Origin of the sequence: uncultured Eudoraea sp. (assembly GCF_947260015.1) — a bacterium.
In the GTDB taxonomy this organism is placed as follows: Bacteria; Bacteroidota; Bacteroidia; order Flavobacteriales; family Flavobacteriaceae; genus Eudoraea.
In genome coordinates, this window is record NZ_CAMYOM010000025.1 from 1 (window position 1) to 50,007 (window position 50,007).

The following is a 50,007-nucleotide window of genomic DNA, read 5'->3' on the forward strand; positions in this document are numbered from 1 at the left end:
ATTTTTGCAGGAATACCTCCTACAACAACATTGTCGGGTACGTCTTTAGAAACGACCGAACCTGCGGCAACTACCGAGTTTTCGCCTATCGTTACGCCATGCAAAATGGTAGCATTGGCACCGATCCATGCATTCCTTTTAATGTGGATGGGCTTCGGAACCAACGAATGTCTTTTATCGGGGGAAAGAGGGTGTCCTTCGGACAGCAAGCTGACCTTGGGCGCTATCAGTACCCCATCTTCAATGGTTATTCCACCCAAATCCAAAAAAGTACAATCGAAGTTGATGAATACGTTTTTGCCGATTTTTGTATGCTTGCCGTAATTGATATACAAAGGCGTAAAAACAGCAACGCTTTCGTCAATTTCACTCCCTGTAATTTGGCTAAGCAAATCCCTGATTTCTTTTGGATCTGCAGCGTTGTTCATCTGCACCAGTAATTTTTTTGTGCTGTACGAGGCCTCACGCATTCTATAGGCTTGAGAGTCGTTGGGCGGAATGGTCTCCCCTTTCTTTAACCGCTCAAAAATATCTTTATGAGCTAGAGGCGAACCTGTTTTTTTATTTTGGTGTTCTGATTTACGCATTTTTACAAATTATGGTATTTACAATTACCGTCATATTTTTCGGTTCGACATACGCCTGTTGGCCCCACCAAAGCTATACACCAGGGAAATATTCCATGTAAAATCATCTTCTGGTAGTATCTCTGTATCAATAGCCTTATTGAGGATAGCCGAAACAGAAATTGGGAAATCTTTTTTTATCAAGGAAACAAAGCCCACAATATAAATACCTTTTAAATCATCCGAAAGCAAATAATAGGCTTGGGGGGATATATTAAAATACAACTTTTCTGAAATATACAGGTTGTTGAAGTATGAATTCAATACCATAAAGTGGGTATTTTTTACCCCTTCATCAAATCCACGGCCATAAAGATAGTAAACCCCAAGACCCACTTTATCCGATATCTTATAGGTTGGTGCCACCTCGGCGGCAAGGTACCGCCGTGACTCCAAAAGCTCCTCGGGCTGACCGTCTCTAAAAACATTGACCGTTCTAAAGGTCAGGGCAGGGTGCGCCCCAAGACGCAACGAAAACCGTTTATTTTCTATTGCCTTATACCGTAACCAGAAAATAAAAGACCAAGGCTTGCCTTCCAACGCAAAGCGCATATCGGGTTCAAAACTTAATTTTCTCTTGGTAAATTTTAAGTCAAATAAAAGGGCCGGATCTCCTAAAGAAAAAGAGGGCACTAACGAAAATCCGTTGTTGGTAACGCTAGCTGTTCCTCTAAAATCATCTAGGAACGATTCAGTTTCTTCTTGCGCCCTTGCGTTAAAAATATATAGAGAAATAAGTAGAAGTACCATCAGATTTTTCATAGTACCAGAATTGATTTTGATTAATAGTTCAGTTTTTTACAACACAAAACTATATAACACCTTAGTCATATTTGTTACACCAATTACGCACATAATGTCATATATTACTTATTTTAGTAGAAACAATAGTTGAATTGAAGGATCCAGGTCAGAATAAACCGCGCATTGTGCTTTTGGAATTATCGAAGGAAACAGGATTTCCAATAGATTTCAATACAAATTACCATACACATTTGTTCTGCCATCAAGGAACCATTTCTTTTTTGTTCAACAGCGTAAAGATGAAATGCAAAGGCAATGAATTTTTGTTTTGGTTTGCCGAAAGTCAATTGAAAGATTTGATATTCTCCAGGGCCTTTAAGGCAACGGTTTTGCTGGTGGAGAAGCATTTTTTATACGATAATATCCCTGATCAAAGCTGGAGTATAGATGCCATTTTACATTCCCGTCAATATCCTATCAAACAGTTGAATGAAAAGAATGACAGGCAAAGGGTATTATCAAATTTTCGAATGTTGCACGATAAATTCCAAGATAGGGAACATCGTTTTTATGAAGAGGTATTGAAACTTCAAATGCGGCTGTTCATTCTTGAGATGTGGCACACATTTGCGAACGAATACGAGCGCAGAAAACGCACCTTGCAAAGTGGGTCATTGTACGAGCGCTTCGTTCATTTGGTACAAGAGCATTGTATGGCCGAAAGGGAAGTTCGGTACTATGCCAATGCACTTAGTGTGACCCCTAAATATTTAAATTTTGTTTGCAAGCAGAACTCAGGTGTTTCCGCATCTGAATGGATCCAACGATACACAAAGGAGCGTATCATACTTTTTTTGCAGAACAAAAATCTGAACATTGCAGAAATTGCCGATAAAATGATGTTTTCAAGTCGGTCGTTTTTCACGCGGTATGTGAAAAAGGTTTTGGGTACTACGCCAACCGAGTACAGAAATCGATTAGAGTGAAATTATCATAGATTGCTTCGAAAATTACCTTCAAGGTTCGAATCCGGGTTCCTCGACGAACCTCTATGCTAAAATTCTTTGTTTACTGGAACTACCTGAGTATACCATAAAAACAGGACACCTATTAGGACACCTTCGTTATCAAATTTGTACCGATTTGGCTCGTTTTGGCAGTGTTTTTAAAAACATAAAACCCTGATAATCAATTGATTATCAGGGTTTAAAAATATTCAGTCGGGGTGGCAGGATTCGAACCTGCGACCTCCTGCTCCCAAAGCAGGCGCGATAACCGGGCTACGCTACACCCCGATGGTCATCTATAAATCGTTTTTCACTAAAGAGAATATACAAACATAATTTTCTCTAGTTGGGGTGGTCACGCCTTGGCGTGACGACCTCCTGCTCCCAGCAGGACTTTATAACCGGGTGAGACCTGCCACGCTTTAGCGTGGTAGACCCCGATGGTCATCTATAAATCGTTTTGCTCCGCGTTTTTTAATACGCTTTTCCAGTTGAATAGCCTCTGATCTGTTGGCTACTGGTATTTGCAAAACTAACTTCCAGGGGATACCTCCCTTGGTTGAAGGTACAAGTCCTTCATTGTGTCTTTTCAATCTTTTATTGATATCTGCAGTCTGACCTACGTAATATCTTGAACGTTTCTCGCTATATAAAATATAAACGAACATCTAAACTCTTTTTGGGTGGTCACGCCTTGGCGTGACGACCTTCCCGCTGCCAGCGGGACGCGATATTAACGCCTTGCGTTACAAGCCGGGCTAGACCTGCCACGCTCTAGCGTGGTACACCCTGCGTGGTGTAATTCTCAAACTTTCAATTTCAAAATTGCAACTGTCGTACCATTGTGAACCTATAGCGGACTAGTCCGCTGCAGCCTGCCGGTTCCGCCCATCGCGGAAAAAGGCTGGCAAAAGCGGAGAGACTGGGACTCGAACCCAGGCGACACTTGCGCGTCGACAGATTAGCAATCTGCTCCGTTACCACTCCGGCACCCACTCCGGCACCTCTCCTGTATTTTTTAAATGAACATGCATTGTAAAATGCGGATGCAAATGTAATTCTTCATATCCTGGAACGCAACTTTTTTATTGAATTTTTAAACGATTAAATACACATTTCAAACTTTCTTAATTTATTATAAATTCAAAAAGATGAACACCTGGTTTTGAATCCGCTTCAGAACAAATAAATTTAACTAAATTCAGGAATTCATATAATTTCAATTGACCATTTATTAGTTTAGCTATTTTTTGAAATGAAACCTTGAATTGAATAACAATACTTAAAATGGAAAGAATCTATTCTTTTATCAAACAAGCAACAATTATTGTATATCTGCTTTCTATACAGTCCTGTTCTGCGCAATCCCAATTGATTGCAGATGAAACGGAAACCGTTTCAGTTGAAAAAATGAAATACTACTTATATTATCCACAGGATTATGAGGTAGAAAAGGACAAACAATTCCCACTGCTTTTATTTTTACATGGGGGAGGAGAATCTGGAGGGGATTTGGAAGAACTTAAAACAAATGGCCCGCCTAAATTATTATCCGAAGGGAAAGAATTTCCTTTTTTAGTACTGGCTCCTCAAAACCGACATAAACGCAAATGGTGGAATACGAGGGCGGTGATGCAATTATTGGATACCATAATAGAGACAAATAGGGTAGATATAGACAGAATTTATCTAACTGGTTTGAGTAGGGGCGGAGCTGCAGCATGGGAACTCGCCGTACAATATCCAAATAAGTTTGCCGCCCTCGCCGTGGTATGCGGAATGACCCCGGTACCTTATGCATCCTGGATTGATAAAGAAATGCCCATATGGGTTTTTCATGGAACTGAGGATAAATCCATACCAATTTCCGAATCACAGAATATGGTAAACAAGTTAGAGGAAATGGGCTATGATGTGACATTCACTAAATATGATGGAGTAGGGCATGATGCATGGGTGAAGGCGTACAATACCGAAGAATTGTATGAATGGTTTATTAGGCAAAAACGGACAATAGATTAGTTCTTCTATTAATGCTAATCATGTTCGGAATGGGGACGGCGATGAGCCTTCAGGAATTCAAAGGAGTTGTAAAAATTACCAAAGGTGTTTTAGTGGGTATTCTGTGTCAGTTTACGATTAAGCACTTTGTAGGTTATGCATTGGCTATAAGAGACCAAAGGAAAGTAAAGCATCCATTTGGGGAAAATAAAAATCCCAGTGAGTATTAATAATAAAAGGTGTTTCCAGCTCCTTTTCCTGTTACCTATTAGTTAAGTTTATGTGGTAGGATTTATGCTGTTTTGGGCTCGAATCTATTATTTTATTAACATCTAAATGTTTTAAATTATAGTACTTTAGCCCTCTATTTTAGTTTATATGGCTATGTTAACCGATCGTCTAATTAGATATATTTTCCTTTCCTGTTTATTGGTATCCTTTTTAGTAATGTTTTCCTGTAAGCAGGAGCAGAAGGAACTAACAGGATATAAATACACTAATGCCCTGATAAATGAAACAAGTCCTTATTTATTGCAGCATGCTCATAATCCGGTAGATTGGAGACCCTGGAGCCAGGAAGCTCTTGAGGAGGCCAGGGAGAGCAATAAACTTGTTTTGGTTAGTATCGGATATTCTTCCTGTCACTGGTGCCATGTGATGGAAGAAGAGACTTTCGAGGACGAGGCTATTGCAAAAATGATGAACGAAAACTTTGTCAATATTAAGGTTGATCGAGAAGAACGACCAGATGTGGATCATATATATATGACAGCCTTACAGTTGTTAAAAGGAAGCGGTGGATGGCCACTGAATGTTATTATCCTGCCTAATGGAAAACCTATTTATGGAGGAACTTACCACACTAAGGAGCAATGGTACCAGGTATTAACGGAGGTAAGTAATAAATATAAAGAAGATCCTGAAAAGGCAAACGAATATGCCGATATGGTTGCCAATGGGATTGCTGAAGTTAATATTATTAAACCCAATGATGATTTCGAAAACCTGAATTCCGGGGTTATTGGTGAAAGTGTAGAAAACTGGAGGCCCTATTGGGATTTGGAATGGGGAGGAAATCTGGGCACTCAAAAATTTATGTTGCCTGCAAACCTTAGCTTTCAACTAGATTACGCCCTCCTGACTGCAAATGATTCTGTCTTGGCCCACGTGAAAAATACCATTGACAAAATGGCTCTGGGAGGCATCTATGATCATATTGGAGGAGGCTTTTTCAGGTATAGTACAGACAGTCGGTGGAAAGTACCACATTTTGAAAAAATGTTATATGATAATGCCCAATTAATCAGTTTGTATTCCAAGGCCTATAAGGTATTCAGAGAACCCATCTACAAAGATATTGTAATGGGTACCATTGCTTTTTTGGAACGTGAAATGAAAAATCCGGAAGGTGGATATTATGCTGCTCTGGACGCTGATAGTGAAGGTGAAGAAGGTAAATATTACGTGTGGAACCAAGAGGAACTCAAATCGGCACTCAAGGGGGAATACGAGCTGTTTTCGTCTTATTTTCAGCTGAATCCTTCTGATGTATGGGAAAATGGTAACTACGTGCTTTTCAAATCTATGGATGACCAGGATTTTAAGGAAAAAAACAAAGTTTCTATACCAGATCTTGAACAAAAGAAAACCGATTGGAACAGGGTTCTACTTAAAACCAGGCAAAAAAGGATACGTCCCAATACAGACGATAAGATTATAACATCCTGGAATGCCTTATTAATTTCAGGTTTTGTTGATGCTTACACTTCTTTTGGAAATAAGGAATTTCTAAATAGGGCTGAAGGAATTTATGAATTTATATCGGAGAATAGCTACAATAAAAATCAACTCGTCCATTCCTATAAAAAAGGGGGCAAAGCAATGGAGGGTTTTCTTGAGGACTATGCCTTTCTAACAAGTGCCACACTAAAACTTTATGGTATAACCATGAAATCAAAGTATTTAAGATTTGCGCAGGTACTGAATCAAAAGGTTGAAACCGAATTTAATGACCCTTCTTCCGGAATGTTCCTCTATAATAAAGGCGATGAGCTTATTACCAAAATCATAAAAACCGATGATGGTGTATTACCTTCACCAAATGCAATAATGGCTGATAATCTATTTACGCTGGGTCATATTAGTTATGACGTTAAAGCCATAAACAGGGCTAAAACCATGCTATCTTCAATGGTTCCATTGTTGAGGGACAATGCTGATAGCTATTCTGTGTGGAATAGTTTGTTTTTAAAGGTTGCCTATTCCTATTTTGAGATTGCCATAGTAGGTGAAAATGCAAGCAGCCTTATCCAGGAATTAAATGGGATGTACATTCCTAATCTTCTGATAGTAGGTAGTGCATCTGAAAGCAATTTACCTTTGTTTAAAAACAGGTATGTTGAAGGTGAAACCTTTGTTTATGTTTGCCAGGATAGTGCCTGTAAGTTTCCGGTTACCACTATAAAGGATGCCTTAGCGCAATTGCAGAATTTTTAGCCTCTTTATTGTTTAGTTCAATGAACTGCAAATAGTCGGAGTTTTTGCCTACAAGAATATATTCCTTTCCGTCAATGATAATGGGAACCATATCCTTGACGTCCCCGGTAGCAAAAAAACCGCTATCAGAGGAGCCTAGTGCCTCAAAGTTACCTTTACCGTCCCCTTTTAGGAAAAGTCCGGTACCTGCATCATTTCTGGGAGTTTCAACTTCGGACCTGAATAAGTTGCCGGCAATGATAGCATCGAGATTGGAATCCCCATCAAAATCCTGAACAATGATTTGGTTTATGCTCGAAATCTGTGCAATATTGGGTAGTTGATGGAGTATAAAGGCGCCGTCTCTATTTTCAATATAAACACTCGCAAAGGATTTGATTTCATAATGCAGGGATTTTTCCAGATATTCATCCGTATAAACATCTTCCAAAGTGGCAGTAGAAAATGAGTTATAGTCCTTAAATTTTTTCTTTATTCCTGGCATCTGTTGCGAGGAACACTCCCTTCCTCTAAGAGGATATTTCTTACCACCATTAAAATAGCTGAGAACAATATCATTTTTATTGTTATTATCAAAATCATTAAAATATATGTCGAAGGTTTCTTCATTACTGGCTTTATACTTATAATTAAGGCCCAGGTTCCCAACTAGCAGATCCATATCGCCGTCCTTGTCAAAATCGCCTTGTTTAATGCTGAACCACCATCCGTTAGTATCATCCAAATCCAATTGTTCAGTAATGTTTTTAAATTGACCTCCTATATTCTTGAAAACGGTAATTGGCATCCATTCACCCACCACTATTAAATCTGTCCATCCATCATTGTCATAATCTGTCCAGCTGGCATCGGTTACCATACCCAATTTTTCCAATGAGGGGGCAACTTTATGAGTTGCATCTGCAAACTTCGGAATTCCTTTGGTACTTATGTTTTCCAACAAGTAGCTCTTAGCAGGTAATGGATAATTCCCCGGGACCAGGCGGCCTCCTACAAACAAATCCAGATCCCCGTCTTTGTCATAGTCAAAACTATGAACGCGCGAACCACTTGTAATCATTGGCGGTAATGCAGTAGTCGATTTTGTAAATTTCCCATGTCCGTTATTTACGTAAAAACGATCCTGTAAGTTTATGGAATTATAATCAAACTCATTACCACCACTTACCATATAGATATCGTTGTCTCCGTCACTATCCGCATCAAAAATAAGGACGCCCATATCTTCTAATTCCTTATCCCTCGCAATAGGATCTATATTCTGCTTTGTGAATCCATTTTTAGTTTGAAGATAGATTCCTGCCTCAGACTGGGAGGCGCCTCCTATAATAAAATCCTCCATCTGATCCCCATTTAAATCTCCAACCGCCAGGCTCGGGCCAAAGGTGGATGTTTGATGGGGCAACAGAATTTCCTTGGCAAAATCATTATAGTAATTTTCAATATGTTTGTGTTGCACTATTATCGTGGAGTCTTTTTCGGTCATAAAAAGTTTTTCCGGAGGATCTTTTGGCAACTGCTCACTATCCACAGCATCTTTATAATTTAAGGTAAGAAATTGGTTTGCAGTAATATCATTTAGCAATTGTGTTTTTCCATCGGGCCATTCTATAAAGACCGTTTTAACGGTATTCACCTTACCTAATCCAAAATGCATTTGCGGGGCAACGGAGGATTGGAATCCCCGGGTGAGTGTCATTTCACCATACTGTTTATTTTCACCGGAATTGATTGTAGCCTTCACCCCTATACCAAATGGGTTTTTATCCGTTCCTTGAAATTTAAGGGTGAGATGGTTGTTTTGGGTTGAACTGGTATTCTCAAATACAGCGGCTTCATCATCTATATTATTGGTAACAATTTCCAAATCCCCATCATTATCCAAATCCACGTAGAGGCCGCCATTAGAGAATCCCTTATAACTGATGCCCCAGGCCTTATTCATTTCAGTAAAGGTGAGATCTCCGTTGTTTTTAAAGGCAAAATTATCTATTTTTTCAGATGGTATGGCCAGGCTTCTTTCAAGCGTACTTCCTTGAGGGCCTTTAGTGTTTTTCAATGCCAAAAAATAATCTCTATTGTTAATTTCCCTTCGGGTGCCGTTGGAGATATAAATATCCTTCCAACCATCATTATCCAAATCCACAATAAGTGGCCCCCAGCTCCAATCTGTTGAGGATATTCCGGCTAGTCTGGACACATTGCTGAAATCGGGAAGTGAATCGTGCAACATTCCATTGTTCATCTGCAAGCTGTTCTGCATGTATTGATAGTGAAAACCAGAATTTACCGTGCTCCAAAATAAATCTGGATTCATACTTGCCATATTGGCTTTAGCCCTGCGGTTATCTTTAGGAGTCATATCCACCTGCATTATATCCAATAATTGATCATTGTTAAAATCGGCAATATCAACACCCATTCCGTAAAAAGAGGTGTTTTTAGTCAGATTTTTAAGTTGATCACTAAAAGTTCCGTTTTTATTATTGATAAATAAATAATCCGGCGTACTGAAGTCGTTAGAAACATAAATATCTGGCCAGCCGTCACTATTTAAATCACCTACGGTTGCACTTAAGGTAAGGCCAAAACTTGCCAAACCGGCCTCTTTAGATACGTCTGTAAATGCTTTGCCGTCGTTTCTATATAGTTTATCAGTTTCAATTTCCTTCGGGGAACCTTTTTTAAAGGCATAGAAACTATTAGGGGCATTAAAGGGGGTAGGGGGGTAATTGGCTAAATACATATCCAAATCCCCATCCCTGTCATAATCAAAAAAAGTGGCCTGCACACTATTCCCAATATCGGCCAGGCCATAAGATGTGGCTTTTTCAGTAAAAGTATTGTCACCATTGTTGATATAGAGCTGATTTTCCTTAGTACCAAATTTTCCGCCAACCGAACAATAAATATCAAGAAAACCATCATTGTTAACGTCGGCCATCGTAACCCCTGTATACCATCGGGAATCACCACTTATCCCGGCTTTATCAGTTATGTCCTCGAACTGCAGATTGCCCTTGTTTAAATAGAGTTTATTGGAAACCATGTTACCTGTAAAAAAAAGGTCAGTCAGGCCATCATTATTTATATCACCGGCAGAAACGCCGCCACCCATATATAAATATGCATAGGAGAAATAATTAAGGGAGTCGTTTTCGACAAGGACATTGGAAAATGAAATTCCGGTTTTTTCCTTATCCAGTTGATTGAATATTCTTTTTTCCGGCTCTTGTTGTTTTGTACAGGAAAAGACAAAAATTGAGCTTATACCCATTAGAAAGACCCACTTCATACTAAAAATTTAAATAAAAGTAAAGATAGGTATTTGGCTAATTTTAATATTAAAAAAAATAAAAAAAGCAGGGCATTGGTTTTCAATGCCCTGCTAAAATAATTGTTAAAACTAATATACTAGTATCCTGGATTTTGTTGTAAAATATTTCCACTTAAATCTATTGCTCCTAAAGGTATAGGCAAAAGATCATTTGTGGCTGTATAAGGAAGCACCTTCGGACCAAAGTTTTCAATAGTTCGGGTTTCATTAGCGACATATTCATTAATCACAGTAACACTATTGCCCCACCTTCGGAGATCAAACAAACGACCACCTTCCATTCCAAGCTCCAAACGTCGCTCAAAACGCACAGCCTTTCTTGCGTAAGCCTGGTCAGGGAAAGAAGGATATGGTTCTATCTGATAGTTAGCTGCATCAGCACCTGATTCATCCTTAACATAGGTCATGTTTTTTGCCCTGTTCCTTACTTCGTTAACCCAGGTTAAGGCAGAAGCAACATCACCTGTTTCTACCGCCGCTTCGGCAGCCATTAATAACACATCTGAAAATCTCATAATGTGATAGTTTATTCCAGAGCGTTGCTGACCCCAATCACCAGTTCCCTGGTTAGCAGTTTCTCCGTTATGGTAAACGTTTTTCTTCGGGAGGTAGGGTCCTGAAATATCACTAAATCCTGCACGGATCCAATCTTTTCCAGGATGTACTTCATAACCGTTATAATCTATACCTCTTCGCCCAACCGTAAAGTCCAGTCTTGGATCTAACGGCCCTGTATGCGGGGTCCATGTATCACCACCCGTATCATCGTTTTCAGTACCGGCTGAATTAACACCAGCATCATTTGTAACGTCGGTTTGGTTAAAGGTGTCCAGCAAAGGTAAACCAGCACCATCAGTTTGAAATGCATTTACCAAATCCTGGGTTGGCACGTAAAATCCACAACATGACCCGTAAGGTCCTCCATTAGGGTGGTTCAAAGTTCCTCCATCGTTCCCGTTAAAAGACAGTGCGTCATCGGCTGTAAACTGAATGGCTAAAAGAGACTCTACACTGTTTTCCGCCGCAAGACGGAAATTATCGACATATTCGCCAATAAGTGCAAATGGCCCATTGTCAATTACGTCCTTAAGATATGTAAGAGCAGTAGCCCATTCGGTTTGCTGAAGATGAACTTTACCCAGATAGGCCTTGGCAGTCCATTGAGTTGGTCTTCCAACATCAGATTGCGTTGTAGGAAGGTTTGCAATAGCAAATTCAAAGTCAGCTTCTATCTGATCCCAAATAGGACCCGGATTTGGCTGGTTAAATTCTACGGCAGCAAAATTCTCTTCACTAATATATGGTACATTCCCCCACATTCTTTGTAATTCAAAATTAAAATGCCCTCTTAAAAACCTGGCTTCCGCCAATTTACCTGAAAGATCGGCACCTTCAATACCGGCAATCAGGCTAATCACCGCGTTAGATCTTTGAACACCTGCAAATAACGATTCCCATTTTCCAAGAATATATGGATTTGATGTAGACCAGTTATAAACTTCAACTTCAAAAAGATCTGCCTGATCTCCATCTGTACTACCCTTATGGGCATCATCAGATAATACATCCAGCCACCAGTTGTCACCAGAAGCCGCAAAACCATTACCTGTAAGGTTATTTCTTACGCCATCCAAAGTAGAGTAGGCACCGATCAGCAATAGATCCACACCTGCTTCGTTTTGAAGGGCAGCATCACTTAAAGCCCCAACCGCGGGAACTTCAGTAAATTCATCACCACAAGAAACTAGCGCAGTGAAAAACAAAATGTAATAAATTAAACTCTTTTTCATAGTATTTATAATTTAAGATTAACGCCAAAAGTCCATATTTGAGATGGCGGATATACTTGATAATCAGCTCCCAAAGTTAAGTTGTCATCGGAAATAAGTTCGGGATCAAAGCCATTATAATCTGTTATTGTAAACAAATTGGTAGCTTGAATATAGAACCTTAGAGAGGTGAAACCAATTTTATCCAGTGTTTGTGAAGGCAAACTCCACCCAAACTGCAAGTTTTTAAGCCTGAAGAAAGAACCATCCTCTACAAAGTAAGAGTTTGGTAGCGTTTCACTATTCGTAATTGAATTACTCAAAGCGGGCAAAGTTGTATTCGTATTAGTTGGAGTCCATGAATTCAAAACTCTTGTACTTCTATTTCCACCTACAAAAGTAGGGAAATCGGTAAATATTTTATTGTAATTCCAGAGATCATTACCCTGGGATCCATAAAAGAACAATTGAATATCAAATCCTTTATAACTTGAAGTAAGATTGATACCATAGGTAAAGTCCGGATGCGGGCTACCAATATAATCACGATCGTCATCATCAATGGTACCATTACCGTCTACGTCCTGGTATATAAATCTTCCGGTATCATCTAAACCAGTAACAACCCGTCCATAATATTCCGAAATGGGCTGGCCAACTTGTGTTCTTGTAAAGGCACCGCCCCTTAGATCACTTCTACCTGTTTGAAAATCACTAATTAACTGCTCAACCTCATTCTTATAATGTGAAATAGTTACATTGGTGCCAAAAGTCCAACCGCTATCCCAGGAATTGTTATATCCTATGCCCAGATCGAAACCGGTATTTTTGATATTTCCTAAATTTACCAGGGGAGCCTGGGCATCAATAGCAGTAGTGCTGATTAAGCTATTATCACGGGTGATCAAATCCTTGGTCTTAATCTGATACACGTCCAGGTCCAAATTAAATTTGTTGTCCCAAAGTCCCAGTTCCAAACCAATGTTGGTAGACTCACTTGTCTCCCATTTTAAATCAGGATTTCCCACCTGGTCCAATATTGCCCCTGTTGAGATTGTCCCACCATTTATAGCATAATTAGCAAACTGATCGTTCAAACTAGAAATGTTGATAGTTGGGTTGGAGGCAGGTAAAGTTTGATTTCCCAATTGTCCCCAGGAAGCTTTTAACTTTAACCTACTTACAGTAGCACCTTGTGGGAACCAGCCATTATTACTAATTACCCAACCTCCACTGAAGGAAGGAAAGGTTTGACTCTTATTGTCGCCCAGAAAACGAGAGGATTTATCGTTACGAACAGTAACCGTTGCAAAATATTTCCCCTGAAAGGACCAGTTGGCTGTTCCGAAAAGCGAAAATAATGTATTTCCACCATCAAAGGCTTCACCTATGGTAGGAGGAGAAGAACCATTGCTCAATAAATAGAAATCAGGCGTTTCGAAAAGATATCCATTCCGACTAACGGTTTTACCTTTACTGTTATCTGCAACTGATTCTAATCCAACAAGTGCGTTTATATTATGCTCACCAAAAGTGTTTTTGTAATTAAGGGTATTAGTCCAGGTCCAGTTATAATTATCGATATTTTGCTCGGTAAGGGTATTGGTACCCAGTGGTTCACCATGTTCAGGATCCAAAGCCTGGAAAGTTCTGCTATCAAAAGATTCCATGAGTCCGCTAAAGGTGGTTTTAAAAGTTAGGTTGTTTACGATTTCTGCACGAAGATAAACATCCCCAAAAACCCTTAACAACTTGTTATAGTCATCGGCAGCCCGTGACAATTGCGCCAGGGGATTCCTGGCATTACCGGTACCCTGTGTTGTGGATGAGCCTCCAAACCCTCCGGTATCGTCAAAAAGAGGAATCAAAGGGTTGCTTCTCAAACCATTTTCAAAAGCCTCGGAATTGCCATTTTGGGTGTTTGAGAAAGAAGCGGTCAAATGCTCTCCAATAAATACCCTGTCTGATATCTTGAATTCGGAATTTAAACGTGTCAGACCTTGTTCAAATCCTGTATTTAATTGCACCCCTTGTCTGTCCAAATAATTTACAGACATAAAGAATTTGCCAGATTCAGTTCCGTTCTGAATAGATACTGAGGCATTTGTAGTCGGTGCATCACGTGTAATAGCCTCCAACCAATTGGTTCCACCAGGGGTAACTCTTGCAGTGGCCGGTGCACGTACAATTGGATTGTAGGATGCAACCCTGCTATACCCCTGCAATGTGGAAGGTACGGTAGGTGTTGGTCCGCTTCCGTATTGAGGGTGCGTCAAGGCAGACCCGTCATTGGCAAGCCCGGCCCAGATCATGTCGGCATGCTGTTGTGGATTTAACAGATCGGGGAGGTTAGTTGCTCTTGAAAATCCAGTATATACATCAACTGATAGCTCAACTTTATCCATATTGTATCCACCACTTTTAGTAGTAATGATAACAACACCATTAGCAGCCCTGGCGCCATAAATGGCTGCCGAAGCATCTTTTAGTACGTTCATCTGTTCAATATCAGCCGGGTTAATACTGTTCAATACATTAGGATTATCCGTTTGAACCCCGTCGATAATATACAATGGATTGGTATTGTTGCTCGTACCAAAACCACGAATATTTACCTTGGGCGATGCTCCCGGAGCACCGGCGTCAATAACCGTCACACCAGTTACCCTACCTTGCAATGCTTCTGCGGCATTTACGATTGGAGCTTTTACAGCTTCGGAAATATCTACCGAAGAAACCGCCCCTGAGATATCGCCTCTTGTCTGTGTGCCATATCCTGTAACAATCACCTCACTAAGCTGACTGGCATCTTCAATCATGCTAACGTTAATAGAGGTTCTGTTGTCTACAGCAATTTCCTGTGTAGCAAAACCAATATAACTTATTACCAGGGTAGCACTACCAGCAACTTCAAGGGTATAATTACCGTCAAAATCTGTCTGTGTTCCATTTGAGGTACCTTTTTCAACAACGCTGGCTCCAGGAAGTGGTGCCCCGGTGTCATCTGTTACTATCCCCGTAACAGTAGCTTGTGAAATAACTGTTAAGACCTCTTCATTATTCGTTTTGGTATTTGCATGGGCAAATTGTGCTCCAAGGAAAACCAACATCGATAAAAACTTAATTCCGAACGAAACAGTCCTTCTTTTAAGTTTTAACGAATGATAATCGCATTTTTGAATCATAATCGTTTGTTGTTTAGTTAGCTTTAATTAATTGATATTCATAGTGTTAACAGGCATTTAAGGCGAAAATGTTTGCGATAAATGTTAAAATAAATCATAAATTTGGGATAATATTAGTAAAATTTAGTGAATTATATAAAAAACTATCATAATATTTTGTCTATTAGTAATCAAATAATGAATTATTAGGAATTTGTTATATATATAAATTTAGCATTTTGTGTTTTTTACAACAATCATGGACGACTACTTTTTTTTAATAAAACAACACCTTTTAGGGTTAGCCAAAAGGTAGTGTTTATTTCGTTTCTGAGACTACCTTAATATTAAGGATAGCACAATTGCAATCATTCCCTTCTATTTTGCCAATCAAAAACGGATTATGTTGCGTTAATTCAATACTACTTTGCGCAGGTTGGAGAAATTAATTTTTATTCTATAAAGCAATCATTTCAGTTAAGTTCAAAATTTTTCTTCAGCTTCATTGATTGACAAGCTGCATGTAAGTGTGTGTAACAGACCACTACTATTTTTATAGTTTTAGCAGTTACATGGGTTCTTGTATCTAAAGACGTGGGCTGGATAAAAAAGGTACCGTCATAATTCGCTATCTAAGCATTCGAAAGAAGTGCGTTGCGCATATCTCCGGCTATCTCTATATCATTTGGAGCCATAAAATAAGTCTGGACCGATACCCATTATTAAATAAATAATGTAATTTGAGCTTGTAATTAGTAGAATAGAAGATTTAAAATTAGTTAAATAAACACTATGCAAATAAAAGAATCATCATCTGTGTATGATGCGATAATAGTTGGTTCCGGTGCCGGCGGAGGCATGTCGGCCAAAGTATTAGCAGACGCCGGCCTGAAAATTGCCGTTGTTGAAGCAGGTCCTTTTTTTGATCCCGCAGATCCGGAGCAAACCACTCAGTTAAAATGGCCATATGAATCACCGAGAAGAGGCGCAAGTACTATCAGAGCCTTTGGTGAATTTGATATGGCATATGGTGGTTGGGAAATAGAAGGCGAACCTTATACACGTAAAGATGGTACAAAATTTGACTGGTTCAGGTCTCATATGCTGGGAGGCAGAACCAATCATTGGGGAAGAATATCACTCCGTTTTGGCCCTAAGGATTTTAAGCATAAAGATGTGGATGGTCTTGGTGACAATTGGCCAATAGGGTATGAAGATGTAAAACCATTTTACGATAAGGTAGACAAACTTATAGGTGTCTTCGGTACAAATGAAGGATTGCCTAACGATCCGGATGGATTTTTTCTGCCACCACCAAAACCAAGGCTACATGAGCTGGTATATATCAAAGGAGCACGGAAGTCTAATATTCCGGTTATTCCTTCGAGAATGTCTATGCTAACAAAAAAAATAAATAATGATCGGGGAGTTTGCTTTTACTGCGGCCAATGTTCCCGTTCTTGCCAGGTATATGCCGATTTTTCTGCAGGTTCCTGTTTAATTTTCCCGGCTCAAAAAAGTGGGGGCCAGATAGACCTTTATGTAAATTCGGTGGTGCGGGAAGTAACTACCAATGAAGAAGGTAAAGCTACAGGTGTCTCTTATATAAGTAAAGACGACCGGAAAGAGTATAAATTAAAAGGCAAGGTAGTTGTCTTAGCAGCATCAGCCTGCAGTTCTGCACGGATTCTTCTGAATTCAAAAAGCAAACAACATCCTAACGGGCTGGGAAACAGCAGTAATATTGTAGGTAAATATCTTCACGACTCTACCGGAAGCAGCAGGGCCGGATTTATCCCGGGTCTGATGAATCGGAAAGTTTATAATGAAGATGGTGTAGGTGGAATGCATGTTTATACCCCCTGGTGGCTTGATAATAAGAATTTGGATTTCCCAAGGGGTTATCATATTGAAATTTGGGGAGGAATGGGTATGCCTAATTATGGCTTTGGATTTAACCCTAATGAATTCAATAAATTTTTTGGTTTAACAACCGGAGGTTATGGTGAAAGTCTGCGCAAGGACGTTAAAAAATATTATGGTTCTGTCCTCGGTTTCGGTGGCCGGGGCGAGGCAATTGCAAGAGAAGATAACTATTGTGAAATAGATCCGACTACCGTAGATCAATTTGGAATCCCTGTGCTTCGATTCAATTATAAATGGTCAAATTTTGAAAGAAATCAAGCCAGACATATGCAGTCTACATTTGAAGAACTCATCCACAATATGGGAGGAGAAGTGTTGGGTGATACTCCTTCAAAAGAAGAAGATTACGGTCTACTGGCTCCTGGCAGAATTATTCATGAAGTAGGAACTACCAGAATGGGCAATGATCCAAAAAATTCGGTAGTGAATAAATTTCAGCAGTTGCACGATGTCAATAATGTTTTTATTACAGATGCGGGACCTTTTGTTTCCCAAGGTGACAAAAACTGTACGTGGACCATTCTGGCTTTGTCATGGCGGACTTCGGATTATATAGTAGAACAATTAAAACAACAAAATATCTAAAAAATGGATAGAAGGAAGAGTATTAAATCAATATTACTTGGAACCGTTGCCGGCGGGCTGGTTGTTCATGGTTGTAAACCCGAAGCAGAAAGTGCCGTGGAAACAGCTGCAGTTAAATCAGGTGAAAATAACTTTGGGAGAACTCCCGAGGAGAAAGAGATTATCGAGAAATTAAATTCTGAGCAATTTTTTAATGAGCATGAATTAGTTACAATTGCCGTATTGAGTAATCTTATAATGCCTCCGAATGACAAATTTGGTGGTGCCACAGATGCCGGGGTACCTGAGTTCATTGAATTTATGGCAAAAGACATTCCTGAATTACAAACCAACTTAAGGGGAGGGCTTATGTGGCTCGACCATAAAAGTAATACCGATTTTGGTGCGGAATTTAAGTCGGTTGTTGAAGAGCAACAGAAACAAATACTGGATCTAATTGCGTTTTATGATTCCGAAATCCCCATGGATAAGCAACCACTGGAAATACAATTTTTCTCTTTAATGCGAAATCTTACACTTACAGGATATTATACTTCCAAAATCGGTATTGAGGACCTGGGATATAAAGGGAACATGCCTAATGTTTGGGATGGGGTTCCGGAAGATGTGCTGCAGCAGCACGGGTTATCCTATGATGAGGAATGGCTCTCCAAATGTGTAGATCAAAGTAAGCGGGCCGTTATCGCAGAATGGGATGATGAAGGAAATTTATTGACCTAATCATAATTTTATACTATAAAATAAACAAGGATTTTAAATAGAACTTTATTTATTCAGACTTTATGGCTACACCCACCATGGAGTCTGCCGTGCCATAGTACAGTATCCATTTGCTTTTATAATAGACTAGTCCTTCAATAAAAGTAGTTCCCGCTTTATATTGCCCACTTATTTCATGTGGAAGGCTTGGGCATATAAATGGTTCCTGAAGTCTATTGATAAGCCGGGATGGGTCCTTAATATCAAACAATGCCTGACCACCGCAATAAGTGCCTTCAGCTACTTTTTTGCTGGCTCCTTCTCCACTTAGGTTTTTACCATTGTAAAGCAGGAGTATTCCATTCTCCGTATAAAGGGCAGGTGGTCCGGGTTCAGTTAAATGACTGTCAAATTCACCAATAGAAGGAGTAAAAACATGTAATAATTCACCTTTGTTGTCCAAATGGGGTTCCCAATCATAGCCGTCACCAGATTGAGCTAAATTGACAAATAGTTCTCCCCAATACATTAAAAATTTACCATTTACTTTTTTTGCAATTAGCCGCCCATTTTTCATCTCCGTAACTACTGAACCAGATTTACTCCAGATATTATTAAATTTCCCTTGTTGAAAATTTTCGAATACCGGCCCATGCTTGGTCCACTTCTTAAGGTCTTTTGACGTAGCACTAGATAATCTGGCCACATCATTATTCCAGCTTGTATACATCATTAAATAACTCCCGTCGGGCATTTCCACCACTCTTGGATCTTCAATGCCGCCGGGGTAATCCCACTCCTCAAACCCGTCTTCCTGAGGATATAAAACAGGTTCCGGATATTTGCTGAAATTTATTCCATCTGTACTGTATGCAAGACCAATGCGCGAAGTTCTTCCCCCCAAAACGGCTTCAGGGTTATCTTCAGCCCTGAAAAGCATAAAAACGGTATCATTTCTTACTATGGCTCCTGGATTAAAAACATCAGCTTTTTGCCATTGTACTTCCTCTTTTGTCATCGGATCCATAAAAACAAAACTGGAATCGGCTGTCATAATTGGATTTTTATCCGCTTTTTCGAAACCAAGCATCCATATATCCGGCCCACTGTCCGTTACCCTGGCGGTTTTTGTATTATCCTCCTTGCAGGAGATAGCCGTCAAAAAGCAAAAAATTAGCAATAATGGGATTCTCGTTTTCATTTGTTTAAATAATTTGTTGATTGCTGCTCAGCCCGGGCTGTTTCAATTGTCCCACAATTTCCATATAAGCCCTGAAGCAGTTCCAGGGTCCGACTTTATTTTCATATCGTAAGGTACACCATCTTTATTTATTCTAAAAAACCATACCCCTTATGTATTATCTATAGAGTTCCTCAAAATTTAAAAGGATTACGAACTAAATTGAATCATTAGTCGATCTGATTTTTATTCTTCAGAAGCTTGAAACCCTAATATAAATTTAATCTGAGTGTGGATTAGAGCAAAAGTATTCAAAGTAAGAAATGAGTTATAAGAGGTCCGGGTATTTTTAATTTTTCTCTAACTTCGTCTTTAAACTATACAATCTGAAGAATTACTTTTGAAACACATTTTATTTTTTTGCTTTATACTTCTATTTTCCACTTGTAAGCCAAAACCGGAAAAAGAAAAATTAATGGATACTTTATCAGATTCAGTAATTGTCTTAGACACCCTTTCACAGTTAAGAATTACACCAGGGAAAAATACACTCAAATCTTTAATGAATCTTGCAGATACCACATTCATTCGATTAGCCGACTATAGCAGCGATTTTGAATATGATCTCAGATATGCCACAGAGAACAATTTTTTAAAAGCCAAAGTATACGACTGTGCGGAATGCTATACCCGTGTAAAGACGGCAAAAGCCTTAATTAAAGCAAACAATGATTTTATAGAGCAGGGGTATAAAATAAAGTTTTTTGATTGTTACCGGCCTAATTCTGTTCAATATAAAATGTGGGAAATTGTCCCGAATCCTCAGTATGTGGCAAACCCGGTAAAAGGTTCTATCCATAATAAAGGAGGCGCTGTAGACATAAGCCTGGTAGCTATAGGCGGAGATGAATTGGATATGGGCACCGACTTTGATTTCTTTGGTAAAAAGGCCTATCACGATAATCTGGATTTACCGGAAGAAATCCTGCATAATAGGCAAGTATTAAAAGAAACTATGGAAAAATACGGATTTTGGTCGGTGAGGACGGAGTGGTGGCACTATAACCTCTCTAGTGCTTCAAATGACCGCATTGCAGATTTTAAATGGGAATGCAATTAGATAAATTTCAAAAAGGTCTTTTTTTTGGGTGGTTAACCGGATAGTGGAAGTATTATGAACTTCAGGTTGCAGAGAATAACCCTCCAACTATTATTTTCCTTGCAGCAGACGATAAAGGTGACAGGCCTGAAAACAGTGTTGTTTTTGCAAGCTTAAACGAAAAAGTATTTCAACTAAATTTTTGAACATTTAAGAATCAGGAGTTTATTATTGAGATCCTTGACAAAAAATAAATAGAGCTCGCCACCATCTGTTATTTTATATTTCTTTCTGATATCTGCAACCGTTATAGGGAAGTTGCGAATAGTAATATTTGCTTTTTCAATGTTCAGAGCAGCTATTGATTTTTTACTGTAAGGATGAGTAGAAAGTATTCTAAAAACTCTCCCGGGAAAATTCACTTCCTTTACTGAGGTGTACAAATGGGTATGCTCGTGCAACTTTTTTAAATGGAATTTGTTTCCAAGGGTCTTAAATGCTCCAGCCTTCAGAATTGCAGCATTAGGCTCATACAAGAAGTCTAAAGGCTTGGAAAACTCAGATTTGGTTGAATTTTCATTTGAGCGTTTATATTCAAAAGCCTCATCTTGTGTATTTTTGATATTGATAGTTTTTATTAAAGGGTCTGGCAGATTATTGTCCTTAATGATCCATAGTAGTTCCTTAACATCATTATTTACCGCAACTACATGGATCTCCTCAACATTTTTTAATTCTGTGAGACCCATGGTAATATCTAATAGGGGAGAGGTCTTTAGAAGGATAGCTTTCGATTTTTTTTTCAAGAGATCTAAATGCTCCGTTATGTCTGGCGAACAATCCGACAATTTAAATACTTTGCCTTTCGTTTTATCTCTTCTGGAGGGATCTATATAAATCCAATCGTAACTTTGATCAGATTTTTTTAAATATTCTATTCCATCAACATTAAGAATTTTAATATTGTTTGCCCGAAGAATGTTTAAATTATGAGCGGTAATTTCTGACAATTCCCTACTAATTTCACATAGTATAACTTGGGGTATCTTTTGGCTAAAAAAATAACCATCCACACCAAAGCCTCCTGTGAGATCCAGGAGAGAATTTCCACTAAGTAAACTTGCCTTGTATAGAGCTGTATTTTCTGAGGAGGATTGTTCAATATTTAACTTTGAAGGATAGTATATTTCTGCAGCGCCAAACCAGGTTGGAAGCTTAACAGCGCACTTTTTTTTACCTTCTATTTGTTGGGCCAGTTCTTTTGAAGAAATTGCATCAAAATTGCTCTTTTGAAGCAATACTGACATGATGTCAGTATTCAAATTATTATTTATATAATCCTGTACACCAGTTCTTAATATCTCTTTATTCAAAGTAAAACTATAAATTTTTAGTCAGAGATTTTACGATCTTATTATCAGCAAAAAACTCCTTCAAAATTACTTTTATTACCGTATAACCGGGTACGGCGATGATCATTCCTGTGATTCCAAATAGGAGTCCGCCAGTGATAATAATAAGGAATATTTCAAGGGGGTGTGATTTTACACTATTGGAAAAAATAAATGGCTGAGAGAAAAAATTATCAACCAACTGCCCTATTGCAAAACCAATCATGACATAGATGGTTTTGGGTAAAATTACCGTGCTGAAATCGGCCCCTAAATTACTGGTCATGGTTAACAATGCCATTAAAAAAGCACTAATTACAGGTCCTATATAGGGAATAAGGTTTAATAGCGCACAAAGAAAAGCAATGACCACAGGATTTTCGATGCCAAAGATTAAAAGAACGGCGGTGTAGATGATGAATAATATTGAGATTTGTAATACCAATCCACCAAAATATCGGGATAAGAGAACTTTGATGGTGTGCATAGATTTTTTTAACCTGGGTTCCTTGTCATCAGGTATTAGTACCATTAAATTCTCCTGTAGTAGTTTGCTGTCCTTAAGGTAAAAGAAAGCAATAAATAGTACTGAGAACAGACCAATACTTAAACTGCCTAGAAGACTTACTACAGAATTCAAAAAATCCGGAATAACAGCAAAATTGATTTTAGAAAATATCTTGGATTCACGAAGCTGCATTTTAATATCGATGGTAGTAATTCCAAAATAGTTGGTTACCTCCCGGTAAAGGTTTTCAAGATTTTGTTGCAATGCATCAATATTTAGGAGGGAAAGGTTCTGCCCTTGTTTTATCAATAAAGGGATAAACATTAAAACTACACCGATTACAATCCCTAAAAAAAGTACCATAGTTACTATTACAGCCAGGGTGTTTCTCATCTTCAATCGCGTCCTCAGGAATACCACCACAGGCCTTCCAATCAGAGAGATAATTACTGCAATGGTAATATAGATCAAGAGGGTACTGATTTTAAAAAAGAAATAACAAATAATAAAAACCAAAGTAATAACTGCCAGGGCTCTCAATATTCCATCAGAAATCATCTTTGAATTCATAGTCTAATTTTTAAATGCATAATGTATAATATTAGCACCCATCTGAAGGGCTTTAAGACGCACTTCCTCTGAATCATTGTGCACTTCGGGATCTTCCCAGCCATCACCCAGGTCCGACTCATAGGTAAACAATAAGATCAACCTGTTTTCATGAAAAATACCCAAAGCCTGTGGTCTTTTGCCATCGTGCTCATGAATCTTAGGCAGGCCCTTAGGAAATTCATACTGTGTTGTAAAAATTGCATGGTCTGCGCCAATCTCGACCAGCTCTTTATCGGGAAAAACTTTGTTTAGTTCTTTTCTCAAATAGGGTTCCATTCCGTAATTATCGTCAATATGCACAAAACCGCCGGAAAGAAGGTAGGTTCTTAAATTATCAGCTTCGTCCTGCGCAAAGAAAACGTTGCCATGACCTGTCATATGTAAAAAGGGATACTGAAAAATTTCCGGGTTGCCCACCTCAACGGTTTGGGGTCTTTGCTCAATTTCTGTATCTATATTTTCATTGCAAAATCTAATAAGGTTTGGCAAGGCTGTTGGATTTGAATACCAATCTCCACCGCCATTGTATTTTAAAATTGCAATTTCCTGTGAATTAACATTAAGAACGTACAAAAGTGTAAAAATTAAAGGAAGTAATTTCATAAAACAGAGTCGCATCTTATTGCCCTAAAGATACTTAAATCACGATTAATAAGTTTCATTTTAAAAATTTATTGCATGTTAATGAAATGAATTTTTGGTCTGCAAATTTCCTAGAAAAGTTGAATCTCGGCCTTTTTTATTCAAAAATAATTTGAAGTTTATGACCCACTATTTATAAATGCAACTGCAGTACAAGCTACTATCGCAGCCGTTTCAGTTCTTAAACGAGCTTCACCCAAGTTAATTGGCAAAAAATTGTTTTCGGAAGCCTCTTTTATTTCCTTATTAGAAAAATCTCCTTCAGGACCAATCAATATAGTTATATCCTTGTCGGCGGCTATGCAACGTTTTAGATTCAGTTTTTCCCCCTCTTGGCAATGGGCAATAAATAGCAGTTCCTTATGGTCCTGAGAGAGAAATTCCGTGTATGGAACAGGATTATTTATTTTAGGCAGGTAGGTTCGAAGTGATTGTTTCATGGCTGACTGAACTACTTTTTGCAGCCTCTCCATTTTAAGTATTTTGCGTTCAGAATGATCGCATAGGATTGGAGTAATTTCATGAACTCCAATTTCTGTGGCTTTTTCAAGAAACCATTCATAGCGCTCGGCACTTTTAGTGGGAGCTACGGCCAGATGGAGCCGGAACATTTTTGGGATTCGCTTTTGTGTTGAAATGATGGCTGCTTTGCACATATTCATATCTGCAGCTAGAATTTTTGCGGTAAATAATACGCCCCTACCATTAGTTATAGATAATTCGTCTCCTTCTTTTTTTCGCAAGACTTTTACAATATGTTTGCTTTCTTCTTTATTAAAAGAAAATTGATTGGCGCTATTGTCAAGTGAGGGATTATAAAAAAGTTGCATAATAAAGTTGATAAATTAGTTATTTGCGAGATAATTTATTTTTGACGAATTCTAATGATAGCTACAACCGTTTCGCTGCTTAAAAAAATCCATTTCTAATTGAGATATAATTAAATAGCATACCTCGCCTTTGCGGCAATACGTTCATTGCTAAAATCCCCTTCAATATACTTTAAATAGCCAACAATACCAATCATTGCTGCATTATCCGTGCAGTATTCAAATTTTGGAATATATGTATTCCATCCGTATTTAACTTCGCTTTCTTGTAACGCTTTTCTTATTCCGGAATTAGCAGAAACACCACCTGCTATCGCTATTTCTTTTATCCCGGTTTGAGCAGAAGCTTTCTTCAGTTTGTCCATCAAAATAAGAATAATTGTACTTTGAATCGAGGCACATATATCATTCAGATTCTGTTCAATAAAATTTGGATTTTTACGGGTTTCTCTTTGAATAAAGTATAAGATGCTGGTTTTTAAACCACTAAAACTAAAGTTTAAGTCTTTTACTTTTGGTTTTGGAAAAGGAAAAGCCGTAGGATCTCCTTTTGCGGCGTACTTGTCAATTAAGGGTCCTCCTGGATAAAGTAAGCCAAGAATTTTTGCACTCTTATCAAATGCCTCTCCAACGGCATCATCAAGGGTTTCTCCAAGGATTTCCATATCAAAATAATTATTGACCAAAACTATCTGAGTGTGTCCGCCACTGATTGTTAAAGCTAAAAATGGAAAGGGGGGCGCTTTTTTATCTTCTTCTTTTATAAAATGCGCTAAAATGTGCGCCTGCATATGATTAACCTCTATTAATGGCACCTTGAGACCCAATGAAAGTGATTTGGCAAATGAAGTCCCCACCAATAAAGATCCTAATAGTCCAGGTCCGCGAGTAAATGCTATGGCTGATACTAGTTTTTTGTCGATATTTGCCTCGGCTAACGCTTGGTGTACTACCGGAACAATATTTTGCTGGTGTGCTCTTGATGCAAGTTCCGGAACAACACCTCCGTATGCCTCATGAATTTTTTGCGTGGCTACCACGTTACTAAGCGTCTTGTCATTGTGCATAACAGCCGCCGATGTATCATCACAAGACGATTCTATAGCCAGAATATAAATATTTTGTTTATGACTCATGCTTTGGAACAAAAATTGGTAGCTCAAAGGTAAAACATTATAGCCCTATCAAAAAACTGAGAAAAATACTCGTTAGAACGCTTTTAGTCTTCCTGATGACTTGCGTTTTGGGCACTATAATTCTTTCTCTACCGGCCGTACAGACCAGGCTTGCGCGTTATGCTACCAAGACTTTAAACAATGAGTTCGGTACCAATATTAATATTGACCGACTTAGAATTTCTCTGATTTCATGGGACACCGCCTTAAAGAATGTTTATGTGGAAGATTACAAGCAGGACACTCTAATTTACATTCGGGAGCTATCCACATCCATTTTAAGTGTGCGAAATCTTATTAATGGGAAATTACAATTTGGGGATATAGATATAGAAGGACTGCTTTTTAATCTTAAAACTTATAAAGGGGAAAAAGACAATAATCTCAATGTTTTTGTAGACAAGTTGGATGATAAAAAGCCACGGGATCCTGACACGCCGCCTTTTTATTTTTCTTCATCAGATGTGCAAATAAAAAATAGCACATTCCGGTTAACAAATATGAATAAAGAAAAAGTTGATGTATTAAATTTCAGGAACCTTAACATAGAAGCCAGTGATTTTCAAATTTTAGGACCCGTAGTCACTACCGTTATTGAAAACTTATCACTAAAAAGTGCATTGGGTATCGATGTTAAAAAACTAGCTACAAGTTTTAAATACACTAAGCAAGAAATGCGATTTGATTCCCTGCAAATCCAAACCCCTAAATCTAATATTGTTGGCAATCTGGTATTTAATTATAAGAGGGAAGACCTCGTACAATTTATAGACAAGGTAAATTTAAAAGCAGATTTCATAGATTCCTCAGTTGCGTTGGATGAGATTAATATGGTGTATGACCAATTCGGTTCAGGCAAAATTGTAAATTTTTCTGCGAATGTAAATGGCGTATTAAATGATTTGAATGTAGAACGCTTATTTCTGCAATCAGATAATACCGGGATCAGAGGAGATTTTAATTTTAAGAATATATTCTCAAAAGATGGACCTTTTGAGCTCGATGCCCAAATAAAGGATATTACTACCAACTATTATGAACTTAGGTCCTTGATGCCTAACATACTGGGTAAGTCACTACCCACTATTTTTCGGAAGTTAGGACAGTTTACGGTACGGGGAGAAACATTCATTACACAAACATCTATTGAGACCCGGGCAAACCTGAACACAGCTATAGGAAGCAGTTACGTCGATCTTACCCTTACAGAAATCAACAATATAGATAATGCGCGATATAAAGGATTCGTATCCTTAATTGATTTTGATTTGGGTCGTTTTACGGAGAATAAAAGTTTGGGGAAAACAACTATAGATGTTAATGTTGAAGGTAAGGGTTTTGTGAGCAAGAATCTGAATACCGAAGTTTTAGGACAGGTGTATAGCGTTACTTTCAATGGGTATGATTATAAAGATGTAAAGATTTCGGGGATCCTAAAGGATCAATTGTTTGATGGGTCTTTAATCAGTAATGATGAAAACCTACAGTTTAGCTTTGAAGGACTGGCAGATTTTAGCACAGATAAAAGTAGTTTCAACTTCAATGCTTCGGTAGATTATGCAGATCTGAAAATATTAAATTTTATAGATGATAGTGTATCCGTATTTAAAGGCAATGTTACTATGGACATCACTGGAAGTTCCTTTCAAAGTATTGAAGGAGATATAAAATTCACTCAAACAAATTATCAGAATAAAAATAGTACGTATTACTTTGAAGATTTCAAAATTGAATCCACCTTTTCTGAAGATTCTACCAGGGTTATAGAAATAAATTCACCTGATATAATTACAGGTTATATGAAGGGTAAATTTAAAGTAAGGGAGCTGGGGCGTCTGGTCCGTAATTCAATAGGAAGTATTTATACAAACTATAAACCATATGAAATTTCAGGAGGTCAGGAAATGGCCTTTAATTTTAAGATTTATAATAAAATCGTTGAAGTTTTTTTCCCGGAGGTTGCATTTGGTCCAAATACTTTTATCAAGGGTAATATTATCGCAGATAAGGGAGATTTTAAACTCAATTTCAAATCGCCTTATATTTCGGCTTATGGTAATGAATTAGATAGTATTGATTTTAGGATTGATAACAAAAACCCCCTTTTTAATACCTATCTGGCTGTTCAGGATCTTTCAACTCGATATTATGATGTTAAAGACTTTAATCTGATTAATACCACATTAAATGACACGCTGTTCTTCAGAACGGAATTTAAGGGAGGTAGTGAGTATGACGATAGTTACAACTTAAATTTTTACCACACTTTCAATCAGGATAATAAATCAGTAATTGGCTTAAAAAAATCTGACATAAGTTTTAAAGGTAACACATGGGTTCTGAATCGTGAAAGCAATAGCAAAAACAAGGTAATTTTAAATAGTACCCTGGACAGTATTATTATTGAGGAAATTGTTATGAATAACGATATCAGGGAACAAATTAGGCTAAGAGGACAACTTGCAGACTCTACTTATAAAGATTTGGAACTTCAGTTTAAAATTGTCTCCTTAAATAAAATTGCCCCGGCCATAGATAGCTTAAAGCTCAAAGGTGAGATAAATGGTACCTTAAACGTTCTTCAAAAGGACAATATTTATTTGCCGGTTTGTAATTTGGAAATATCTGAATTTGGAATAAACGAGATAGATCTCGGGAACCTTTCCATTGGTATTGTCGGTAATCGTGACCTTACTGAATTTTCGGTTAATTCTCAAATTAAGGAAAACGGGCTTGAAAAATTTGGAGTATTTGGCAAGGTTACCAGAGATCAGGAAATACCCCAGGCGGATCTGGTAGCTACCTTCAGTAATTTTGATATGGAACCTTTTAGCCCTTTAGGCAAGAATATTATTTCCAATATTCGAGGCATGCTAAATGGAAATGTTGAAATAAAGGGGGATATAAGGAATCCGGATATTGACGGACTTTTAACTATGAATAATGCAGGACTTTCTGTGCCTTATCTTAACGTAGATTATGATTTTGGAGCTAATTCTGTGGTTAAATTAAATAACCAGACTTTTAATTTTCAGAATATCACCCTTACCGATGTTGCTCTGAATACGGAGGCAATTCTGGATGGTACAATAACGCACAATTTCTTTAAGAAATGGAATTTTGATTTAGATATAAACACCAAAAATGATAGATTTTTAATACTAAATACAGAATTTGAAGAAGAAAAACTCTACTACGGAACCGGTTTTGTTAGTGGTTCGGGACGAATATTTGGTCCGTCTAATGCACTGAACATTAATTTTGAAGGTTCAACGGCCAAGGGAACATCTTTAAAAATTCCCATAAGTGATGTGACTTCTGTGGGGGACTATTCTTTTATCACATTTATTAATAAAAATGAAGTTGAAACTATTGGTCTTCAGCGCCAGCTAAAAGAATACTATGGATTAGAATTAAAATTCGATTTGGATATAACCCCTGATGCAGAGGTAGAGATTGTGGTCGACCCCAAAACCGGAAGCTCTCTAAAAGGAACAGGTGCAGGTTTGGTTTATATAGAAATTAACACCAATGGTAAGTTTAATATGTACGGTGATTTTGTAGTGGTCACCGGGGAGTATAATTACAAATTTGGGGGAATTATTGACAGGACTTTTAGCGTTAAACCGGGAGGAAGCATTGTATGGGACGGGGCGCCACTAGATGCAACTTTAGATATGGAAGCCGTTTATTCCTTGAATGCGAATCCGGCTCCATTACTTGATAATGCCGGATATAGCAGACGAGTCGCGACAGATGTGGTTATCAGGCTTACGGATCAGTTAGAGCGACCAACTATAGATTTAGGTATTGAATTTCCAGGCACAAGTTCTACCGTGAAGTCTGAATTAGAATACAGGCTACAGGATCCGACAATTGAAGAACGGAATGCATTTTTCCTGTTAGCCCAGGGAAACTTCGTTAGTGAAGGATCTGGAATAAACCAGCAAGCAGTTACAGGCAACTTAATTCAAACGGCCTCCGGTTTATTAAACCAGGTTCTTGATGATGGTGATGATAAGTTTGATTTTGGGGTTACTTACGAGCAAGGTTATCTTGATCCTAATGATATTTCTACGGAAGACAGAATAGGTGTCACAGTATCTACTCAGATAAGCGACAAAGTATTGTTTAATGGCAGGTTCGGGGTTCCTGTGGGAGGGGTAAGTGAAACTGTTGTTGCCGGCGATGTGGAAATACAGGTTTTATTAAATGAAGAAGGGACACTGCGAGCCAAAATTTTTAATCGCGAAAACGAAATACAACAGTTTTTGTCAGAACAACAAGGTTATACGCAAGGGGTCGGTATTTCTTATGAGGTAGATTTCAATAGTTTTAAGGAACTTATGCAAAAGATCTTTAAGAATAAGAATAAGAATCTTGAAACAGAGGAACCCCAGGTGTCGGCGACTCCAAATGCCGTAATGGGGAAGGATAGTTTGATAAAATTTTATCCCAAGACGAATGTTCCAAAATTATGATTCGCCGCCTTTAAGGAAATTTATAAAAATACTCAAAAAAGCACCCCGGAAAACCGGGGTGCTTTTTAAATACGCATATTTAATGCTATAATTAAATTTAAATAAATAACTATAAAATATTAAAAATCAGGCAATTGTAATATTATCATCTAAATACACATTTTGGATTGCATTTAAAAGTTCTACTCCGTCTGCCATTGGTTTTTGGAAAGCTTTTCTTCCGGATATTAACCCCATACCTCCGGCACGTTTATTAATCACAGCAGTTTTAACGGCCTGGGCCAAATCATTATCGCCGGAAGATCCGCCGGAATTTATTAATCCCGCCCTGCCCATAAGACAATTCATTACCTGATATCGGGTAAGATCAATTGGATGATCTGTGGTTAATTCTGAATATACTTTCTCATGTGTTTTGGCAAAATTTATGGCTTTAAAACCACCGTTATTTTCAGCCTGTTTTTGTTTTACTATATCAGCCTGTATTGTAGAAGCCAAATGATTGGCCTGACCGGTTACATCAGCGGAAACGTGATAATCTTTATCATCTTTTTTAAAACCAGGATTTCGAAGGTATGCCCATAAGACTGTTGCCATACCTAGTTCATGAGCATATTCAAAAGCTTCGGTAACTTCCTGAATTTGCCTGGTACTCTCTTCCGAGCCGTAATATATTGTAGCTCCAACCGCAATGCACCCCATCTCAAAAGCCTGATTCACGCTTGCAAACATTATCTGATCATACTTATTGGGATACGTAAGTAATTCATTATGGTTCAATTTAAGAAGAAAAGGAATCTTGTGTGCATACTTTCTTGAAACAGAGCCAAGGACACCAAGAGTAGAAGCAACAGCATTGCAACCACCTTCTATAGCAAGTTCAACGATCTTCTCAGGATCGAAATAAATGGGATTTGGCGCAAACGATGCACCCGCTGTGTGTTCAATACCTTGATCCACGGGAAGAATAGATACATATCCGGTACCACCCATCCTTCCATTATTAAAGAGAGTTTGCATATTGCGAAGTACGACAGGATTTCTGTCTGAAATTGTCATAACACGATCCACAAAATCAGGACCGGGTAGATGTAGATGTTCTTTTTTTACCGTGTTACACTTGTGATCTAACAGGTAATTGGCTTCTTTACCTAAAATTTTCTCAATGTTAAATGACATAATATTACGTTTTTAATCGTCATATAAAGATACGCCGATAAAGGCGTTTTAAAGGTCGATTTTAGAGATTTTTTTTGAAAAATCTTAATAAGATTATCACCATAATTTAGTACTTTAACCAACCTAGTTATTTTGTGATTTTAAAATTAAAATTTAATAAAAATATATTATGGCAAAAATTAAGAAGACCAAAGGCACCATCGGCATATTAACCGGAGGTGGAGATGTACCCGGACTTAATCCTGCAATCAGGGCGGTTACTTTCAGAGCAATACGTGAAGGATACAGGGTGATTGGTTTTAGAAGAGGGTGGGGAGGATTAGTAGATATTGTAAGAAACAGTAAGCACGATAACAGCAATAACTTTATGGAACTTTCCCAGGTAGTGGTGAACAAAGCAGCAAGAACCGGTGGGACTTTTCTTCATACTTCCAGGACAAGAGCAAGTCATATATCCAACCTAATGGTTCCGGCTCATTTAAGAGATACCTATAACAAGGAGATCAATGACCTTACACCAGAAGTAATCAAAAATCTCGATTGGTTAGGTGTAGACTATTTGATTGCTATAGGAGGAGACGATACGCTTAGCTATGCCGTTCATTTGTTCAAACAGGGAGTTAAAGTAATGGCCATTCCAAAAACCATGGATAATGATGTTCCCGGAACAGATTACTGTATTGGTTTCAGTACATGTGTTACCAGAACAATTAGTCTTACAAACAGTCTTCGGACCGCAGCAGGATCCCATGAACGTTTTCTGGTACTGGAAGTATTTGGACGCTATGCCGGGTTTACCGCTATGCTTCCTACTTTGGCAGGAGCAGCTAATAGATGCCTTATACCGGAAGTACCTTTTGATATAGAACTACTAACGGAGTTGCTCACAGAGGACAGAAATAGAAATCCGAGTAACTATTCCATTGTACTTATTTCCGAAGGTGCAACCTTTAAGGGTGGTGAAATGAAATTTGAGGGTATGGAAAAAGATGCCTTTGGTCATGCCAAGTTGGGAGGCATTGGTGATGAAGTCTCTCTGGCGTTAAAAAAATTATCCCCTAAATATAATAATGGCAACCGCGTAAATGTGATCAATCAGAAACTCGGATACATGGTACGTTGTGGTGACCCTGATTTTATTGATTCTGTGGTGCCTACGGCCTATGGAAATCTAGCGCTCGATTTAATTCTTAAAGGGATTTACGGCCGAATGGTGGTCTTGAAAAATGGACGCTACGATCATGTGCCAATAGAAGTTGTTACAGAAACCAAAAAGTTCGTTAACGTAGATAAATTCTATAACAGACCAAAACTGCATCCATTTTATAAAAACTTTGAAATGCTACCTTTATTTATCATGACTAATGACTAATAGCAGGCAGTCACTTAAATAAATATGCAGGTCCTTAATTAGTTGATTGAACATAACTTTTTTGAGATGATTTGTTATTTTCTTAGCAAATGATATTTGTCCTGATTAAAATGTCTATTTTATTACAACTTTTGATGGGTTCAAGACATCCGTAAATAGGATTTTTTAGCCATATAAATAGAGAAATTCAAAACTATAACGATTTAGCTGCTGTCAAGTGTTAAATAAAGGGTTTGTCTAATTCTTTTTCTGCCATAAGTTTAGTAATTTTGCAATTCTAAATTTTTAAATGAATTCACAAATAAAAAAAATTGCGGTCTTTACTTCTGGAGGTGATTCTCCCGGGATGAACGCAGCCATAAGATCGGTAGTACGTACATGTGCATATTTTAAAAAAGATTGTATTGGGATCTATCGAGGATATGAAGGGATGATAGAAGGTGATTTTCTTCCAATGAATGCCCGTAGTGTGAATAATATTATTAATAAAGGAGGTACTGTCCTTAAATCTGCCAGGTGCGATGAGTTTAGGACGCCTGAGGGGCGTAAAAAAGCCTATGATCAACTGGTTGCAAATAATATAGATGCATTTGTGGTTATTGGGGGTGATGGCAGCTTTACCGGTGCCCTTGCTTTTTATGAAGAGTACAAAATGCCATTTATTGGTATTCCGGGAACAATTGATAATGATATTTTTGGAACAACATACACTCTTGGTTTTGATACCGCATTGAATACTGTTGTAGAAGCAATTGACAAGATCAGAGATACTGCCAGTTCGCATCATCGACTCTTCTTTGTTGAGGTTATGGGTAGAGATGTAGGCCATATAGCCCTTAACTCCGGAGTAGGTGCCGGTGCTGAAGAGATACTTATTCCTGAAGAGAATTTGGGTTTAGATAGGTTATTAGATTCCTTAACTCGGAGTAAAGCCAGGGGAAAATCGTCTAGTATTGTAGTAGTTGCGGAAGGAGATAGAACAACCGGAAAAAATGTCTACGAATTAAAAGAATTCGTGGAAAAAAACCTTCCTGTATACGATGTTCGGGTTTGTGTTCTTGGTCATATGCAACGAGGTGGTGCGCCTTCTTGTTTTGACAGGGTACTGGCCAGTAGAATGGGAGTAAAATCTGTTGAAGCCCTGTTGGAGGGCAAAACAAATTTAATGGCCGGCATTATTGACAATGAAATTACATTTACACCCGTAAGTGAGGCCATAAAAGGAAAATCAAAAATTGATAAGGAACTCATACGGGTTTCTGATATCATGACTATATAGTTTTAATCTTAAACAATAAAAAATGTCAACACTAAAAATTGGAATTAACGGATTTGGGAGAATTGGTAGACTTGTGTTGTTGCTATCAACGATTTGTTAGCTGTGGAACATCTTGCATATCTATTGAAATATGATTCGGTACATGGCCGTTTTGATGGTTCTGTTGAAGTAAAAGATGGCAACTTGATTGTGAATGGCAAAACCATTAGAATTACTGGTGAGAAGGATCCCAAAATTTTAAAATGGGATGAAGTAGGAGCAGAATATGTTGCTGAATGCACTGGTATTTTTACAACTCTTGAAACTGCGCAATACCATATTGATGGTGGAGCTAAAAAAGTAATTATCTCTGCACCATCAAAAGATGTCCCCATGTTTGTAATGGGTGTAAATCATAAAGATTTAAAAGCTTCAGACAAAATAGTATCTAACGCTTCCTGTACAACTAATTGTCTGGCGCCAATTGCCAAAGTGTTAAATGATAATTATGGGATAGCAGAGGCTTTAATGACTACTGTACATGCTACCACAGCCACTCAGTTTACTGTAGACGGACCTTCACGCAAGGATTACAGAGGTGGAAGAAGTGCCTTGTTAAATATTATTCCTGCGTCTACCGGGGCTGCCAAGGCGGTAACCAAAGTTATTCCTTCGTTAGAGGGTAAACTCACCGGGATGGCATTAAGGGTGCCAACGGCAGATGTTTCTGTTGTTGACTTAACTGTACGCCTGGAAAAAGAAACTTCTTATGATGATATTAAAAAGACTTTTAAAGCTGCATCTGAAGGCGAACTGAAGGGAATTTTAGGTTATACAGATGAACCCGTGGTCTCACAGGATTTTATTGGTGATGCCCGTACCAGTATTTTTGATGCAGGTGCAGGAATTGAATTGAATTCTAAATTTTTCAAAGTAATCTCCTGGTATGACAATGAAGCAGGCTATTCAAATAAACTATTAGATCTGGCTGAATATTTGCATACATTGTAATAAATTGAATTTTCTTAATAAGAATCCTCAAAATAAACAAAACTTTGCTTATTTTGAGGATTCTTTTTTAATGCCTGATTTATGATTTTAATTGTTGATAGCGGAGCTACTAAGTCTGATTGGATTGCCCTGGACGATAAAGGGAAAGAGTTATTTTTTACTCAAACTTTGGGACTTAGTCCTGAAGTCTTAACTCGTGAGGTCATAGAAGACAGGTTGGCCAATAATTTTGAGTTGTCTAAGAACAAAGATAAAGTTTCGCGACTTTATTTTTACGGTGCCGGCTGTGGCACAGCTAGAATGAAGAAATTCCTTAAGACTATTTTCAAATCATATTTCCCAAATGCCAAGGCAGAAGTTAAGGAAGATACTTTTGCCGCTATCTATTCCACTACAAAAATTGGCCATCAGGGAATTGTTTGCATTTTGGGTACGGGTTCTAATTGCAGCTATTATGACGGTCACCAATTGTTTCAAAAAGTGACATCTCTGGGTTATATTCCAATGGACGACGGAAGTGGAAATTTCTTTGGGAGGAAATTAATTCGTGATTACTATTTTCATAAAATGCCACAGGACCTGGGAATTAAATTTGACAAAGAATATGACCTTGATGCCGATGTAATTAAGGAAAATCTTTACAAGCAACCAAATCCTAATACATATTTGGCCACATTTGCCAGATTCCTGATTGAGAACAAAGAACACCCCTATTGTAAGGGAGTTATAGACAAAGGCCTTCAGCAATTTGTAAATAATTACATAATGCAGTTTGAATTAGCTACTAAAGTACCTATTCATTTTGTGGGGAGCATTGCCCATTTCCTTAAGGATGAATTAACAGCCGTATTAGAAAGAAATGATTTGATTGTGGGTGTTATTCGTCAAAGACCAATTGAAGGGCTGGTAGAATTTCACAAAGAAACTATCTGACGGCGATCATCGAAATCTCCACATTTACAAATTTTGGAAGATTTGAGACTTCAACGGTCTCTCTGGCAGGCGCAGTTTTAGCATTAAAAAATTTGCCATAAACTTCATTAATCTGCGAAAAGCAATTCATATCCTTAACAAAGATCGTGGCTTTAACCACCTGTTCAAAAGACATATCAGCGGCTTCCAGTATCGCATTAAGATTTTCCATACATTGAAGTGTTTCCTTCTTTATATTACCTTCAACGAGTTTGCCGCTAGAAGGATCCAGAGGAATTTGTCCGGAAATATATAACGTATTACCACTCAAAACAGCTTGGTTATAAGGACCGATAGGGGCAGGGGCATTAGGAGTATTTATGATTTTTTTCATGCTTTTAAATTTACCTTTAGCCAGTTAAGCTAATTAAAAAATAGATCAGTATAAACAGGAATGCTGTTTTTTCTTTTGATATTACCTGGGAGGAGGCTGACTTCTATTTTCAAATTTAAGATCCTTAAGAATGGAACTTTTAATACCTATAAAAAAGTACCATCTTTCAAAATCGCCAAATGGGGTCCAGTCAAAATTCAATTTAAAACTTTTTAGGTCGCGTCTAAAGCGAAGCTGGGTAACAGTAAACCCTTTTCCCACAAAATCATAACCAGATGACACCCCAACGTCCCATCCTGGTGACAGCGTAATATTACCGGAAAACATGAGAGAATTATTGGAAATTTGATTTTGCCTGGCACTATTACTATAGGTCACTGCATATTGCAGGCGAAGATCCCATTCTATTTTATTCTGATATATAGGATTCTCTACATTGCTTTCGTCTCGATCGTCAAATCTGCTTTCATCAAAATTATTTGCCTTTCCGAAAAGATCATCAGTCCTACCCCCACTGGCTGCAACGTAAGCATCTCCTTCCGTCGGATATTCCTCCCGGTCTTTGCTTGGTTGAAAATCTTTACTGCTTAGAGAATAACTTATGTTGGCCCTGGCAGAGGTAAGTCTAAACAAACTTCCCCCATTATTAATATTGAATGTATTTATTCGCCTGCCATTGTTGTCAATTGCATAGGGATCCAGGTTGGCACCAAAGTTAATAGACATTTTATTATCAAGAATATTGGTACCTCCTGTTAGACTTAATGGACTCAAATTAAGTGAATCTGCCTGAAAATTATAACCTGTAGATAAATTAAAACTATTAAGCCACATCACCTTTTTTGGTTCAAGGCGTGTGGAATCTTTGTCACGCACTTTTGCTTCAAGTGTATTGGCCAGAGAAAAGCTCAAAGCGCTGGATTTACCACTCCGAGGTGCTCCATAAAGGGTGTTTTGAAAACGGGTATACTCAATTGTGTCTCCGGTTATTCCATTTATATACTCGTCATAATATTGATCAAATGAAGGTGCCCAGCCGTAACCTACTGAAGGTCTCATTATATGGCGGATTGCTTGTATCTTTTTATCTTCCCCGCGATTAAATGTGCCATATACCGTTGTTCCAACGCTGCCGTTAAGACTGTACTGATTAAATCGATCAAAACCTTTTATAGTATCGGTAACAACTTCCTGAGATTCAGAATCAAAACGTTGATTAAACGTTTGCAAGGTCCATACGTCTTCATAATTACCGCCTACACTCATACTAAAATATTTAGCGACTTTGAAATTTGTACTTATCGGTATCCGATTTCTGGCACCAACTTGGGCATCTTTAAACATTTGAGAGGTTCCAAAATCTTCACTGGTGGTTGATATGCTGTTACGGGCATTAAGGTCGTATTGAAAATTTATATTCTGTAATGCCCCCTTTTTTATACCACCCTCTTTAGCAAACGGAAAAATTCGTTCCAAACTGGCTTGCAGCGTTGGAAGCGTAAGATTTACTGCATCTGTATTTGTATTTTGATTGTGTGTGGCCGTTAAACTCACATTTACAGAAGGATAGGCCGGGAAAGTCCTGGAATAGGAAATAGATGATGACAGATTATTGATTTGTGTATTTGGTAAATTTTGTTGCAGTAAGGAGTTTCTGTAGTACTGGCTGCTACCCAGGTTAACAGATGCAGACAATCTGGAATTAGGATTGGCTTTTGAATCCTGGGAATGTGAAATCTGAATATTGTATATGGTGCCCCGGCTGTAATCATCAAACCCTTTTTGACTTACCACCTGATTTTCATATCTAAAATTAAAATTACCCCTGTACTTATAACGCTTGGAATAAACAGATTGAGCTCTGAAACCCCAGCTCCCGTTGGTATATAGGTCCCCGGTTAGTGTGAGGTCCACATAATCATTAATAGGGACATAGTAACCCAGGTTTTGCAAAAAATAGCCTCTGTCTGGATCGTTTCCAAATGTAGGCATCATTACTCCTGCAGTTCTTCCGGAAGTCAATGGGAAATATGCAAAAGGTAAGGCAATAGGGGTAGGTACATCTGCGATATATAAATTACTGAATCCGGCAATAACCTTTTTTTTGGGAACAAATTTTGCCTTTCTAACTCGAATATAATAATCCGGATTTACACTATCTTTTGCTGTTGTAAGTTTTCCTTCACTTAAAAAGTATACCGAATCGTTTTCCTTTTTGGTAATCGAAGCATAAACCTTCATGGCATCAGAACCAAGTTCACCTAAACCTGCCTGTTGTTCTGTTCTGGAATTCCAAATCAGGGCTTTTTGGGTGTCAAAATTAAATCGAATTGAATCTGGAATTACCACGTTTTCTCCTTGTTTAAAATAAGGCATTTGCGAATAATTACCAAGTGAATCTTTAATACGTCCGGCATATACTTCATTTTTTATATAATCCATAATTATTATACCGGCTTTTAATTCTGTATCCTGATAATAAATTTCAGCTTCATTATACAGGTAAATTTTTTGATCTTTTTGACTTAATTTAACATAATCCTTTGCCTTATATTTAATTTTATCTGATAGAAGTCCTTGTTTGCCTTTAATTGAATCTGTCTGGGAAGAATCCGTCAAAACTGTATCTAAAACTACAGGAGCAGGCATTAGAGGCGCAGTAATGGTATCTCCCAAAGCTTTAATGGGTAAAGGCCTCATCAGATCTTCCTGCGCAGAGAGTGGAATAATGCCAATGATAAGCAGTAATAAGAAAAGTAGAGAATGTTTGTTTGATTGCAAAGCGATAAATCCTATTTTTGTAACGGTAAGGCTTCGTTTTTGGTAGTCAAACTTACATATATTTTTTGGTCTGCTTGTAGCACATTACAATAAATTTAACCATAGTAAATGCTTGTAAAATTCTTTTAGCAGATGAAATATGATAATTGTTTTTTTAATTTGCGATAGAATTAAATCCTAAAGATTTTTACCTTAGGAAGAGATATAAGGTCATTACAAATGTTACATTTTATTTAAAATATAACCCTAAAATCAATGAAGTTCAATAAGTTTTTTTTCATTCCTCTGGCGATAATATTTTTCTTGTTATGCTCTTATGATAAAAGAGATTCGGATCCTCAAACCGATCAATTTGTTGTAGTATTGGACGCAGGCCATGGTGGTCACGATCCGGGCAATTTGGGCAATGGTTATATGGAAAAGAATATAGCCTTAAACATCGTATTAAATGTTGGCAGGAAATTAGCATCCAATCCCGATATAAAGGTTATATATACAAGAAAGGATGATTCTTTTGTAGACTTATTTGTTAGAGGAGAAATTGCAAATAAGGCTAATGCGGACCTATTTGTATCCGTACATTGTGATTCACACACTTCTGATGCCAATGGAGCCGGAACTTTTGTCCTTGGATTACATGCAAACAAACAGAATTTTGAAATTGCAAAAAAGGAAAATTCCGTGATTTATCTCGAAGATAATTACGAATCTCGCTATGCTGCTTATGATATTAACTCTCCTGAATCTGTAATAGGCTTAACTATTATGCAGGAAGAATTTCTGGATCAAAGCATTTTGCTTGGTAAGATGATGCAGGATAATTTTTCTAATAATTTGAGTCGAAATGACAGAAAGGTAAAGCAGGCCGGATTTATTGTGCTGCATCAAACTTTTATGCCCAGTGTGCTAATCGAAACAGGTTTTCTTACTAATAAGTCAGAAGGATTATACCTAAACTCTAAAAAAGGGCAGGAAGAAATGGGCAATGCCATTGCGGATGCTATTATTAATTATAAAAATAACACAAGAATTAATTTAGAGGATGCTACATCTTCTGAGGAAATCGCGACCACAAAAAATATGGAGGAGACACCCGCAGTAGGGGCAATTGTAGCTTCGGAACCAGAAATAGCTCCTACCGCTGATATCAAAAATGAGGCCCCGAAAAAAGAAATCAAGGAACCAATTGTTGTAGTTTCTTCTGATTTACCTCCAAACGAAACTGCGGTAACTAACCAAAATAAAACCGAGGAAGTTTTAATAAAGGAAGAAGATAAACCATTGCCAAAAAAAGAAGTACCTGAGCAAGAGGTTAGAGAAATACCCTTAACTATTGTTGAAGAACCCATTGCTGCACCAATAGTTGATAAGAAAAAAGATGAAGAGGTAAAAAAGGAAGAAGTTGTCTCAGATACAAAAATAGTCTTCAAAGTACAGCTTTTGGCCAGTTCAAGGGTTTTACCCTTGCTTTCCGAGGAATTTAATGGATTGAGTACCCTTTCAACTGAGCGCTATAAAAACCTGGTTAGATACATGTACGGAAAAACTAATTCCTATGCTCAGGCAAAATTATATAAAGCGAATGCCGATGCCAAAGGATATTCTACTTCATTTATCGTGGCCTATAAGGATGGGAAAAGAATACCCGTTCCAGAGGCCTTAAAATACGTCTCTGAATAATGGCAGGTCTTGTAAAATTTATTTCTAATTTTGTTTGTAATTTAAATCTAATCGTTTGAAGCTATCCAGGGAAATCAAAACAGGAATAATCGTTATTGGAGGTATTTTGCTGTTTGTCATGGGCTTCAGTTTTCTTAAAGCAACCCCTATTTTTAATAATAGTAAAACCTTTTACGCGGTTTACACTCACGTAGGCGGTTTGCAACCCGGAACACAGGTATCCATTAATGGTTTCAATGTGGGGAATGTGAATAAAATTACTTTTAAAAATGGTAGCGGCAACCTTGTTGTTACTTTTTCTGTCGACAGTGATTTTGAGTTTTCTAAAAATAGCACGGCAGAGCTCTATGATACAGGGATAATTGGAGGTAAAGGAATACAAATAAATCCGGTATTTGACGGTGCGCCAATTGCACAATCCGGGGATACATTATCCTCTAATATAAAACCGGGCCTTACAGATTTGTTACAACAAAAATTGGCCCCTTTGCAGTCCAAAATTGAAGGTGCCGTTACCAATGCAGATTCCTTGTTGATAAATTTCAACGATGTATTGGATGAAGAGACAAAAAAAAACTTAAGAGAAAGTATCAAGGGGCTTAATACTACCGTTCAAAGTTTTCAATCTACAGCGGCAACTCTAAATTCCTTGTTGGCAGAGAATAAGGGTAAACTAGATAGCTCTATCACCAATATTAACACAATTACGACTAACTTTTCAATTCTTTCAGATTCTCTTGCCCAGGTAGGATTGGCTAATACAATAAGAAGTTTGGAGACTACCATCGGGAATTTAAATAAAATGATGGCCAAAATGGAAAAAGGGGAAGGTACTTTGGGCAAACTGATGAATAATGACGAGCTTTATAATAATCTGTCTGAAGCTTCCAAAGAATTAGACTTACTACTTCAGGATTTTCGTTTAAATCCAAAACGATATGTAAATGTATCTGTCTTTGGTAAAAAACAAAAGGAATATGAAATTATTGAAAACGATCCTGCAACAAATAAACCTAATGAATAGATGCAGTATCTCCCAAATGTAATTTTCTTAATTATTTTATTAGCCGGGCTTGGATATTTCGCTAAGAACGTCAAGAAGCTCACCAGGAATATTAACCTGGGTAGGGGCCGAATGCCTTCAGATAATAAACCACAGCGTTTTAAGAATATGGCCCTTATAGCTTTAGGGCAAACCAAAATGGTGGTAAGGCCAATTGCAGGTTTATTACACCTTATTGTTTATCTCGGTTTTATAATTATAAATATTGAAGTTCTGGAGATTATTATAGACGGTATTTTTGGAACCCATAGAGTATTTGCGCCCCTTGGCAATGTATACAACATCCTTATTGCTTCCTTTGAAGTGCTTGCTCTTTTGGTAATTCTAGCGGTAATTATCTTCTGGTTACGAAGGAATTTCATAAGAATAAAACGTTTTATTAAGCCTGAAATGAAAGGCTGGCCAAAAATGGATGCCAATCTTATTTTGTATATAGAATTGGTTTTAATGGCTTTATTCCTAACAATGAATGCTGCAGATTATCAACTTCAGCTTATGAATGCACCACATTATACAAAAGCAGGTCTTTTTCCTGTTAGTCAATTCATGAACTCCATTTTCGATGGAATGTCTGTAAGCAATATTATACTGATAGAACGCGCTGCCTGGTGGATGCATATCGTTGGAATATTGGCCTTTCTGAATTATTTGTATTATTCCAAGCATCTGCACATATTACTTGCCTTTCCAAATACATATTTTGGAAAACTTAATGCTCCGGGTCAGTTTGATAATCTTGAAGCTGTAACCAAAGAAGTGAAATTAATGATGGACCCTAATGCTGATCCCTTTGCGGCACCAGCGGATGATGCCCCCCCTCCGGATAAATTTGGAGCTTCTGATGTAATGGACCTTACTAAGGTTCAGTTGCTGAACGCATATACATGTACAGAATGCGGAAGGTGTACCAGTGAATGTCCGGCAAACCTTACGGGTAAGAAACTATCACCAAGAAAAATAATGATGGATACTCGTGATAGGTTAGAGGAGGTTGGAAGTAATATGAATGCCAATAAAGGAAAATTCGTTGAAGATGGTCGTCAATTATTAGGTGATTTTATTTCAGCTGAAGAATTATGGGCTTGTACTTCCTGCAACGCATGCGTAGAAGCTTGTCCGGTAAGCATAGACCCATTATCTATAATAATTAGTATGCGTCAGTACCTGGTTATGGAACAATCGGCTGCGCCAAGCGATCTTAATGTTATGATGGGAAATATAGAAAATAATGGAGCCCCCTGGCCATTTAATCAAATGGACAGGCTTAATTGGACCGATGAATCTTAAAAAGCAAAATTAGCAAGATCATGAGTGAAGCGTTGAAAGTACCTACTATGGCAGAGTTTTTTGCTGAAGGTAAGCAGCCAGAAGTATTATTTTGGGTGGGTTGTGCCGGTAGTTTTGACGACCGGGCCAAGAGAATCACTAAGGCTTTTGTGAAAATACTTCAAAGGGCTAATGTGAGTTTTGCGGTTCTTGGAACCGAAGAAAGTTGTTCCGGGGATCCTGCAAAAAGAGCAGGAAACGAGTTTTTGTTCCAAATGCAGGCGGTAACAAATATTGAAGTAATGAATGCCTACGGAATAAAAAGTATTGTAACTGCTTGTCCCCACTGTTTTAATACTATTAAAAATGAATATCCGGGATTAGGAGGTAATTATGAGGTTATGCATCACACCCAATTCATAAATATGTTATTGGAAGATGGAAGAATTACCATGGAAGGTGGCAGCTATAAGGGTAAACGTATTACCTTTCATGACCCTTGCTACCTTGGAAGGGCCAACAACGTATATGAGGCGCCAAGGAATATCATAAAAAAACTGGATGCACAACTGGTTGAAATGAAGAATTGCAGGAAAAAGGGCTTATGTTGTGGAGCAGGAGGGGCACAAATGTTTAAAGAACCAGAGCAAGGAGATAAGGATATTAACATTGAACGTACTGAGGAAGCCCTGGAAACACAGCCAGAGATTATTGCTGCAGCCTGTCCGTTTTGCAATACAATGATGACCGATGGATTAAAAAGTAAGGAAAAAGAAGCTTCCATAAAGGTAATGGATATCGCAGAACTGATAGCCAATGCTGAGGATCTTTAATCAGATTAAAAGAATTGTTTTGAAAATATAAATTCAATTAAAATGAAGAAGAAAAAATGCTGGTAAATTTTGAATCATTAAGCGATACGGCAAGAGTTTGGATTTACCAGGCTAACAGAAGTTTTTCGGAAGAAGAACTTGTTGAAATATCAGCTGCCCTGGACAGATTTATTTCTGAATGGACAGCCCATGGAAGTGATCTTAAGGCAGGGTATGAACTTAAGTATAAACGTTTCATAATAATTGCTTTGGATCAGGATTTCGCTTCTGCTTCAGGTTGTTCTATTGATGCGTCGGTACATTTTATCCAACAGCTCGAAAAGAAATATGATGTAGTTTTATTGGATAAAATGAACGTTTCTTACAAACAAGGCATACATATTGCATATAAACCTTTAGGAGATTTTAAGAAAATGGCTAAGGATAAGGCAGTTTCTAAAAACACTATAGTTTTTAATAATTTGGTTACCAATAAATATGAATATATAAATAATTGGGAAGTGCCGGCATCTGATAGTTGGCATGGCCGTTTTTTATAAAATTGTGTTTATAGCCTGATTAGACCTTTTTCGGCATTCTAATATCCCACCACGGCTGCATTAATTAACAAAAAAACAATATTTAATTTTGTTTTAAGTTAGTACCTAGAATCTATTATTTATGGGGAAATACCTACTTTCTTTTCTATTCTTTGCTTTATTACTAGTTGCCCGAGGTCAATATTCACCGTTGGTGACATCAGATACTTTGTCCCAGTTGGAGTGGGTCAATGATAAGTATAGTGCTATGTCTCTGGAAGAAAAGATTGGGCAATTGTTTATAGTAATGGCATCTTCCGGGGAAGATAAAGTTGCAGCAAAAAGAATTAAGGGATTAATAAAGGATCACTCCATAGGAGGATTGATTTTCTCAAGAGGAGGCCCTGTGCGACAGGCTAAACTTACCAATGAATACCAGTCCATATCAAAAATACCTCTTCTCATCGCAATGGATGCTGAATGGGGCCTGGCAATGAGACTCGATTCAACTTACTCATTCCCATGGAATATGACCCTCGGCGCAATAGCAGATACTGCAATTGTTTCAAAAGTGGGGTATCAAATAGGCAGGCATGCAAATCGACTAGGGGTTCATATAAATTTTGCACCTGATATCGACATAAATATAGATCCAAGAAACCCAATTATCGGGAATCGATCTTTTGGTGAAGACAGAGAGAATGTTGCGTTAAAGGGGATTGCTTTTATGAAAGGCATGGAAAGTACCGGAGTACTTTCATGTGGGAAACATTTTCCCGGTCACGGGGATACTTTTGTAGATTCACATAAATCCATGCCTACTTTAGATTTTACAAGGCAACGATTGGATAGTATAGAATTGTATCCTTATAAAAGTCTTATAAAAGAGGGACTTAGCAGCGTTATGGTTGCCCATTTAAATGTGCCGGAATTGGAGCCTGAAAAGAAGCGTCCTTCATCTTTATCCAAAAAAATAATCACCAATTTGCTTAAAAATGAATTGAAATTTGAAGGACTGGTATTTACTGATGCACTTAATATGAAAGGAGTCTCGGACTTTGCAAGTAATGGGATAACCGAGTTAGAAGCATTTTTATCTGGCAATGATATTTTACTAATGCCGAAGGATTTTGTAAAAAGTAAGGATACCTTTTTAAAGGCCTATCAGAATGGACTGATATCTGAGCGGCGCCTGGCATACTCCGTGAAAAAAATATTAATGGCCAAATTCAAAGTAGGCCTGCATCAATACCGTCCTATAGACACAAATAACATCATTGAAGACCTTAATAGTCCTGAAAATGATGTAATCTATGAAGAAGCAATAGAGAATGCCATAACGGTAATTAGTGATAAGCTAAACCTTATTGGTATCAAAAAACTTGAAAACAAGAAAATTGCCTATGTAAAATTTGGTGATGCTGTAAATACACCTTTTTTGGAGACCTTAAATAAGTATGCTAAAGTAACGCAGGTAAATGGCAAAGATATTGTCACCCTTAAAAAGAAACTTTTTGATTTTAATCTCATCATAATTGGATTTCATAAGAGTAATGAAAGTCCCTGGAAACCATATAAATTTTCTCAAAAAGAACTTTTTTGGCTTCAGGAAATTTCCAGGCAAAGAACTTCTAACGTTATACTTACGGTATTTGCCAAGCCTTATGCGCTATTGGATGTTGTCTCATTTAAGGGTATAGATGGTATAATTATGGCATATCAGAATAGCGTACTTGCTCAGCAGAAAGCAGCCGAAATACTGTTTGGGGCAATTCCAGCAAAAGGAGTATTGCCAGTTACTGTAAGTAACGAGTTTCCCGTGAATACTTCGGTTAAAACCCAATCTTTACTGCGTTTAGGATACAGTACACCCGAAAGGGTAGGAATGAGTTCTTTGAAACTTGCTGAGGTTGATCGATTGGTTCAAAATGGGTTAGATTCCTTAATGTACCCGGGGGCTCAGGTTCTGATTGCAAGAAAGGGTAAAGTAATTTATAATAAAGCTTTTGGCAGGCCCACTTATGAATCTAAAGAGGAATTAACCACTAATAACATTTACGATCTTGCTTCACTTACGAAAATACTGTCCACCCTTCCGGCCATTATGAAGATGGAAGAAGATGACAAAATAGCACTGAATGATACTTTTCAGGATTTAATGCCGGAATATGCAGATACCGAACTTAAAGATGTAACTGTGCTTAAATCTCTAAGCCATTACGGCAGACTACCCTCCTGGATTCCATTCTATTTGAAGACACTAAACAATAAGAGGAGGCCTTCTCCGGAATTCTATAGAAATAGTCCCTCAGATGGATTTTCCATAAAGGTTACCGAAAATATGTATCTGCAAGATGCTTATAAAGATTCTATTTATGATCGAATAGGAAGACAAAATCTTAAGTCCAACAGATACCGTTATAGTGATGTTCCTTACTATATATTTAAAAAATATATTGAAGACAACTATAATTCCGGCTTGGATAATTTAATGGATAACTTTCTTTACAAACCTCTTGGAGCCAACTATACAACGTATAACCCATTGGAAAAGTTCCCAATCAATATGATCGTTCCATCTGAGGTAGATACCTATTACAGATATCAACTTGTTCAGGGATATGTGCACGATATGGGGGCAGCAATGCAAGGTGGAGTGGGGGGGCATGCAGGTTTGTTCAGTAATGCTAATGATGTGGCAAAAATTATGCAAATGTATATTCAGGGAGGCTATTATGGCGGTGATAGATTTTTAGATTCCAGAACCATAGAAAAATTCAATAAATGCTATTTCTGTGATAAAAATGTACGACGTGGTGTGGGTTTCGATAAACCGCAACTCGTAGAAAAAGGTCCGACTTGCGGTTGTGTGTCCAGAAAAAGTTTTGGACATAGCGGTTTTACAGGGACTTTTACCTGGGCAGATCCGGAAGAAGAGATAGTATATGTTTTTTTATCCAACAGAACCTACCCATCTGCTACAAACAGACTTTTGGTGAAATCAGAGCTGAGGACAAGGATTCAAAAGGCAATTTATGATTCTCTTATCAATGAGGCAGGAAATTAAATATTAGATTTGTATTAAAGCAGCGTTGATTCTTTTTAAGAACTTTTAAGAAGTAGGTACACAGCGTTAAAACCGTTAATTAAATGAAAATAGCTATAGTTTGCTACCCGACTTTTGGTGGGAGTGGTGTTGTTGCTACAGAATTGGGGATAGCCTTAGCCAATAGAGGACACGAAATACATTTTGTAACATACAGACAGCCGGTACGGCTCGAATTATTGAGTAATAAGATTCATTTTCATGAAGTACATGTACCTGAATACGCTCTTTTTCACTACCAACCATATGAACTTGCTCTATCGAGTAAACTGGTTGATACTATAAAGCTATACGGCATTGAATTGCTTCATGTTCACTATGCCATACCGCATGCCTATGCGGGTTATATGGCCAAGAAAATACTGGAAGAAGAAGGTATTTTTGTACCTATGATTACAACCTTGCATGGTACTGATATAACTTTGGTGGGGAACCATCCATTTTACAAACCTGCCGTGAACTTTAGCATTAATAAAAGCGATGTAGTAACCTCAGTATCAGAAGATTTAAAACAAAAAACATTGGATTTTTTCGATGTTAAAAAAGAAATTGAGGTGATACCCAATTTTATTGATAAAACAAAATATAGTTTAAATTTTACGGACTGTCAGCGATCATTAATGGCGGACGATAATGAAAAGATAATTACCCATATAAGCAATTTTAGAAAAGTAAAACACATTCCGGACGTTATTCATGTTTTTAATGGTATTCAAAAGCAAATGGCCGCTAAATTGATTATGGTAGGAGAGGGACCTGAAAAGGAGCACGCTGAGTTTTTATGTGAACAATTGGGCATTACAGATAAGGTGGTGTTTTTAGGTAATAGTAATCAGATTGATAGAGTTCTATGCTTTTCAGATTTGTTTTTGTTGCCTTCTAAATCGGAAAGTTTCGGTTTAGCAGCCCTGGAAGCAATGATTAACAGGACTCCTGTAATATCCAGTAATACGGGTGGTATTCCTGAAGTTAATATTCATGGTGTAACCGGCTATTTGAGTGCTGTTAGCGACGTAGATGATATGGTTAAAAATGCATTAAAAATACTAAGTGATGACACTATTCTTGAAGAGTTTAAGGAGAATGCCTATCAGGTGGCCCTGAATTTTGATATAAAGAACGTTTTGCCTTTATATGAAGCTTTATATGAAAAAGCTTATAAGGCTCACTATAATAGTACCTATTAAAATAATTTCCCATGAAAACTCTTATTTTAGGACTATTGATACTGACAGGGACCTGTGGAAGTCAAAAGGATAAAGTTAAAGACGAAAATTACCAGGAGTTGGACGATAATCCATTAACGCTAATTATAAGTGATAATTACGGAGGTACAGAAACTGAGCAAGTATTGGTCATACGGGATAATAAAACCCTAAAAAGTTTTTTTTCCAAAGTAAATATGACCAGAAAACCCGGACTTCAAATTCCTGAAATAGATTTTAATACGGAAATGGTTGTTATCTATTGTAACGGAAAAACATCTGATACACCTGCATCACGGATTAGAGGAGTCCGGGAAGAAGATAATCAGATGATTCTGGACATAGAAAACACAAAAGATAATAAGTCACCATCCACGGCCGTCTTAATGCCTTTTAATCTATATAAAATGCCACTTACCGAGAAGGAAATTATCCTCAGTGATAATAAGTAATTGTCAATAGTTATTATAGGCTTCATATCGAATAAAATTGCACATCAACTTAGTTTGTAGGAATCGTATTTAATGGATAGTAATTTTGTAATGTAATACTCCTAAATCATTACATTATGAAATCCTACTTAACAAGCACTTTCGCTATTCTTTTCTTAGGAACATTTTCATTTTACGCACAGGAAGAAATTCAGTCAACACAACAAGAACAACTTCAGTTAGATCAACAGGAAGAGTTGCAATTGACGGCTAAGGACAGTATGGTTGTGAGCTCATGGATGGTGGGTTTGGGCTGGAATTTTGTCAATGATTCGGGAGAACGAACGAATAATATTACCAAAATTAAAGATCGGTGGAATGCTGTTGCTTTTCCCTCCAGAATAAATATAGGCCGTTATTTTAAGAGCGGAATAGGATTGGAAGCAATTGCCACTTATAACAAGTATAAAAAAGGCAATATCATAGATAACGTAGTCAACCCTGAGGATAAGAGTTATTTTGGTTTTGATACCAGGTTTAGTTATGATTTAAACAAAATATTTGGCCAGACTGGCTGGTTTGACCCCTATCTGGGTGTTGGAGTGGGTTACACTTATGCTAATGACCTTTCTAGAGGAACTTATAATGGAGTTATAGGTTTTAGAACCTGGTTTTCAGATAGATGGGGACTGGATTTTAATACCTCAGGGAAATGGTCTTTTGGAA

34 protein-coding genes, 2 tRNA genes and 2 pseudogenes are annotated in these 50,007 nt (G+C 37.7%); 21 read left to right on the top strand and 17 right to left on the bottom strand.

The window, feature by feature from the left end; genetic code table 11:
- A partial coding sequence (locus tag Q0X66_RS10835) for a sugar O-acetyltransferase (RefSeq protein WP_297706234.1) occupies positions 1–587 on the bottom strand: 587 nt, incomplete at its 3' end.
- A gap of 30 nt (positions 588–617) precedes the next feature.
- Positions 618–1,388, bottom strand: a complete 771-nt coding sequence (locus tag Q0X66_RS10840; protein ID WP_297706236.1) for a hypothetical protein — start codon at positions 1,386–1,388, stop codon at positions 618–620.
- A gap of 281 nt (positions 1,389–1,669) precedes the next feature.
- Between Q0X66_RS10840 and Q0X66_RS10845 the strand changes: the two genes are divergently transcribed.
- Positions 1,670–2,356 (top strand): helix-turn-helix domain-containing protein, encoded by a 687-nt coding sequence (locus tag Q0X66_RS10845; protein WP_297706238.1) that lies wholly within the window; start codon positions 1,670–1,672, stop codon positions 2,354–2,356.
- Between the two features lie 234 nt (positions 2,357–2,590).
- Here Q0X66_RS10845 and Q0X66_RS10850 read toward each other — a convergent pair.
- The 3 genes from Q0X66_RS10850 to Q0X66_RS10860 form a co-directional block, all read right to left on the bottom strand.
- Positions 2,591–2,665: transfer RNA gene (locus Q0X66_RS10850), tRNA-Pro, on the bottom strand.
- 134 nt (positions 2,666–2,799) lie between these two features.
- A complete protein-coding gene (locus Q0X66_RS10855) occupies positions 2,800–3,045 on the bottom strand; it encodes a GIY-YIG nuclease family protein (RefSeq protein ID WP_297706239.1) in 246 nt (81 codons plus the stop codon).
- A gap of 246 nt (positions 3,046–3,291) precedes the next feature.
- Positions 3,292–3,387, bottom strand: a tRNA-Ser gene (locus tag Q0X66_RS10860).
- A gap of 277 nt (positions 3,388–3,664) precedes the next feature.
- Between Q0X66_RS10860 and Q0X66_RS10865 the strand changes: the two genes are divergently transcribed.
- The 3 genes from Q0X66_RS10865 to Q0X66_RS10875 all read left to right on the top strand — a co-directional run bounded on the left by Q0X66_RS10865 (position 3,665) and on the right by Q0X66_RS10875 (position 6,874).
- On the top strand, positions 3,665–4,399 hold the full coding sequence (locus Q0X66_RS10865; RefSeq protein WP_297706240.1) for a PHB depolymerase family esterase: 735 nt from the start codon (positions 3,665–3,667) through the stop codon (positions 4,397–4,399).
- A gap of 11 nt (positions 4,400–4,410) precedes the next feature.
- Positions 4,411–4,608, top strand: coding sequence for a hypothetical protein (locus Q0X66_RS10870; RefSeq protein WP_297706241.1), 198 nt, complete (start codon positions 4,411–4,413; stop codon positions 4,606–4,608).
- Positions 4,609–4,825: 217 nt separating this feature from the next.
- The gene (locus Q0X66_RS10875) at positions 4,826–6,874 is read left to right on the top strand and encodes a thioredoxin domain-containing protein (RefSeq protein WP_297706243.1); all 2,049 of its coding nucleotides are present in this window, start codon (positions 4,826–4,828) and stop codon (positions 6,872–6,874) included.
- Here Q0X66_RS10875 and Q0X66_RS10880 read toward each other — a convergent pair.
- From Q0X66_RS10880 to Q0X66_RS10890, 3 genes are all read right to left on the bottom strand, one after another.
- Entirely contained in the window at positions 6,837–10,169 is a 3,333-nt protein-coding gene (locus Q0X66_RS10880) for a VCBS repeat-containing protein (protein WP_297706245.1), read from the bottom strand. The two genes, Q0X66_RS10875 and Q0X66_RS10880, sit on opposite strands and share 38 nt — an antisense overlap.
- Before the next feature lie 119 nt (positions 10,170–10,288).
- Positions 10,289–12,001, bottom strand: a complete 1,713-nt coding sequence (locus Q0X66_RS10885; protein ID WP_297706247.1) for a RagB/SusD family nutrient uptake outer membrane protein — start codon at positions 11,999–12,001, stop codon at positions 10,289–10,291.
- A gap of 5 nt (positions 12,002–12,006) precedes the next feature.
- Positions 12,007–15,165, bottom strand: a complete 3,159-nt coding sequence (locus tag Q0X66_RS10890; protein ID WP_297706249.1) for a TonB-dependent receptor — start codon at positions 15,163–15,165, stop codon at positions 12,007–12,009.
- Between the two features lie 771 nt (positions 15,166–15,936).
- Between Q0X66_RS10890 and Q0X66_RS10895 the strand changes: the two genes are divergently transcribed.
- Positions 15,937–17,655 (top strand): GMC family oxidoreductase, encoded by a 1,719-nt coding sequence (locus tag Q0X66_RS10895; protein WP_297706251.1) that lies wholly within the window; start codon positions 15,937–15,939, stop codon positions 17,653–17,655.
- Positions 17,656–17,658: 3 nt separating this feature from the next.
- Positions 17,659–18,375, top strand: coding sequence for a gluconate 2-dehydrogenase subunit 3 family protein (locus Q0X66_RS10900; protein ID WP_297706253.1), 717 nt, complete (start codon positions 17,659–17,661; stop codon positions 18,373–18,375).
- Between the two features lie 49 nt (positions 18,376–18,424).
- Here Q0X66_RS10900 and Q0X66_RS10905 read toward each other — a convergent pair whose 3' ends face one another.
- Positions 18,425–19,555 (bottom strand): glycoside hydrolase family 130 protein, encoded by a 1,131-nt coding sequence (locus Q0X66_RS10905; protein WP_297706255.1) that lies wholly within the window; start codon positions 19,553–19,555, stop codon positions 18,425–18,427.
- Between the two features lie 454 nt (positions 19,556–20,009).
- On the opposite strand from Q0X66_RS10905, the gene Q0X66_RS10910 reads away from it, so the two are divergent.
- Positions 20,010–20,654, top strand: a complete 645-nt coding sequence (locus Q0X66_RS10910; protein ID WP_297706257.1) for a M15 family metallopeptidase — start codon at positions 20,010–20,012, stop codon at positions 20,652–20,654.
- Between the two features lie 173 nt (positions 20,655–20,827).
- Here Q0X66_RS10910 and Q0X66_RS10915 read toward each other — a convergent pair whose 3' ends face one another.
- The 5 genes from Q0X66_RS10915 to tsaD all read right to left on the bottom strand — a co-directional run bounded on the left by Q0X66_RS10915 (position 20,828) and on the right by tsaD (position 25,752).
- Positions 20,828–22,006 carry a class I SAM-dependent methyltransferase gene (locus Q0X66_RS10915; RefSeq protein ID WP_297706259.1) on the bottom strand — a complete coding sequence of 393 codons (1,179 nt, stop codon included), beginning with the start codon at positions 22,004–22,006 and terminating at the stop codon, positions 20,828–20,830.
- 7 nt (positions 22,007–22,013) lie between these two features.
- Positions 22,014–23,102, bottom strand: a complete 1,089-nt coding sequence (locus Q0X66_RS10920) for an AI-2E family transporter (RefSeq protein ID WP_297706262.1) — start codon at positions 23,100–23,102, stop codon at positions 22,014–22,016.
- 3 nt (positions 23,103–23,105) lie between these two features.
- Complete coding sequence (locus Q0X66_RS10925) at positions 23,106–23,747, bottom strand: DUF4159 domain-containing protein (RefSeq protein ID WP_297706264.1); 642 nt, start codon at positions 23,745–23,747, stop codon at positions 23,106–23,108.
- Between the two features lie 158 nt (positions 23,748–23,905).
- On the bottom strand, positions 23,906–24,616 hold the full coding sequence (locus Q0X66_RS10930; RefSeq protein WP_297706266.1) for a 16S rRNA (uracil(1498)-N(3))-methyltransferase: 711 nt from the start codon (positions 24,614–24,616) through the stop codon (positions 23,906–23,908).
- A 110-nt stretch (positions 24,617–24,726) separates the two neighbouring features.
- Positions 24,727–25,752, bottom strand: a complete 1,026-nt coding sequence (gene tsaD / locus Q0X66_RS10935) for a tRNA (adenosine(37)-N6)-threonylcarbamoyltransferase complex transferase subunit TsaD (RefSeq protein WP_297706268.1) — start codon at positions 25,750–25,752, stop codon at positions 24,727–24,729.
- A 95-nt stretch (positions 25,753–25,847) separates the two neighbouring features.
- On the opposite strand from tsaD, the gene Q0X66_RS10940 reads away from it, so the two are divergent.
- The gene (locus tag Q0X66_RS10940; RefSeq protein ID WP_297706270.1) at positions 25,848–30,272 is read left to right on the top strand and encodes a translocation/assembly module TamB domain-containing protein; all 4,425 of its coding nucleotides are present in this window, start codon (positions 25,848–25,850) and stop codon (positions 30,270–30,272) included.
- A gap of 126 nt (positions 30,273–30,398) precedes the next feature.
- On the opposite strand, the gene Q0X66_RS10945 is transcribed toward Q0X66_RS10940, so the two are convergent.
- Positions 30,399–31,451, bottom strand: coding sequence for a class I fructose-bisphosphate aldolase (locus tag Q0X66_RS10945; RefSeq protein WP_297706272.1), 1,053 nt, complete (start codon positions 31,449–31,451; stop codon positions 30,399–30,401).
- A 169-nt stretch (positions 31,452–31,620) separates the two neighbouring features.
- Between Q0X66_RS10945 and Q0X66_RS10950 the strand changes: the two genes are divergently transcribed.
- The 4 genes and pseudogenes from Q0X66_RS10950 to Q0X66_RS10965 all read left to right on the top strand — a co-directional run bounded on the left by Q0X66_RS10950 (position 31,621) and on the right by Q0X66_RS10965 (position 36,025).
- Positions 31,621–32,823 (top strand): 6-phosphofructokinase, encoded by a 1,203-nt coding sequence (locus Q0X66_RS10950; protein WP_297706274.1) that lies wholly within the window; start codon positions 31,621–31,623, stop codon positions 32,821–32,823.
- Positions 32,824–33,112: 289 nt separating this feature from the next.
- Complete coding sequence (gene pfkA / locus Q0X66_RS10955) at positions 33,113–34,102, top strand: 6-phosphofructokinase (protein ID WP_297706276.1); 990 nt, start codon at positions 33,113–33,115, stop codon at positions 34,100–34,102.
- 22 nt (positions 34,103–34,124) lie between these two features.
- Positions 34,125–35,092 (top strand): annotated as a pseudogene (gene gap, locus Q0X66_RS10960) (type I glyceraldehyde-3-phosphate dehydrogenase).
- 81 nt (positions 35,093–35,173) lie between these two features.
- Positions 35,174–36,025 carry an N-acetylglucosamine kinase gene (locus Q0X66_RS10965; RefSeq protein WP_297706278.1) on the top strand — a complete coding sequence of 284 codons (852 nt, stop codon included), beginning with the start codon at positions 35,174–35,176 and terminating at the stop codon, positions 36,023–36,025.
- Here Q0X66_RS10965 and Q0X66_RS10970 read toward each other — a convergent pair.
- Together Q0X66_RS10970 and Q0X66_RS10975 are read right to left on the bottom strand one after the other, a co-directional pair.
- Positions 36,018–36,398: a RidA family protein gene (locus Q0X66_RS10970; RefSeq protein WP_297706280.1), complete on the bottom strand. Its 381-nt coding sequence runs from the start codon at positions 36,396–36,398 to the stop codon at positions 36,018–36,020. The genes Q0X66_RS10965 and Q0X66_RS10970 overlap by 8 nt on opposite strands.
- An 81-nt stretch (positions 36,399–36,479) precedes the next feature.
- Positions 36,480–39,179 carry a putative LPS assembly protein LptD gene (locus Q0X66_RS10975; RefSeq protein ID WP_297706282.1) on the bottom strand — a complete coding sequence of 900 codons (2,700 nt, stop codon included), beginning with the start codon at positions 39,177–39,179 and terminating at the stop codon, positions 36,480–36,482.
- Between the two features lie 255 nt (positions 39,180–39,434).
- On the opposite strand from Q0X66_RS10975, the gene Q0X66_RS10980 reads away from it, so the two are divergent.
- The 9 genes and pseudogenes from Q0X66_RS10980 to Q0X66_RS11020 form a co-directional block, all read left to right on the top strand.
- Entirely contained in the window at positions 39,435–40,859 is a 1,425-nt protein-coding gene (locus Q0X66_RS10980) for an N-acetylmuramoyl-L-alanine amidase (RefSeq protein WP_297706284.1), read from the top strand.
- 55 nt (positions 40,860–40,914) lie between these two features.
- Positions 40,915–41,883, top strand: coding sequence for an MlaD family protein (locus tag Q0X66_RS10985; RefSeq protein ID WP_297706286.1), 969 nt, complete (start codon positions 40,915–40,917; stop codon positions 41,881–41,883).
- Positions 41,884–43,209 carry a (Fe-S)-binding protein gene (locus Q0X66_RS10990; RefSeq protein WP_297706289.1) on the top strand — a complete coding sequence of 442 codons (1,326 nt, stop codon included), beginning with the start codon at positions 41,884–41,886 and terminating at the stop codon, positions 43,207–43,209. It abuts the gene before it with no gap.
- A 20-nt stretch (positions 43,210–43,229) separates the two neighbouring features.
- Positions 43,230–44,021: a (Fe-S)-binding protein gene (locus tag Q0X66_RS10995; protein ID WP_297706291.1), complete on the top strand. Its 792-nt coding sequence runs from the start codon at positions 43,230–43,232 to the stop codon at positions 44,019–44,021.
- Positions 44,022–44,077: 56 nt separating this feature from the next.
- Positions 44,078–44,560 (top strand): ABC transporter ATPase, encoded by a 483-nt coding sequence (locus tag Q0X66_RS11000; RefSeq protein ID WP_297706293.1) that lies wholly within the window; start codon positions 44,078–44,080, stop codon positions 44,558–44,560.
- Positions 44,561–44,681: 121 nt separating this feature from the next.
- A complete protein-coding gene (locus tag Q0X66_RS11005; protein ID WP_297706295.1) occupies positions 44,682–47,606 on the top strand; it encodes a glycoside hydrolase family 3 N-terminal domain-containing protein in 2,925 nt (974 codons plus the stop codon).
- A gap of 83 nt (positions 47,607–47,689) precedes the next feature.
- The gene (bshA, locus tag Q0X66_RS11010) at positions 47,690–48,832 is read left to right on the top strand and encodes an N-acetyl-alpha-D-glucosaminyl L-malate synthase BshA (protein ID WP_297706297.1); all 1,143 of its coding nucleotides are present in this window, start codon (positions 47,690–47,692) and stop codon (positions 48,830–48,832) included.
- 11 nt (positions 48,833–48,843) lie between these two features.
- Positions 48,844–49,302 (top strand): hypothetical protein, encoded by a 459-nt coding sequence (locus Q0X66_RS11015; protein WP_297706299.1) that lies wholly within the window; start codon positions 48,844–48,846, stop codon positions 49,300–49,302.
- 116 nt (positions 49,303–49,418) lie between these two features.
- A pseudogene (locus tag Q0X66_RS11020) lies at positions 49,419–50,007 on the top strand (OmpA family protein); the annotation flags it as partial.

Bases quoted from the DNA above. Each gene is read 5' to 3' on its own strand.
- Q0X66_RS10840 (WP_297706236.1), bottom strand. From the start codon at position 1,388: ATGAAAAATCTGATGGTACTTCTACTTATTTCTCTATATATTTTTAAC.
- Q0X66_RS10845 (WP_297706238.1), top strand. From the start codon at position 1,670: ATGAAATGCAAAGGCAATGAATTTTTGTTTTGGTTTGCCGAAAGTCAA.
- Q0X66_RS10855 (WP_297706239.1), bottom strand. From the start codon at position 3,045: ATGTTCGTTTATATTTTATATAGCGAGAAACGTTCAAGATATTACGTA.
- Q0X66_RS10865 (WP_297706240.1), top strand. From the start codon at position 3,665: ATGGAAAGAATCTATTCTTTTATCAAACAAGCAACAATTATTGTATAT.
- Q0X66_RS10870 (WP_297706241.1), top strand. From the start codon at position 4,411: ATGCTAATCATGTTCGGAATGGGGACGGCGATGAGCCTTCAGGAATTC.
- Q0X66_RS10875 (WP_297706243.1), top strand. From the start codon at position 4,826: ATGTTTTCCTGTAAGCAGGAGCAGAAGGAACTAACAGGATATAAATAC.
- Q0X66_RS10880 (WP_297706245.1), bottom strand. From the start codon at position 10,169: ATGAAGTGGGTCTTTCTAATGGGTATAAGCTCAATTTTTGTCTTTTCC.
- Q0X66_RS10885 (WP_297706247.1), bottom strand. From the start codon at position 12,001: ATGAAAAAGAGTTTAATTTATTACATTTTGTTTTTCACTGCGCTAGTT.
- Q0X66_RS10890 (WP_297706249.1), bottom strand. From the start codon at position 15,165: ATGATTCAAAAATGCGATTATCATTCGTTAAAACTTAAAAGAAGGACT.
- Q0X66_RS10895 (WP_297706251.1), top strand. From the start codon at position 15,937: ATGCAAATAAAAGAATCATCATCTGTGTATGATGCGATAATAGTTGGT.
- Q0X66_RS10900 (WP_297706253.1), top strand. From the start codon at position 17,659: ATGGATAGAAGGAAGAGTATTAAATCAATATTACTTGGAACCGTTGCC.
- Q0X66_RS10905 (WP_297706255.1), bottom strand. From the start codon at position 19,555: ATGAAAACGAGAATCCCATTATTGCTAATTTTTTGCTTTTTGACGGCT.
- Q0X66_RS10910 (WP_297706257.1), top strand. From the start codon at position 20,010: ATGGATACTTTATCAGATTCAGTAATTGTCTTAGACACCCTTTCACAG.
- Q0X66_RS10920 (WP_297706262.1), bottom strand. From the start codon at position 23,102: ATGAATTCAAAGATGATTTCTGATGGAATATTGAGAGCCCTGGCAGTT.
- Q0X66_RS10925 (WP_297706264.1), bottom strand. From the start codon at position 23,747: ATGAAATTACTTCCTTTAATTTTTACACTTTTGTACGTTCTTAATGTT.
- Q0X66_RS10930 (WP_297706266.1), bottom strand. From the start codon at position 24,616: ATGCAACTTTTTTATAATCCCTCACTTGACAATAGCGCCAATCAATTT.
- tsaD (WP_297706268.1), bottom strand. From the start codon at position 25,752: ATGAGTCATAAACAAAATATTTATATTCTGGCTATAGAATCGTCTTGT.
- Q0X66_RS10940 (WP_297706270.1), top strand. From the start codon at position 25,848: ATGACTTGCGTTTTGGGCACTATAATTCTTTCTCTACCGGCCGTACAG.
- Q0X66_RS10945 (WP_297706272.1), bottom strand. From the start codon at position 31,451: ATGTCATTTAACATTGAGAAAATTTTAGGTAAAGAAGCCAATTACCTG.
- Q0X66_RS10950 (WP_297706274.1), top strand. From the start codon at position 31,621: ATGGCAAAAATTAAGAAGACCAAAGGCACCATCGGCATATTAACCGGA.
- pfkA (WP_297706276.1), top strand. From the start codon at position 33,113: ATGAATTCACAAATAAAAAAAATTGCGGTCTTTACTTCTGGAGGTGAT.
- Q0X66_RS10965 (WP_297706278.1), top strand. From the start codon at position 35,174: ATGATTTTAATTGTTGATAGCGGAGCTACTAAGTCTGATTGGATTGCC.
- Q0X66_RS10970 (WP_297706280.1), bottom strand. From the start codon at position 36,398: ATGAAAAAAATCATAAATACTCCTAATGCCCCTGCCCCTATCGGTCCT.
- Q0X66_RS10980 (WP_297706284.1), top strand. From the start codon at position 39,435: ATGAAGTTCAATAAGTTTTTTTTCATTCCTCTGGCGATAATATTTTTC.
- Q0X66_RS10990 (WP_297706289.1), top strand. From the start codon at position 41,884: ATGCAGTATCTCCCAAATGTAATTTTCTTAATTATTTTATTAGCCGGG.
- Q0X66_RS10995 (WP_297706291.1), top strand. From the start codon at position 43,230: ATGAGTGAAGCGTTGAAAGTACCTACTATGGCAGAGTTTTTTGCTGAA.
- Q0X66_RS11000 (WP_297706293.1), top strand. From the start codon at position 44,078: ATGCTGGTAAATTTTGAATCATTAAGCGATACGGCAAGAGTTTGGATT.
- Q0X66_RS11005 (WP_297706295.1), top strand. From the start codon at position 44,682: ATGGGGAAATACCTACTTTCTTTTCTATTCTTTGCTTTATTACTAGTT.
- bshA (WP_297706297.1), top strand. From the start codon at position 47,690: ATGAAAATAGCTATAGTTTGCTACCCGACTTTTGGTGGGAGTGGTGTT.
- Q0X66_RS11015 (WP_297706299.1), top strand. From the start codon at position 48,844: ATGAAAACTCTTATTTTAGGACTATTGATACTGACAGGGACCTGTGGA.